This is a genomic window from Corynebacterium striatum (assembly GCF_016728105.1).
Taxonomy (GTDB): Bacteria; Actinomycetota; Actinomycetes; order Mycobacteriales; family Mycobacteriaceae; genus Corynebacterium; species Corynebacterium striatum.
The window spans coordinates 915903-971165 of record NZ_CP068158.1; the positions used below are offsets into that span (position 1 = coordinate 915903).

Genomic DNA, 55263 nt, shown 5'->3' on the forward strand with positions numbered 1-55263 from the left:
AGCTCTGGCAGAAGCTCAATCAGTTCGAATTCGAAAACACTGTAGTTGCTGAGAACCTTGAGCTCGAATCAATCACCGAACTTCTTGATCCCGAAGCCTTCTTCCTCAACCGACCAGAGCTTCCTCGCACGACCGGCGATGCCCTGATCGATACGCTACGAACCGCTAAGGCCATCTCCTACTCACACGAGCAAGGCTGGCATATTCCGGCGTGGTCTGCGCTCATGTACGCACGTTCCCTGCAGGACTTTCCAGAGCTGCGCGAGCGTGCTCCCCGCGTCACGCATTTCAAAGGCACCTCGCGCACCGAAGTAGAACGAGAATGGGAATTCACCGAAGGTTATGCGTCTTCCTTCACCCACATAGTCACGCTCTTCAACACCATTCGCCCAGGCGGCGAACATATTGATTCCAGCGGCAAGCGCGTGGTAACTCCACTGCTACCAACGGTGGCCTTCCGCGAGGTCCTAGCAAATGCGCTCATGCACCAGGATCTCGAGCAGCGCGGCCGGTTCTTGACCGTGGAGATTTTCAGCGATCGGGTCGAAGTAACCAACCCAGGGACCCCGCTTATCGACCCCCAACGGTTCATTGACTCGGCGTCCACCACACGCAATACTCATCTCGGTGAAGCTTTACGTTTGGCACATCTTGTCGAACAACGCGGAAGTGGCTGGGATAAAATCGTCTCTTCACTCGAAGCTGACCACTTCCCGCCGGCTCTCGTCCGCGCCAACGGAAGTACCACCGTCTCCCTCAGCGCCTACCGCCCCTTTGCGCTGATGACCATGGAAGAAAAGACCCAAGCCGTCTATCAACACTCTTGCCTTCGCTTCCTCGAGAACCTTCCCGTTAACAATTCGTCGATCCGTCAGCGCTTCGGGCTGAAAGACTCGCAAGCGGCTCAGGCCACTCGCCTGCTTGCTGCCACCGTCGAGGAAGGACTCATCCACCCTTACGATCCCAGCGCAGGCCCGCGGTCATTGCGTTATGTTCCATTCTGGAGCAATTAGGAACCGCTTTCTTGCTTCATAAGCCGCAAACTGGCTCAAAACGGCGCCTTTCGATACCGTTTTCACCCGTTGAGCTGCGATAACCTTTTCTTGACTGTTTCTTGCTTCTTAAGCCTGATATCGAGCAGATCCCCATCCTGCGGCACCGAAAACGTCAACTATTTAAAAAGTTTTTCAATCCGCGGGAACCGAGAAGCCATCACCTCCGACTAGTAGTGCAGTTGATATCAGCGCCTGTCCATCGCCCGTCTTGAGCGCTCGGAAGCATTCATCCTTAGGCACTCGCCACGGGCCCTACCTGTACATACTGAAAAGAGCACTACATATGAGTCGGACGGCTCTGCGATCTTTCATTCAACGCATCCATTTCTACGGCGGCATGTTCGTCGGCCCCTTCATCCTCGTCGCGGCATTGACTGGCTGCCTCTATGCCATTGCCCCCACCTTGGAAAAGGTAGCCTATCGCGATGTCATGAACGTTCCGGCGGTCGAGCACCCGCTCAGCCTCGAGGAGCAAATCCAGGCCGCGCAACACGAGCACCCAGATATGCCTGTGACCCAGGTGTGGCCCGCTACCACGCCCACGGACTCCACCCGCGTGCTGGTTAGTGACCCGGGAATTGATGAAAGCCTCCAGCGAACCGTCTTCATCAACCCCGCCAACGCTGAAGTTATCGGGGACTACCCAACCTACTCCGGACTGGGTGAGATGCCGCTGCGCCGTTGGATTTCCTCCCTACACGAAAGCTTCCACCTGGGCAAGGTCGGTGAGCTCTACTCGGAGCTGGCCGCCTCCTGGCTGTGGGTCATGGCCTGCGGCGGGCTCTACATGTGGTGGATTCGCCGCCGCCCCAAGAACAAGGCAACCGCGAAATCCACGCAACAGCAGCCGAAGCGCTCCGCACGCTCGAAGGCTACGCGCCTCCACTCCACCATCGGTGCCTGGATATTCATCGGCTTGCTTGGACTGTCTGCTACTGGCATCACCTGGTCGGGCCTGGCCGGCGACAACGTCAACTCCCTCGTGGAACGTATGCACTGGAAGGCCACCCCCATTGAAACTGCCCTCCCCGGCGCAAGTACAGAAACGCATGAGCACACCGGCCACGAAGGCCATGAGGGACATGGCGGCCACATGAGTGGGACGTCGGAAAGCGCCAGCGTGGCTGCTGAGGCTGAGCGCGTCCTCGCCACCGGCCGCGCCGAGGGACTGACCGGCCCGCTGCGCCTGTACCCGCCGGAGGACGCCCACTCCGCCTGGCAGGTCAGCGAGCGTTGGGTCGAATGGCGCACCACCTCCGATGCTATTTCCGTGGACGGCTCCACCGGTGAGGTCATCGACCGCCAGCCTTTCTCCAGCCTTCCGTTGTTTAGCAAGCTCAGCAGCTGGGGCATCTACCTGCACATGGGCATCATGTTCGGCCTACCGCTGCAGATCGCGCTGTTCGCGCTGGGCCTGGCTATCGCCGCCCTCGTGGTCTTGGGCTATTACATGTGGTTCAAACGCCGCCCCCGCTTCGTGCCGGGCTCGATGAAACAGTTCTCTTGGGCCACCACGGCGCTCGGCGCTGTCTTTGCCGCCACCGTCGGCGCCTTCCTTCCGCTGTTGGGCATCACTCTGGCCGCGTTCCTTGTTCTTGACGTCATCCTCATGAACCGCCCCACCACGCCAACGCGAGCACAGGAACCCGAGTTGCTTCCCACGAGCTAGATAGTGAAAGCCATCACATAGAGCGGGGCTAATGGGTACAGTGTTCATCTATGACTAACCCATTACTCCACCCTTCGCCACTGCCCTACCAGCTTCCTCCCTTCGCAGACATCAAGGTAGAGCACTTCCGCCCCGCCTTCGACGAGGCACTCGAGCGCCATCGCTCCGAAATCGCCGCCATTGCTGATAATTCCGCCGCCCCCACGTGGGAAAACACCGTCGAAGCATTGGAGCGCTCCGGCCAGGACTTGGACCGCGTCATGGCCGTCTTCGGCAACCTCTCCGGCACCGACGTCACCGATGAGATGGAGGAGATTGCCGCCGATATCTACCCCCGCCTCGCCGCGCACTATGACGGCATGTATCAAAACGAAAAGCTCTACGCGCGCATCAAGGAGGCAACGCCGCTTGACGACGACCCCGAAGGCCACCGTCTCCACGACCACCTCCTGCGGACCTTCAAGCGCAAGGGCGCGGATCTCGACGCCGCCGGCAAGTCCCGCCTCTCCGACATCAACCAACGCCTGTCCGCACTCTCGGAGGAATTCGGCCGCAACCTCATGGCCTCTACTCGCGCGAAAGCCGTTGAGTTCAGCGAGGAGGAACTCGAGGGGTTGCCCGCCGAACGCATCGCCTCCGCCAAAGCCGATGCTGAGGCGCTGGGCCGCGAGGGCTTCGTCATCCCGCTCGAGCTGCCGACCGTGCAGTCGGAGCTGAGCCGATTGGCGCGGGAGGATGCGAGGGGGAGGTTGTATGGGGCGTCGGCAAGCAGGGGCTCCGAGAACAACATCCCAGGTCTCATCGAGGCCGTCCAGCTGCGCGCCGAACGCGCCGAGCTGTTGGGCTTTGCCTCCCATGCCGACTACGTGATCGCCGAAGAAACCGCTGCGACTGCCGACGCCGCCCGCACCATGCTCTTCGACCTCGCCCCCGCCGCCGCGGCCAACGCCGAAGGCGAGCAGAAGCTCCTCGCAGAGGAAGCAACACTCAACGGCCAGGGCTTCACCGCCGCCGACTGGCCGTATTGGGAATCTAAGGTCCGCGCCCGCGACTTCTCCCTCGATGAGACGGAGCTGCGCAAGTACTTCCCGCTGGATCGCGTGCTTGTCGACGGCGTGTTTGCCGCCGCCGAGCGCCTCTACGGCATCACCGTCGTCCCGCGCGAGGACCTGCAGGGCTACGCCGAGGGCGTACGCGTGTGGGAAGTCTTCGACGCGGGCCAGGAGCCCGAAGCTGACCGCGACAACGGCATCGGCTTGTTCGTCACCGACTACTTCGGCCGCCCCACCAAGCGCGGCGGCGCCTGGATGAGCGAGTTCGTGGGGCAGTCCCGTCTACTGGAGCGCAAGCCGGTCATCGTCAATGTCATGGGCATCACCAAGCCTGCCGACGGCTCCCAGCCGCTGCTGAGCCTCGACGAGCTGCACACCGTCTTCCACGAGTTCGGCCACGCTTTGCACGGGCTGCTTTCCGACGTCCGCTACCCCACCTTCGCCGGCACCAACGTCCCGCGCGATTGGGTGGAGTTCCCCTCGCAGATCAACGAGAACTGGGCATTAGAGCCGGCACTGGTGAAGCGTTACGCGCGCCATGTTGATACCGGCGAGGTTATCTCCGACGAGATGCTCGCAGCAGTCACGGCTGCCGGCGAGTTCGGTCAGGGATTCGGCACGGTGGAGTACTTGGCTGCGTCGATTGTGGACTTGGCGTGGCACTCGCTCTCACACGAGGAAGCTGCCCAGCTTACGGCCGCGGACATCGAACAGTTTGAAAAGGACGCGCTGACCAAGGCCGGGCTGAACAACCCGCTCATCGCGCCGCGTTACCGCTCGACGTACTTCAATCACATCTTCGCCGGCGGTTACTCCGCGGGCTACTACTCCTACCTGTGGGCTGAGGTCCTCGACGCCGACGGCTTCTCCTGGTTCAAGGAAGTCGGCGCGGCAGACTCGGCCGACGGGGACGATGCTAAAGCCCGCGCAGCTGGCCAAAAGTTCCGCGAACTCATCCTGTCCAAGGGCGCCTCGCGCGATTTCACCGAGGTCTACCGCGAGCTGCGGGGACGCGACAAGGACGTGCAGCCCTTGCTGCGCCGCCGCGGTTTGTTGGGCTCTTAACTAGCCAGCTAGCTTGCGAATGTGGATAACTTGCGGCGAGCTCCTGAGTTATCCACAAATTTGGCCTCTCGCGGAAACTGACTATTGAAGCGGGCTTGACAGCGCTTTAGCGTTGAGGTCATGAGATTACAGTCCTTCTTCGCCGCACTCGGCCGGGCCATTGACCTGGTGGCCGAGTGCGCGGGCATGTCTGAATCCGATCTGCTGGCATTAGGAGCCGCGCCTGCCGACGCCGCCGAGCTCCTCGCCCTCCATCACTCCTACTTCGGGCCCACGCACTCCACCAAGAAGCAGCGCACGGCGGTAGCAGCGGCGCGCAGCCGCGGCCATGGGCTGGTTACGCTGCGGCAAATTGAGTCTTTCGTGGCCAAGGTTCGCGACCATAACAAGGCCTGGGACCTGCGCGTGGAACTGTGCCAGACCAGCGCCGAGCTGGTGGAAAAGGTTGCGCGCAAGCGCCTGCGCGAGTGGCGCAAGCCCCGCGAATACGCCGAGCGCGCGAAGCTGACCCAGCATGACAACGGCTTGGCCACGTTGACTGTGACGGCGGATTCTATGCAGCTAACCGACGTATTCCAGGGCATCGACCAGCAGCGTCCCGGCGAGAGCTTTCTGGAAAACCTCGACGGCAAAGGCGTGAAAACTGAGGTCATGACCATGGCGGTGCTGCAGGTCGACGACTATGCGCAGCTGCTCAAAGGAAACACGGACAAGGATGGCGAAGAGTTCATCGTGCGCATGACCAACGGTGCCACGCTGACCGGCTCGCAGCTCGTGGAGCGCGCACTGCTGGAAAAGGGCGTCATCGTGGCTGTCAGCCGCGAGCACGGACCACTGGATGTCTTTCGCACGCGCCGCTTCGCCACGGACAAGCAGCGGCTAGCACTCATGGCGGAGAGCCCATGTTGTGCGTGGAAGGACTGCCCGGTCCCATTTGAGAAATGCCAGATTCACCACATGGTGGCCTGGGCGCGAGGCGGACCGACGAATATCCTAAATCTGGTTCCATTATGTCCGTATCACAACGGAGTCAACGACGATGACCCCACTGCCCCGCCCATGCGCGGGCGGATGGTCCGCGTCGGCGGCAGGGTGGCATGGCAGCCGCCTTACGACGCCGCGCCCATCCCCACCAGCAAATTCAACTAGCCTGCGTTACGCAACGCAGTAGCTAGTCCATTCATCGTGACCTGAATGGTCTTCGAGACGAGGAACTGATCATCGCCGGCGCGGTAGCGGCGCAGCAACTCCAACTGCACCGCATTGAGCGGGAGCAGGTATGGGTAGCGGCGCTTGAGCGATCGCGCTTGGCGCTGGTTCTCCGCGGTGAGGTCTGCATTGCCCGTGATGTGCAGGTAGACCTCGCGGGTGAGGGCGAATTCGTCGGCGATGAGGGCGTAGATGCGGTCGGCAACGGCTTTGTCGTCGACGAGGTCCGCGTAGAGACGAGCGAGCGAGAGCTCCGCCTTCGCCATCACCTGCGCCATATTCGACAACACCGAGCGGAAGAAAGGCCAAGTGCGATACAGCTCGCGCAGCTCCTCCCAGCGTGCCGCCTGCTCGCTGGCCGGCGCCTGCTCCACCCACTGTGTCACTGCGCTGCCCACGCCGAACCAGCCCGGGATGTTGGTACGCGACTGCGACCAGGACAGCACCCACGGAATCGCGCGCAGGTCCGAAATCGCAGTGGTCTGATTGCGGGCCGCCGGGCGCGAGCCGAGGTTGAGGTCGCCGATTTCGTGCAGCGGCGTGGACTGGGTGAAGTACTCGATAAAGCCAGGGTCGCCGATGAGATCGTCGTAGCGTTCGCCGGACAACGCTGCGAGCTCACGCATGATTGCGTAGGCGCGCTCCGTATCGGCGATAGGCTCGGTATCCAGCAGCGATGCTTCCAACGCGCCGGACACAAACGCCTCAAGGTGGCGACGCGCCGTCTCCGGAGCACCATACTTGGCGGAGATGACTTCGCCCTGCTCGGTGATGCGCACCGAACCCGACACCGCACCCTTGGGCTGGGCCAGGATGGCGTCGTAAGTCGGACCACCACCGCGGCCAACCGCGCCGCCACGGCCGTGCGCCAGGCGCAGCTCGATCCCATGTTGGGTGCACAGCTCGACGAGGGAAAGTTCGGCGTCGTAAAGCGCCCAGTTCGCCTGCAGGTAGCCGCCGTCCTTGTTGGAATCGGAGTAGCCCAGCATGACCTCCTGAATGTCCCCACGCGCGCGCAGGTGCTCGCGGTAGAAAGGCACGGCCCACAGCCGCTCCAGGATGCGCGCGCCAGCCTTCAGATCATCGATGGTTTCAAAGAGCGGAACGACGTCGACCTCGCTCAGGCCCACTTCCTTGAGCAGGACCATCGGCTCCAGGATGTCCGATACCGAGCCCGTCATCGAAATGATGCAGTGCGAGACCGACTGCGGGCCAAACTTGCGCACTGCCTGCGACGCCGCGCGGAAAATGCCCAGCTCTTTGGCTGTGACTTCGCTGAAGTCCTGGTCTGCGCCAGGAAACAGCAGCGGGCGCGCGGTCTGCAGCTCGCGGACCAACAGCTCCATCTTCTCCGCCTCGCTCAGCGCGGCGTAATCATCGCACAGGCTTGCGGCAGCGAAGACCTCCGTGAGCACCTGCTCGAAAGACTTCGAGTTCTGACGCATATCCAGTGAATAAAGATGGAAACCAAACGTAGTCACGGCCGAGCGGATGCGGGCCAGGCGGTCATCGGCGATGATGTCGTCGTTGAACTGGCGCAGCGAGCGATCGATGACGTCGAGGTCGCGCTGCAGCTCCTCCGGCGAAGCGTACGGGGTGAAGTCGCCCTTCGGCGCCTTCTTCTCTCCCAACGCATGCAGGTTTGCACGCACGCGATTGCGGATGCCATAAATCGCACGGCGATAAGGCTCATCCACGCGCGATTCCCAGTCGTTGTTAGCAATCTCCGCCAAGGACAGCAGCTCGGTAGAACACGAGGAATAGCGATCCGACAAAGACAGCTCGCGCTCCAACTCATCGAGCTCCGACTCGTAGTAGCGCAAAATCGTCTTCGCTGCCTTACGGGTAGCGTAGGTCAGCGTGCGCTCGTTGACGTACGGATTGCCGTCGTGGTCACCGCCGATCCAGGAGCCGGGTCGCACGACGGGGGCGTCGGGAAGCTGCAGCCCAAAGGTCTCCCGCATGCTATGGCGAATCGCGCGGTTGAGCGCCGGGACCTGCTCCAGAAGCGAAAGCTTGTAGTAGCGCAGCCCGACGTCGACCTCATCCTCCAGCGTCGGCCGGGCAATGCGGATAAGCGCCGTCTGCCACAGCAACGTCATGCGCAGGTACATCTCGCGCTCGATGGCGTCCATGTCACCACCGCGGTGGGCGTCGATAAGCAGCTGCTTAATGCGGGTCTGGGTATCGAAGACCGTACGCCGGCGGGTCTCCGTGGGGTGCGCGGTGAGGACGGGCGCCACCTGCGCGTCGCGGATGACGGCGGCCGCATCCGCGGGGGCGACGCCCTCCTCCTTCAGCTTGGCGAAGGTCTTGCGCAAGCTCACCGGCGCCTCCACTGCCTCGTCCGCGAGGTCCTCGGCAAGGTTTGCCAAAAGTGCAAAATAGCTAAACGCGCGCGCCACGAGGTTGGCTTTATTGATGTCCAGGTCCCGGAAAACCGCCACGAGGTCCTCGGGCTTGGCGTTGCCGTGGGCTACATTGAAGGCCATCTTGCGGGTGGATTCGACCAGCTCAAAGACGTCCTCGCCCTCTTGCTGCGCGAGTACTCGGCCCAGCACTCGGCCTAGGAGGCGGATGTCTTCTCGGACTTGGTCGATGTGCGGATTTGTCACCGGATTCGCCTTTCGCTGTGTTTCACAGAATTAACACGCTTAAATGTATCTCAGGTCACTATCCCGTCGGCGCTTTTCCGCTCGTTTACCCCCGTGAGGTTTCAACGTATGAAGGATTTGCTTGCGCTTTACGACGCCCAACTGCGCCGGCTATCCGGTACTAGTAGCTCCTAAACAGCAGTTGAGCCACGTTTCGTGGATACGAGTCTCACCGTTTTCTTCCGGGTGGAAACTCAATGCAGTGACGTGACCTTGGCGCACGCCGACGATGACGTCACCCGCGATGGTGGCAATGACCTCAACACCCGAGCCCACGCGCGTGACGACGGGCGCTCGGATGAAGCTAGCCTCCACAGAAACGCCGTCGACGGTGACGGTGCGTTCCTCGGAGAAGCGCTGGTTGCCGAAGGCATTGCGTTTCACGGTCACATCCAGAATCCCCAGCGTCTGCTGCCCAGCCGCTGGGTTCTCCAGCTCGCGGGCGGAGTAAATCAAACCTGCACACGTGGCGAGGACGGGGAGGCCGGAGCGGACGGCGTCGCGAAGCGGCGCAGCAAGGTCGAAGGCCCTAGCAAGACGGTCGATCGTGGAGGACTCGCCGCCCGGAAATACGATTCCGTCCAGCCCGTCCAGGTCACGCGGCAGCCGCACCCGACGCACCTGTGCGCCCAGCGAGCTCAAGATCGCCGCATGCTCCTCGACGCCGCCCTGCAGCGCCAGTACTCCAATCACCATCCGCGCTCAGCCAAGCGGTGCGGTGCCGGCACGTCCTTGACGTTGATGCCCACCATGGCCTCGCCCAGACCGCGGGAGATCTTCGCCAGCTCAGCAGGCTGGTCGTAGAGGGTCGCGGCCTTCACGATAGCCTCCGCACGCGCAGCCGGGTTGCCGGACTTGAAAATGCCGGAGCCGACGAAGACACCCTCGGCGCCCATCTGGCGGACCAGGGCGGCGTCGGCAGGCGTAGCAACACCACCCGCAACGAACAGGACCACGGGCAGCTTGCCGGTCTCTGCCACCTCGGCTACCAGGTCGTACGGTGCCTGCAGCTCCTTGGCCGCAACGTAAAGCTCATCACGGTCCAGGTTCTGCAGGCGCGCAATTTCTCCCTTGATGGTGCGCAGGTGCTTGACGGCCTCGGAGACGTCGCCAGTACCGGCCTCGCCCTTGGAGCGAATCATCGCAGCACCCTCAGTAATGCGACGCAGCGCCTCGCCCAAGTTGGTCGCACCGCAGACGAAAGGCACATCGAAGTCCCACTTGTTGATGTGGTTGACGTAATCCGCCGGCGAAAGAACCTCGGACTCGTCGATGAAGTCCACGCCCAGCTCGCCGAGAATCTGCGCCTCAACGAAGTGGCCAATACGGGCCTTGGCCATGACGGGGATGGAGACGGCGTCGACAATGCCCTCGATGAGGTCTGGGTCGCTCATACGCGCCACGCCACCCTGCGCGCGAATGTCTGCCGGGACGCGCTCCAGCGCCATAACAGCTGCAGCTCCGGCGTCCTCGGCAATCTTTGCCTGCTCCGGTGTCACGACGTCCATGATGACGCCACCTTTAAGCATGTCTGCGAGTCCGCGCTTTACGCGAGTAGTTGCTCGCGTCATTTCATTTTTAGAAGAAGTATTTTCAGTCATGCGGACCATCCTCACACTAAGAAATGGTCTAAGACAAGAGCCAATTCAAGCGTGTTGAATTAGACCACTTATGCTGGGACCATGTCTATACGGCTTGCCCCCTCTGATACACGCGCACTGCCCGTCCAAATCGCGGAAGCCCTGCGCACCCAGGTGACGGCGGGCATTCTGCTGCCGGGTGAACAGGTTCCTTCCACCCGCGCGCTTGCCGCGAAACTCGGCGTTTCCCGAGGCAGCGTGGTTACCGCCTACGAACAACTCACCGCCGAGGGTTACCTCACCGCCGAGGTGGGATCCGGCACCGTCGTCAATCCACGGTTGCCACATTCACAGCTGCGGGAGGTGAAGGTGGAGCGCCCGGCGCCGGCGGCGTCGACAGTCAGGCTCACGCCCGGGCTGCCGGATACCGACGGCATCCTTACCCCCGAATGGCGGGCCGCGTGGCGTGAAGCGGCCAATCATCCGCTTTCCGACGCCACCTCACTCCCCCACGAAATCGCCCACCACGTCCGGCACATGCGCGGGCTGCGGGTGGATCCGCAGCGAATCGTTGTCACGGCCGGCGCCCGCGACGGTTTGACGCTGTTGCTGCGCGCGCTCGGCGGCCACCTACGCGTGGGTGTGGAGTCGCCGGGTTACCCGAGCTTGCGGCGTATTCCCGAGGCGTTGGGCCACGAGCTGGTGGAGGTGCCTACTGACGCCGAGGGCGTTACCGTGCCCGGCCCGCTGGATGCGCTCATCGTCACGCCGAGCCACCAATACCCTTACGGGGCGTCGCTTCCCGCTGCTCGCCGGGGCGCGCTGGTGGAGTGGGCGCGCCGCGAGAACGCGTTGCTGATCGAAGATGACTTTGATTCCGAGTTGCGCTACGTAGGCCAGCCTCTGCCCGCACTGACAGCGCTGGCGCCGGAGCATACGGTGCTTTTGGGAACGTTTTCTTCGGTGATTTCGCCGTCGATTGCGTGCGGCTACCTCGTGGTTCCGGAGCGGTTGTTGCCCGCGGTCCAGGACGTCCGTGAGGTTTTCGGCCAGTCCGTGGGCTCCATCCCGCAGGCGGCATTGGCGAACTATCTAGCTAGCGGCGCACTGCGGCGGCACACCGGGCGGATGCGCCGGGCCTACAAGCGGCGCCGCGACCTCGTCCACGCCATGCTTTCCGACGCCCCCGCCACCCTCCTTCCCATCAACGGCGGCCTCCATGCAGTGTTGCTGTGCGACGAATCCGTTGTAGACCGAGCCGCCACCCGCGGGCTGACGCTGACGCCGCTTCGCGATTACTGGGGCGGCGCCACTGCTGAGAAGGGCATCGTGCTGGGATTCGGACACCTAAGCGACGTCGAGCTCACCACCGCATTGCATATCGTGCGCGACTGCCTCAGCACACCATAAGCGATGAAACGATTCTCGAGCCAGTTTGGGTAATGCTGGTATGGCTAGCTGAGGCGGACCTCGGCGAGCATCCGGCCCGTGGGCTTGGCGCTGCCGCCCATGGGTTCCTCAGTGATCATGACCTTGGTGGCATCGCCGTCGAAGGGCATCCACACATCGTCGTGCGGGTCTTGGCCGATGACGCCCGCCGACGTCACCTCACCATTGGAGGCCACGGCCCAGACTTGGGCGCCCATGCCGTCGGCGAGTGCAGGCTGGCCGTCGACCATCGCGCCAGACTTGCCCATCTCCTTCGAGGACACAATGTCTAACGTTGCACCGGAGGCATCCGCGTTGCCGGTCAGGAGGTCATCAGCAGCCATGATGGCGTGCATCTGTTCCACGCCCGCGGCTTGAATCCGCGCGTCTTCCTGCGGACGCAGCTGGACGACGCCAATTCCACCCACCATCAACAACACTGCCGCTGCGGCAGCGGCGAAGAAGCCACGCGTACGACGACGCGGCAACTCCACCACCTCCGCTATGGGCTGCGCAGTCGGCGAGGTGTGCTCGCCGGCATCGATAGCGGCGAAGACGGAGTGCTTGAGATGCTCTGGCGGCTCGACGTCGGGAAGAGCGTCGAGGAACGCCTCGAAGGACTCGTCGTCGAATTCGCGGGTGTTACTCATCGCTCCTCCTTTCCCAGTGTGGCTTTGAGTTTCTTGATTCCGTCGCGCACGCGCGTCTTCGCGGTACCCAGCGGCACTCCTGTTGATTCTGCCAGCTCAGCATGGCTCAATCCACCGAAGAAAGCCAGCAGGACTGCGGTGCGGTGAGGCTCGCCGATGGCGTCGACAGCCGCGCGCAAGCGTTGCGATTCCACGTGCTCCAGCGCTTCGGACTCGACGTCGATAAAGCGTGTTGGCTCCTCAAGATGCGCGTCCCTATCGTCGCGCTCCACGCTCGCCACGTGCGAGCGCAACCGATCTACCGCGCGCCCATGCGCCAACCGCGCAACCCATGACCGTGCATTCCCACGCTCTGGGTCGAAGTTGGCCGCCTTATTCCACGTCTCCACGAACACATCTTGAGCGACTTCTTCCGCCAGCGCCTGATTATTGAGCACGTGGAGACAGACGCTGAAGACGGTAGGACTGAGGACGTCGTAAAGCTGCGAAAAGGCATGCCTGTCCCCTGCCGCGGTCGCAACGAGCTGGTCGTTGAGCCGGGCGATTTGTTGTGGGGACATGGTGGACACGGACGTTGAGTTTACCTCCGCCGTAGGCGCTGGCGCGGACATTTGGACTTACTTGGACATTTCTTCCGACATCATCGCACCGGAGGACGGTGCCATCATCTCGGACGTCATCATCTCGTCCTTGCTTTCCTTGTTGTCGTTGCAGGCAGCGAGACCGGTTCCGGCGATGGCCAGGGCTGCGGCGGTAGCGATGAGCTTCTTCATGAGTTTTCTCCTTTTGACTGTGGGCCAGCGTTTCTGGCCCCTTCACAAAGTCATTCGGAGCGGGGGCGGAAAGTGGATTGGAAAAATTCTCACCAATCCGTCCGCTGGTTCCGCTCCGAACAGATGGGTATACCCCAACAGAAAGGTTTCCCATGTTGTCAACCCTGTCCATCGGGCTTGTCGGTGGCCTAGTCACTGGTCTCTCACCATGCATCCTGCCCATCCTGCCGCTGGTTCTTGCGGTGAGCGGAAACGGCGGAAGGTCGCGACCATGGCTGGTCATCGGCGGGCTGGTAACGAGTTTTACAGCGGTGACGCTCTTTGCCACAACACTGCTCAACGCGCTGCACCTGCCCGGCGACTTAGTGTGGAAGGTGGGCATCGGGCTGCTGGTCCTCGTGGGCCTGGGCATGATGTTCCCCAAATTCCAGGAGATCCTCGAGTGGCCGTTCCTCAAGCTTCCCAAAGCAGGCGGTCTGCAAGCTAAAGCGCGCGACAAAGGCGGATTCGCGGTGGGCTTAGCGCTCGGCGTGGTCTTTGTGCCGTGTGCGGGTCCGGTGCTGGCGGCTATTTCCGTCGCCGGTGCGACAGGCACAATCGACGCCCACATCCTCATCCTCTGCCTCGCCTTTGCCGTCGGCGTGGCTATTCCGCTGATGGCATTCGCCCTCGGCGGCAACGAAGTGGGCAAACGCGTGGACTTCTTCCAATCACATCAGCGGGGCTTCCGTTTCGGCGCGGGCGTAGTGGTCATCGCCATGGCAGGTGCCATCGCCGTCGGTGCGCCGGCGTGGCTGCAGCAGAAACTGCCCTCCCCGGAGTTTGGGCAGGAGGTGTTGGCGAAAGAGGCGTCGTCAAGCAAGGCGGGACAGCAAGTACCCGAATTCCAGGGGCTGACCGGCTGGTTCAACACGGATGAGCCCGTGGACCCGCGCACGAACGGCAAGGTGACGCTCATCGATTTCTGGGCCTATGCCTGTATCAACTGCCAACGCAACAACGTGCATCTGACCAAAATATACGACCACTACAAGGACTCTGGGCTCGAAGTAGTGGGCATCCACGCCCCGGAATATTCCTTCGAGCGCGAGGCCGCCAACGTCCAGCGCGCGGCGCGGGAACAGGGAATCCACTACCCCGTTGCCCAAGACAACGACTTCACCACCTGGCGTGCATTCGAAAACCAGTACTGGCCAGCGCACTACCTCGTTGACGCACAGGGAATCCTGCGCGAATCTCACCACGGCGAGGGCGATTACGCCGAAACTGAAAATCACATCCGCGAGCTGCTTAAAGAGCGCGACCCGAACGTCCAACTCCCCGCGCCGCTGGAATCCGCCGACCAAGCCTCCACGGAGGGCCGCAATCCAGAGACCTACCTCGGCACAGCGCGTGCGCGTTACTTCGCCAACCGCAACTACGCCCCAGGAACACACGACTTCGAGCTCGGAACGCCGGAGCGTGGCCAGTACTCCCTCGGCGGAACGTGGACGCTCGAGGACCAGCCGATTACTGCCGGCAAGGATGCGCGCCTGCGCCTGAACTACCACGCGGCGTGGGTCCAGCTGGTGGTCTCCGGCAAAGGAACCGTGACGGTGCGCCACGCAGACGGCACCACGCGTGAGTTCCCTGTGAAGGAAGACGGAACGCTCGACCTCGTTAAAGAGAACGCCCCGCAAACCGAAGTTCTCGACATCGAAGTCAGCGAGGGCGTCAAACTCTATTCCTTCACGTTTGGTTAGGCTGGGACCATGAAAGTCACCATGCTCGGCCACTCCGCAATCGCAGTCGACGCCCCTGCGGGCCGCTTTGTCATCGACCCCGGTGGATTCACGGACTCCTCGTGCTTGGATTCGGCAGATGCCGTGTTGGTTACCCACGCGCATGCGGATCACCTCGACGTCGAGGCCGTGCGCGACTGTGGCCTGCCGGTATGGGGCACGCAAGAGACTGTCGACGCCGTGGGCCACGGCACTGCGGTCCGCGCGGGCGAGAGTTTCGAAGTGCTCGGGATAAAAGTCCAGGCAGTCGGCGGGTTGCACGAAGAGATTCACCCGGCGATTCCCCGCCCAGAAAACGTGGGTTTCTTCTTCGGTGGTGTTCTCCACCCTGGCGATCAATGGGTGCATGTCGAGGGCGTAGAGCTGCTCTTCCTCCCGATTGCCGCACCCTGGGTGCGTGGCGCGGATGCTGCGGACTACGCCATGTCCATCGGCGCGCGGACAGTGGTGCCGATTCATGATGCTGTGCTTAGCGACGTCGGCAAGCAGCTCACCGACGGCATGCTCCAGAAAGCTGGCGTTAGCGGCTACCGGCGCCTAGCCGTTGGCGAATCGGTGGAAGCATAGAAATACTCCCCACAATCTGGTTTCTGATTTCTCAGTCCGGATTATGGGGAGCAGTTCGCCCCCCCGCAAAACGGTTACTGTCACCATGAGCTCCATTGCAACAGCGCTACTTCTCTTCGGCGCCATCCTCGCTAATGGTTAGCGGTCGGTTCATGCCGACCGCTTTGTCTGTTTTTATTCACTACTTCGCCAGCGGAAACAAGGCCAAATTCCGGCAGCCCTATACGCTTTTGTACCGCTTGGTCTAGTCTTACCTCCATGACTACCAAGTACGACAACAGCAACTTCGAAAACTGGGCACTGTCCACCCGTTCCCTGCACGTGGGTCAAGACCTCGACGGCTCGACCAACTCGCGCAACGTCCCGATTTACCAGACCACCTCTTATGTCTTCGATTCCGCAGAACATGCTGCAGCACGCTTCGCGCTTAGCGACGCCGGCCCCATCTACACGCGTCTGACCAATCCCACCGTTGACGCGCTCGAGCGTCGCCTAGCAGCTCTCGAAGGCGGCGTCGCCGCCGTAGTGTTTGCCTCCGGCCAGGCTGCTGAGACCGCAGCCATCGAGGTCCTCGCTGGCGCAGGCGACCACATCGTCGCCTCCCCGCGCCTGTACGGCGGAACCTCCAGCCTGTTTACCCACACCCTCAAGCGCCTCGGCATCGAGACCACCCTGGTTGAGAACCCGGATGATCCGCAGTCCTGGCAGGCAGCTGTGCAGCCGAACACCAAGGCTTTTTACGGCGAGACCTTCGGCAACCCGATCGCCGACGTGCTCGACATCCCGGCTATCTCCGAGGTCGCACACTCCAACCAGGTGCCGCTCATCGTGGACAACACCATGGCCACCGCTGTGCTTGCTCGTCCACTGGAGCTGGGCGCTGACATCGTCGTGGCGTCGACTACCAAGTTCTACTCCGGCTCCGGCTCCGCTATCGGCGGCGTGCTTATCGACGGCGGTAAGTTCGACTGGACCGTCGAGCGCGACGGCAAGTCCGTCTTTCCGTTCTTCACCGAGCCGGACGAGAGCTACCACGGCCTGAAGTACGCAGACCTTGGAGCCCCGGCATTCGCGCTGCGTGCCCGCGCTGGCATCATCCGCGACACCGGCGCAGCCGCTTCCCCATTCAACGCCTGGCTGACCCTGACCGGCCTGGAGACTCTCGAGCTGCGCGTCCAGCGCCACAACGAGAACGCTCAGGCAGTCGCTGAGTTCTTGGAGGACCACGACAAGGTCGCCAAGGTCAACTACGCGGGTCTGGATTCCTCCCCGTACAAGTCCGTAAAGGAGAAGCTGGGCTACAGCTACACCGGCTCGGTGCTCTCCTTCGAGATCGAGACCGGTGGCAAGGACGCCAAGGAAGTGGCGTGGAAGTTCATCGACGCCCTGAAGCTGCACTCCAACCTGGCCAACATCGGCGACACTCGCTCGCTGGTGGTCCACCCGGCAACCACCACTCACTCCCAGTCTGACGAGGCGGGCCTGCGCGCCGCTGGTATTACCCAGGCAACGGTGCGCCTGTCCGTCGGCATCGAGGATGTCAAGGACATCATCGCTGACCTCGAGCAGGCTTTCGCTGCCCTGTAACTGCGCAACAACGAAGGGAGTTTCTTCGCGTGACCACGATTCCGGAGCTCGCCCCTGAGGGCGAGCTGGACCACGTCAAGATCGGTGATTTCGCTACGGAAGCCGGAGCTTCCATTGCGGACGTCACCATCGCTTATCGACGCTGGGGCGCCTTTGCCGGCGACCCACATGGCGCAAACAATATCGTGGTCATCGAACACGCCCTGACCGGTGATTCCAACGCCGCCGACTGGTGGGGCGACCTCATCGGCTCAGGCAAGGCGCTGGATACGCAGCAGTGGTGCGTGATTGTCACCAACGCGCTCGGCAGCTGCAAGGGCTCCACTGGCCCGTGTTCCCCGCACCCAGACGGCAAGGCCTGGGGCTCGCGCTTTCCGGCGTTGTCCATCCGCGATCTCGTCGAAGCCGAGCATAAGTTCTTGCAGGAGCTGGGGTTCGAGCACGTCCACGCCGTCATCGGCGGCTCGATGGGCGGCGCCCGCACTTTGGAGTGGAGCCTGCTGCATCCGGAGTTTCTCTCCGCGGCCTGTGTCATCGCGGTGTCTGCCCGCGCTTCCGCATGGCAGATCGGCATCCAGTCCGCGCAAATCTCTGCGATTGAGCGCGATCCTTTCTGGCACGGCGGCGACTACTACGAATACAACAAGGCCCCGCGCGAGGGCCTCGCGGCGGCCCGCCGCATCGCGCACCTGACCTACCGCGGTGAGCAGGAAATCGACGAGCGCTTCGGAGTCCAAGCCCAGCGCGACGAGAACCCGCTTGGCCCATACCGCGAGCCCAACCAGCGCTTCGCCGTGAATTCCTACTTGGATTACCAGGGCGACAAGCTCACCGAGCGTTTCGACGCCGGCTCCTACGTGACGCTGACTGAGGCGCTGAACCGGCACGACGTCGGGCGCGGGCGCGGCGGCCTCAACAAGGCACTGGCTTCCTCGACCGTGCCCACCATGGTCGTGGGCGTGGACACGGACATTCTTTACCCGTACCACCAGCAGGAACACATCTCCCGCAACATCGGCAATCTACTGGCCATGGCCAAGGTGGTCTCCCCCATCGGCCACGATGCCTTCCTGGCTGAGTCGCGCCAGATGGACCGCATCCTGCGAAACTTCCTGGCGCTCTCCGCGCCGGACGGCCTGGACTTGGGTCCGATGTATGTGGGCGACGAGTACTACATCTAAGAACCCAGCGAATCCACGGACACCGCCAGGAACGTCATCAACGCTCCCAGGCAGGCTGTGTAGGCGGCGTCGAAACGCCGCGAGCGCACAGCGAGAACGCCGACGATGCGTGAGTCGCATGTCAGACGCACCAGCGACAGCCACAACAGCGACGCCCCCAGAATCACGGTGGCGCGGCGCCAGTGTTCAGAAATGGCAAAGACCGCAGACAGCGCTACGCCCGCGACGAAGAGCCCCACGGCAACCCACTGCACGCCGGCCGGCAAGCGCGAAGGCCGCAACTTAACGTCGTGGGGGTTATCCAGGTTGAGATCCTTCGCCCGGTGGGCAGCCCCTTTTTCGGAGGCCATTTAAGCCAGGCCCGCCAGCTTTTCTGCGCGCTCCACGATGTTGGACACCAGGAAGGCACGGGTCAGCGGGCCGACGCCGCCTGGGTTCGGGGACACGTAACCGGCTTTATCCCACACGTCGGGCGCGACGTCGCCAGCCAGCTTGCCATCCACGCGGGAGACTCCCACGTCGAGGACCGCAGCGCCTTCCTTGACCATGTCCGCGGTGAGCATGTGAGCATTGCCCGCAGCCGCGATGATGACGTCAGCGGCCTTGGTCTCAGCAGCCAAGTCCTTGGTGCCGGTGTGGCACAAGGTCACGGTGGCATTCTCGCTGCGGCGGGTAAGCATAAGGCCAATCGGGCGACCCACGGTCACGCCACGGCCAATAACCACAACCTTGGCGCCATCGAGCTCCACTCCGAAGCGACGCAGGAGATGGATGCAGCCGTTCGGAGTACACGGCAGCGGAGCCTCCTCGTTGAGAACCAGCTTGCCCAAGTTGACTGGGTGAAGGCCGTCGGCGTCCTTCTCCGGATCAATCTTGGCCAAAATCTTGTTCTCATCCAGGTGCTTCGGCAACGGCAGCTGCACGATGTAGCCGGTGCAGGCGTCATCGTTGTTGAGTTCGTCGATGACCTTCTCCAGCTCTTCCTGGGTGATATCTCCTGGCAGGTCCTTGCGGATGGAGTTGATGCCCAGCTTCTCGCAGTCGCGGTGCTTCATCTTCACGTAAGCGTGGGAGCCTGGATCGTCACCGACCAGCACGGTGGCCAGGCCAGGCTGGATGCCCTTGGCCTGCAGGGCGGAAACGCGAGCCTTCAGGTCCTCGAAGATCTCGTCGCGGTACAAATTGCCATCTAGTTTGGTAGCGCTCATGCAGTCCATCCTAGACTGAGCACTATGAGCCAGCTGCACATCGTCTTTGATAATCCCGTGATTCCCACCAACACCGGCAACGCCATCCGCACCGCCGCCGTCACGGGTGCCTCCCTGCATCTCATCGAGCCGCTGGGTTTCAACTTCGACGATAAGCACCTCAAACGCGCTGGCCTGGATTACCACGACCTCGCAGATCTGCAGATCCACAAGGACTTTGACGCCTGCATGGCTGCCCTACCTGGTGCGCGCGTCTTCGCATTCACCACGCACACCGACAAGTGGTTCACCGACGTCGAGTTCCAAGAAGGCGACGTCCTCCTCTTCGGCACCGAGCCCACTGGCCTGCCACCGGAGCACGTCAATCACCCACGCATCACCGAGCAGGTTCGCATCCCCATGGTCCCGGCGCGCCGCTCGATGAACCTGTCCAACGCGGCCTCCACCGCCGTGTACGAGGCCTGGCGCCAACTGGGTTTCAAGGGCGCGGTCTAGTCTCACCGATCTCATCACGGCAATTGAGGCTGCCGCGCACAACGTGCTCGGTTTTGCGCAGGCAGGCATGGAGTTGGCGCAGCGCCCTGTGGTGCCTCTGCTTGTCGACGTCGTTAAGCGGAATTGCTCCCTTTAAGCAGAAGCTGCGCCAGATCGGCAGCTGGGAAAACGCACTGGGATAAAGTTCACAAAGTGTGGACAACCTAATATTCGGCAAGGGTAACTTTAAAAGTGATTCGAAAGGACTCTTTGTCATGTTGCCTTTGCGTTTGAGCTCAGGCGAGTCGACCACTCACTCATCGGCTTACTCCCTGCCTGTTGGCAGCACTGTTACCCTCCGCCCCGAATGCCTCGACTGTGTGCAGAACCCAGCGATGGCGCGCCGCTTGTGCGAGCTCGGGATCCGGCCGGGCGCGTGCCTGACTCTGGGCGCGCACGTGGCGGGCGGGACACGCATCGTAACTGTTGATACCTGCCGCTACGCCATCGACCGGCAGACGTTGCAATCCATCGGGGTCTAGTAATGAGCTCCACTTCCCCTAGCTGCCACGGAAATCCTGGCGGGGCGCTGGCTCCCGCGGGCGCAGCCATCATCGCGATGGTGGGCGCTCCCAACTCCGGCAAGTCCACGCTTTTCAACGCGCTGACCGGCGCCAAGGTGCAGACCGGCAACTGGCCGGGTACCTCGGTGGAGGTCAGCCGCGGCGCCTGGAACATTGCGCATTCGTGTTGCCCGGCCGAGGTTGCCGATCTCATTGACTTCCCCGGCACCTACTCGCTGGATCCGCTCAGCCCGGATGAGGCGCTGATCCCGCGCCATGCTTTACGACGCCGCCCCTGCCGAGCGCCCCGATCGCGTCATCGTGGTGGTCGACGCGACTGCGGTTGCGCGCGGGCTCAACTTGGCTTTCCAGCTCGCGGAGCTTCCCTGCCGGCTCAGCATCGCGCTGACCAAGCTGGACGTAGCACAAGACCAGGGCTTGCGGGTCGATGCCGATGCGCTCGCGAGGGCCACGGGAATCCCGGTCGTCTGCGTTGATGGCCGCCGGCGGGAAGGCCTGGAACGCCTGCGTGAGACGGTGCAGGTTTCCCTTACTGAGGAGCCACAGGTCCGGCGCGAGGACGCCAGCATCGACGCCCGCTTTGCGGATCTCGACGCCGCTACCAAAGCAGCGGTGCACACCGAGTCGCAGCCGGTCACGCGTTCGCAGCGCCTAGATGCGGTAGCGCTGCACCCGGTAGCCGGCCCGTTGCTTTTCCTCGCGGTGGTGTGGCTGGTCTTCCAGATAACCACCACGGTGGCCGCTCCTCTGTAGGACGGCTTGGAGGCGCTGGTCTCAGGACCCATCTCTGACGCAGCACGCCACCTTCTGAAGGCAGTCGGCCTTCACCATCCGCTGGTCGAGGGCCTTATAGTCGATGGCCTCATCGGCGGCGTCGGCATGGTGCTCACCTTCGCGCCGCTCATGGCCTTGATGTTCCTGTGCCTCGCCGTCCTTGAAGACTCTGGATACATGGCGCGTGCCGCGGTGGTCACCGACCGCCTCATGCGTGCCATTGGCCTTCCAGGCAAGGCGTTTATCCCCATCGTGGTGGGCTTTGGCTGTAACGTGCCGGCCATTGCGGCCACGCGTGTTCTGGGCTCGACCCGCCATCGCATCATGACTTCTTTACTCATCCCGTTCACGTCGTGCTCGGCGCGCCTCGTGGTCTTTGTGATGCTGGCGCAGACTTTCTTCCCAGCCCACGCCGGCAGCGTGGTCTTTGCCTTGTACGTGGTCTCCATCGCTCTGCTCGTGTTGGTGGGCTTAGCACTGCGCAAGACGCTATGGCGTGCGGTTCCCCAGGATCCCCTGGTCATCGACCTGCCCACCTACCAACTGCCCACGGTGCGCCTGGCGTTATCCGTGATGTGGACGCGCCTGAAGGGCTTCCTCCACACGGCGGGCGGCATCATCGTATCCACGGTCGTGGTCATCTGGTTGCTCATGGCCATCCCGGTGGGTGCCGCGACCACCGTCGATGGCGGCTACACCACCCCGGCCCCGCAGGAGTCTGCTTATGGCGCGGTCTCGCGCACCATCGCTCCGGTCTTCGCGCCGGCGGGCTTCGACTCTTGGTCGCTGGCCGGCCCACTGGTCACCGGTTTCGTGGCCAAGGAGGCACTCATCTCCACGTGGTCGCAGACCTACACGGTCAAAGACGTCACCGACGCCACCCCCGAGGAACAGGCCGCAAGCTCGCTCAGCAATCACGTGCGCGCCGACTTCGCGGCGGCCTCCGGCGGCCACACCAACGCGGCAGTGTGGGCCTACATGCTTTTCCTGCTGGCTTATACCCCCTGCGTGGCCACTCTGGCTGCGCAAAAGCGCGAAATCGGATGGCGTTGGACGCTCTTCGGCTTCGCAGTTCAGCTCACCACGGCGTGGGTCTTGGCTGTCGTGGTCTTCCAATTGTTGAGGTTGCTGTGAACTCCCCCATCGAAGCAGTCCGCTCAACCATCGCGGCAAGAATCACCACCCGCGCCGGAGTCGCCAAAGCCACGGGCTTAGAAATCGGCACGGTCAACCTGGTGATATCGCACCTTCTTGCCACCGGCGAGCTCAGTGCCGAAACGCTCAGCACCTGCCCCACCACGGCCTGCGGCTCCTGCGCAGCCTCCGCGCTGTGCGGCGCCCCGCGCAAGACCGGCGCCCCAGTGTTGCTTACTCTGCGTCGGCCGAGTCACCCGGCTCCGGCGAAAGCATCCTAGCCTCCTGCGCCATGCTCGGCAGCTGGCGCTTGCGCAGGCGCTCGAGGAGATCGGCGGCGTCGGCAAGCGCTAGCTGGCGTCCTGCCATCGCCACCGGCCCGCGGACCAAGTCGAAGTTGATGTTGCGCACGCCCAAAAGCTGGTTGAGCGGGCCCGCCTTGACCGTGAGCTCCTGGATGTGCGGGGTGCCCACGACCATCACCCGGCGCGCCAGGCGCCCGGCATGCACAACCGCCACCTCGGTGCCCACCAGCGTGACCGCCTGCTGACGCAAGTCCACAGGCGATGCCAACCAAGCCCTGCCAGGTGAAACGTACGTGGGGCGCGTGTGCCCCTCGGGGCGGGCAAATTCCTCAATCTGCGCGGCGTCGAGATCGGAGACCAGCTCCAAAAGCGCGAGTGCCTGGTCGCGCGTACCCACCGGCAGAATTCGCGTGGAACCCGACTGCTTGCCGCCGGCCTTCGCGCCATAGCCCGCGACGGAGACCTGAACCTCGTACCAGCCAAACATGCGCCACAGCAGCGGCTGCGTCACGCGCACCGCATGGATGCGGGAGCGGCGGATGGTCTGCCGGCGGCGATCGGCCAGGCCATATGCAATATTGAGCACCTCATCCTGCGCGTCATAGCGGGAGTTAAAGCGCCACGACGTATCAATGAGATTCCAGATGTTCGGCACAAATCCCACCACGATGGGCAGCGCCGCCGCGCGGAAGAAGGGCAAGATGACGAGGATCGTCATGACTACGAGGGCGATAAGCGTGGGCAGGCGCAGCGCCTCCGCCGCGAGGGTACGGCCCACGGGAATCTCCGGGATGAGGTCGTCACCGGCCGGGTCGGGTTCCACGGTTGCCGAGGCGTTTCCTGCTGCCGGGCGATGCACGTGCGCGAGCAGCTCTTGGCGCAGCTGCTCGGCTTCCGCCTTACGCAGGAAGGAGATCTCGATGACCGACGCAGTGCCGCCTGCGGTTTCCACGCGCACCGCCGCCAGACCAAAGATGCGCGCGATGACCGTCTCCACCACGTCCACGGCCTGAATGCGGTCATAGCGAGCAGAGCGGAAGGACGAGGAAATCACGCCATGGCGCAACGCCACCTCATCAGGGCCGAGCTTATAGCCCAGCTTGCGCCACCAGATGGCGGAGACATACCAAATGCCCAGGCAAACTACGATGAAGCCGCCGAGCCCCGCGAGCGTTCCAAGGCCGATGTCACTCCAGTGCCCGCCACGTAGGTAGGCCGCGATGTCGGAGAGCATCTCCAAGTTGAAGTTGAGCACGAAAATGGCCAGAAACGCGAAGATAACCGACCAAAAGCGCAGCAACGGGGTCAGGCGGTGGACGCGGCGAAAACCTTCTGCGTCCACGGACGCGCGGTCCTTGCGCAGACGATGCCGGCCGCTCATAGTCCGCTCATCCGTTCGCGTGCCTTGACGGCAAGCCGCTCGCGCAACGCATCCGCGTCTTCTGCAACGAGACCCGCGATTCGCGCATCTGAGCTTGCCGACGCCGTGTGAATCTTCACGCGCTTCAATCCCAACGCCCGCTCGATGGGTCCGGCGGAAACGTCCACAAACTGGATGCGACCGAAGGGGACGATGGTCAGGCGGTACCACAGTTTGCCGCGGGTAATCACCAGCTCATCGTCGGTTTCCTTCCACCCCATGTTGCGCACCTGTGCGGGGATGAGCCAGAGCAAGTAGACGAACCACACTACCCAGGCTCCGGCGAACCAGTACCAAAATGAGCTGGCGAAGTACCCCGCAACCGCGAAAGCGATAGCAAAGACTGCCGACCAGCTCAGGTGGTGAATATAGCGAGCTGTGGTCAGCTTCCGGGAGACCGGATGCATGTCTGGGGAAAGCGCGGAGTGCATGCCGCCTATGCTAACAAAGCCCTCATACTCCTTGACAAAGTGTTGGGTTTATACAACACTTTGGTTTATGTCCCCAAAGAAAAAGCCGTCTTCCCCAATTTTCAATCGAGTTCGGTTGCTCCGGGTCGAGAGGGACATGTCGCGCGCCCAGCTTGCCGACGCCGTCGGGGTCAACCCCCAAAGCATCGGTGCTCTTGAGCGTGGCGATCACTCTCCCAGCCTCGACCTCGCGTTCAGCATCTGCGAAGTATTCGACCTCCCCGTCGAAGCCGTCTTCTCGCGCACCGAATTCCAGCCGCTATCCACCGAGATCTACCGAAAGGACTAGGCCATGACGTCCACCGCCACCAAAGCTCGCGTCACAAAGCGCAACCGCCTCATACGCCTCGCCGACGTCGGGCTTGCAATCATCGTCGTATCCATCCCGCTGCAGTTCTGGGACGATTTCACGTCCTTCATGCTGGCCTGCTTGGGTAGCTGTGTAACCGGCTTCGGCGTGTCCAAGCTGCGCAAGACTATCGACTCCGCCGACTTACCCACTATCGAACTCGACGAGTACATGCTGCAACTTCATGTAGAGGCCCGCGAAGATGGACTTAAGCTCGCCTTGTTTTCTTCCATGTTCATGTTCATGGCCTGCGGCGCTATTGCTCTCGGAACCCGGTTCGTCGACTCCATGGACGGAATCTTCGTGGCCAGCTTGTTCTTCAAGCTGATCATGCTGCAAATGCTGTGGGTTCCATTCACCGTGGCCAGGTCTCTGGCAGGCAAATTCAACCGCGACGAACTCATTTCTAAGGATTAAGCATGCCTATCCGCACCAAGTACTTCTATTCCAGCTTCGTCGGACTGCTCATTGCACTCGCCGCTATAGCAGTCAACCCCTTCTACAACGTCATTGCGATGTTCTTGTGGGCCGGCGGCCTTGCCTGGCTCGTCATCTGCCTGGGGCGCCTTCAAGTTCTAATCGGAAAAGACAATATGGACCCAGCCTTTGCAGACGAATATCAGCGCAGCCGCATCGATCGCGCGCGCAGCAACGTCTTCAAGTACACGTACTTCGCCCTCGGCAGTTTAATGGTGCTGATGCTCTGCCTGCCGTTGCTCGACCTAGTTGGACAAGACGTTCCATGGCCGGAAATCGTGCGCTGCCTAGGCATGCTGGCCGGCGTATTGATGTTCGGGGCATCGCTGACTCTGCTCGGCACGATCGCCCTTGGCATGGACGCCGACGATCGTGCCGAACTCGCAGATTCCTAAACCCCTTTTTTAGGTATCCTGCTCCCAGCCGTCGACAACTTCCTGCTTGGAGATGTACTCGCTGGCTTCGTAGTCATAAGGGATAGGCTCGCCCTCTTCGTCGGTACGCACGTACCACTCGGTGGCTTCCTCCGAGGTGGAGTCGAACTCCGCGCCGGTGGAGTACTCGGAGTTGCGCTCGGTTTGTTCGACCGATAGAGCAAAGTCGTCACCGTGCTCGCGAACGCCCTGCACCACGGCGTTGGCAAGCGCTTGCTCCTCAAAGTGGTAGCGAATAACCGCCGGGTCAAAAGACAAATCCCACCTCAACGCCACGGCCGATCTGCAAAGCACCAATGCCAAGCGACGCCGCGGTGCCGAACAGCGTCGCGATAATCGCCAAGCCATCGATAATGAGCGCAGGCACGGAATCCGCCCGTACTTAGAAAAGGCCAGGTAGAGCAGGAAGAAAAGCAGGCCCACTGCCAGCGTGGTAAAAATCCAGCGCGGGGTGAATGTTGTGCGGGTAGACAGTACCTTTCAGGATGCGCCGCGCTGTGCGGTTTCTTCGCTCTTCCATTCCCGTCCACGATAAACACACAACGAGTGTTTATGCGGCCTAACGGAAATCACGCGAGCCGCGGGAGAGCCACTCACCCATGGCAAGCGGCTCCAGCTTGTCTGCCACCACGTTGACCGCACCCGTGGCATTTTGCACGATGCCACGAATAACCAGCGCTTTAGACGTCCTGGCCACGGTCTTGTTGAGCTGCCACAGCCCCGGCGAGACCATCACGTTCATCAAGCCGGTCTCATCCTCCAAGCCCAAAAAGATGACGCCAGCGGCAGTCTGCGGACGCTGCCTATGCGTCACAATCCCGGCGATACGCACGCGCGTTCCATCCGGAACGTGGCGCAGGTCGGAGGCGGTGCACACGTGGGCGTCGTTAAGCGCGGCGCGCACGAGCTCCATCGGCTGTTTGTCGTGGGTAACGCCAGTACTGGCGACGTCGGAAGCCATCAGCTCAAACGCGCTCATCCCGGGCAGGCTCGGCGCAGAAATAGCCGAAAGCCCCGGCAACATGCCGGCACGCTCCGTCGCCGCAACGCCCGCCTGCCACAACGCCTGACGGCGCGAAAGCCCGAAACAATCCAACGCCCCCGCACAGGCCAATGCCTCCACGTGCTCCACGCTGAGATCCGCACGCCGCGCCAGGTCCGCAATATCCGCAAAAGGCGCCTGCGCGCATGCATCCTCGATACGCTGCGCAGCCTTCTCCCCCAACCCCTTGATGAGGTTAAGGCCCAGCCGGATCGCCACCTCGCCGCCGTCTTGGACCACCGCACGCGCCTGACATCCCGAAGCGTTCACGTCCAGCGGAAGAACTTCCACTCCGTGCCGCCGCGCATCCTGAATGAGCGATTGCGGCGAATAAAAGCCCATCGGCTGCGCCCGCAGCAGGCCCACGCAAAACTGCGCCGGATAGTGATACTTCATCCACGCCGAGAAGTAGACCAACGAGGCAAAAGACTGCGAGTGCGACTCCGGGAAACCGTACGCGGCAAAGGCCACAATCTTGTTCCACAGCTTGTCCGCGGTCTCGCCCACAATCCCATTGGTCTGCGCCAGCCCGTCGTAGAAGCGCTGCCGAATCGCCGCCATCCGCGCAGGCGAGCGCTTCGAGCCCATCGCACGCCGCAGATCGTCGGCCTCCGCGCCGGAAAAGCCCGCGGCGTCGACGGCAATCTGCATCAGCTGTTCCTGAAACAGCGGAATGCCCAGCGTCTTGCCCAGGGACTTCTCCAGCACTGGGTGGTCATAGGTCACCGCCTCCTTACCGTCGCGCCGGCGCAGATAAGGATGCACCGAACCACCCTGAATCGGGCCGGGACGGATGAGCGCAACCTCCACCACCAGGTCGAAGAACTTCCGCGGCTTCAAACGCGGCAGCGTGGACAACTGCGCGCGCGACTCCACCTGGAACACCCCCACCGCATCGGCGCGGCACAGCATGTCGTAGACCTCTTTTTCCGCCAGGTCCAGCTCCCACAGATTCACCTTGTGCCCAGTGGTCTCCTCCACCAAGTCCTGCATGTGGTGCAGCGCCTCGAGCATGCCCAGCCCCAGTAGATCGAACTTCACCAGCCCGGCCGCCGCGCAATCATCCTTGTCCCACTGCAACACCGAACGCTTTTCCATCCGTGCCCACTCCATCGGCACCACATCCGCGATGGGGCGGTCGCACAACACCATGCCGCCCGAGTGAATGCCCAGATGGCGCGGTTGCCCGAGGAATTGTTCCGCCAGCTTGACGACGTCCCCCGGCGGCTCCGAAAGCCCCTTCGACCAGGAATCCGCGGAGCCCTGTGGGTAGCCGAGGGCACGAGCGGCGTCGCGAGTCGCGCCCTTGCGGCGATACGTGATGACGTTGGCCACCTGCGCAGCCCGCTCACGCCCATGCTTTTCGTAGACGTACTGGATAACCTCCTCGCGGCGACCGGACTCGATGTCGATATCGATGTCCGGCGGACCGTCGCGGTCAGGAGAAAGAAAACGCTCAAAAAGAAGGCCCGCGGAAATCGGTTCCGCGTTGGTAATACCCAAAGCAAAACACACCGCAGAGTTCGCCGCCGAGCCGCGGCCCTGGCACAGGATGTTGGAGCGCTTACAGAAATCCACTAGGTCGCACACGATGAGGAAGTAGCCGGGGAATGTCAGCTGTTCGATAACCCCTAGCTCATAGGCGATCTGCTTCCATGCCCGCTGCTGCACGTCAGCGGGCCGGGAGGCATAACGCTCCTCGGCGCGCACCCAGGTCAGGTGTTCCAGCCAGGTCATCTCCGTGTACCCGTCGGGCACCTCGAAGTCCGGCAGGTTGGGCGCCAACGCGTCCCAGGTAAAACTGCATTCGTTTAAAACAGCGACCGTCTCCGCGATAAGCTCCGGCCGGTCCGGGAAAAGCTGCGCCATCTGCTCACCCGAGCGCAGCCAGCCGGCGCCCATGGGGTGGGCGTCGGGAGCCGCCTGCTCGAGGGACTGCCGCCTGGCCAACGCCTGCTTGGCACCAGCCAGCCTGGCCTGCTGCCGGGTGGCCGCTGCGGGACGAGCGGTTGCGATGGCCCGGAGGCCGTTGTATCGATCGAGCGCAGCATAGTGATCCGCGTCCTCAGGAGTCATAGTGCACGCATATTCGAGGACTATGCTGTCTATTTTTATTCTTTCGAGCAAGTGGTCGATTTTATCCAGCCACTCCCACCCCACCAGAAAAAGGCAATGATCCTGGAGCCGCTCAGCAATCTCCCCCAAGGGCGGGTACGCCACTTCATCCTTTACCCCCGCATCCATACGGGCCTGTGCGATCAAACGTGAAAGCCGGCGGTACCCCTCGGGTGTGCGAGCAAGGACGGTCAGGGGGGCGTCGGGAAGCGAAAGCTCCGCACCGAACACCGCAGGTAGCCCCACTTTGGCTGCGGCCTCAGCGAATTTCATGAGGCCGTAGAATCCGTCCTTGTCCACCAGCGCAAGGCCACACAGGCCCAGCTCCACCGCCCGCGCCACCAGCTCCTCTGGTTCCGAAGCGCCGTCCAAAAAGCTATAGGACGACACGGCATGCAGCTCCGCAAACGCCACTGACGACGCCCCGTGCTCCGGCGAATCCACAGGGGAACCCACATGATCCACGGGCACGGGAGTGGGCGTAGGACGTCCAGAAAGAATCCTTTCCACCCGTGACCAGGGTAGCGCCGCCCCACCGTTGAACCTCATGGAAAAACAATATGATCGAAATTATGTTCTAGTCAATTTACGTGCACGCTACATCCAATATAGACAAAGCGGTTCAATCCCTGTTAGGTTTCTTTCATTCAAATCTATTTCAATCGAAGGGATTCCTCCTATCATGCGTATCCGTCGCGTTCTTGCAGCTTCCTCCGCAGCAGTTATCGCAGCCACCAGCCTCGTGGCTTGCTCCTCCGATTCCTCCGACTCCGCTTCCGGCGAGTCTGACGGCCCAATCGTCATCGGCACTACCGACGCCGCCAAGAAGGCATGGTCTGCTTTCGAGGACGAGGCTGAGAAGCAGGGTCTCGAGATCGAGGTCAAGAACTTCTCCGACTACAACACCCCGAACCAGGCCCTGAACCAGGGCGAGCTGGACACCAACAACTTCCAGCACCTGAAGTTCCTTGCTGAGTTCAACAAGGGCAACGGCACCGACCTCGTTCCGATCGTCGCAACCGAGATCGTTCCGCTGGCTCTGTTCTGGAAGGACCACAAATCCCTCGACGGCATCGAGGGCCAGGAAGTCGCCATCCCGAACGACTCCACCAACCAGGGCCGCGCCATCAACGTGCTGGTCCAGGCCAAGCTCGTCACACTGAAGAAGGAAGGCCTCATCACCCCGGGTCTGCCGGACATCGACGAGGCTAAGTCCAAGGTCAAGGTTGTGCCTGTCGACGCCGCCCAGACCCCAACCGCTTACGGCGAGGGCAAGCCGGCCATCATCAACAACTCCTTCCTCGACCGCGCAGGTATCGACCCGACCACCTCCGTGTTCCAGGATGACCCGAACTCCCCAGAAGCTGAGCCTTACATCAACGCATTCGTCGTTCGCACTGAGGATGCTAACAACGAGCAGATCAAGAAGGTCGCTGAAATCTGGCACACCAAGGCTGTCCAGGACGCAGTTGCTGAGGACTCCAAGGGCACCTCCGTTCCCGTTGAGAAGTCCGCAGAAGAGCTGAAAGAAATCCTCGACCGCCTGGAAAAGACCACTTCCAAGTAGCCATCTCAGCCTTCCCCGGAACACCACAGCGTGTCCGGGGTTTCGGCCGTCAACCGTCACATCGATTTGAAGGAAACACCTCACGTGACACAGCAATCAGGGGCCAAGCAAGGTACCCGCATTGAGTTTCGAAACATCACCAAAGTTTTCAAGAACAAGAAGACCGAAACAAAGGCGCTTGACAGCGTTTCCCTGACCGTCGAGCCCGGCGAGATCGTCGGCATCATCGGTTTCTCCGGCGCCGGTAAGTCCACGTTGGTCCGCATGATCAACGGCCTGGACAAGCCGACCTCCGGCCAGCTGCTGCTAGACGGCACCGACATCGTGGGCATGCCAGAGCCCACGCTGCGCGGCATTCGCCGCAACATCGGCATGATCTTCCAGCAGTTCAACCTGATGTCTTCGCGTACCGCTGCGGGCAACATTGAGTACCCACTGCGTCTGGCAGGTGTTCCAAAGGAGGAGCGCAAGCGCCGCGTCGAGGAGCTCCTGCAGTTCGTCGGCCTGGGCGACAAGGGCTCGAACTACCCGGAGCAGCTCTCCGGCGGTCAGAAGCAGCGCGTGGGCATCGCTCGTGCGCTGGCTACCAACCCGTCCCTGCTGCTTGCCGACGAAGCCACCTCCGCGCTCGACCCCACCACCACCCACGAGGTGCTGGAACTGCTGCGTAAGGTCAACCGCGACCTTGGCATCACCATCGTCGTGATTACCCACGAGATGGAGGTCGTCCGCTCCATCGCCGACAAGGTCGCCGTGATGGAAAACGGCCGCATCATCGAGGCCGGTAGCGTATACGAGGTCTTCTCCAACCCGCGCACCGAGGTCGCGTCCAAGTTCGTGGCAACCTCCCTGCGCAATACCCCGGACCTCGTCGAGGCAGATGACCTGCTCGCGCATGAGGGCCGCTTGTTCACCATCAATCTGACCGAGAACTCCGGCTTCTTCGCCGCTTCTGCTCGCCTGGCCGAACAAGGCGTATCTATTGCGGTCGTTCACGGCGGCATTACGACGCTGCAGAAGCACTCCTTCGGCAAGCTGACGGTCCGCCTCAACGGCAACCCGGCCGCCATCGAGGAGTTCTACAACACCTTGCAACAGACCACCGAGATTGAGGAGATTTCCCGATGAACGTGACCTACCAAGCTGCCGCTGACTGGGATCGCTTGGGCGATACCCTCGTCGAGGCCGTCCAAGACACCCTCATCATGGTCTCAACGACCCTGGTGGTCGCAGGCCTCCTCGGCCTCGTGCTGGGTGTGCTGCTCTTTACCACCCGCCCGGGTGGCATCCTGCAGAACAAGGTTGTCTACTTCATCATCAACATCCTGGTGAACTTCGTCCGCCCGATTCCGTTCATCATCCTGCTGGCCTTCGCGCAGCCGCTAACCGTGGCGGTCCTTGGCGGTTCCATCGGCCGCGAGCCGGCGACCTTCGTCATGGTCATCGCAGCCACCTTCGCCGTGGCCCGCATCGTGGAGCAGAACCTGGTCGCCATCGACCCCGGCGTTATTGAAGCAGCCCGCGCGATGGGCGCTTCCCCGTGGAAGATCATCACCTCGGTCATCATCCCGGAGGCCCTCGGCCCGCTGGTTCTGGGCTACACCTTCCTGTTCATCGGCATTGTCGACATGTCCGCGATGGCCGGCTACGTCGGAGGCGGCGGCTTGGGTGACTTTGCCATCGTCTACGGCTACCGCGCCTTCGAGTGGGAAGTCACCGTGGTGGCAACGCTCATCATCATCGTGCTGGTCCAGGCCGCACAGTTCTTCGGCAACTGGCTCTCGGCCAAGATTATGCGCCGCTAACGTTCCCCGCGTGCACACCCACTGCGTGCCACGCCTTCGAGGTCTTCGGTTCGTCCCCACACGAGGAGACGACGCCGGAGACCTCTTTTTCTTGCAATTCCACCCGCCACTCACGGCCGTCGGCGTGGCGCACGTGGGCGTCGTCAGCGCGCAGCTGTCCAAAACGCACGCGCTCCCCTGCCTCGATCAACCCACGCGCCACGGCCAGCTCTGCCACCTGCCCGCGCGGTCCGTACAAACCGCAGCCGCGGTTGCCCGGGTAGAAGTACTCGCCGCGCTGCGCAGCGCGCACCAGTTCACGGGCTGCCTCAATGTTGAGACGCCCAAAGGAATAGCCCCACGGCATCAGCAGAATCGACGGCGCAAACCGGTGCCCCTTCGTGTGCGAAGTCTCCCACACGACGTCTGGGAATTCGGCGGCCAGTTCCGCCGCCAGCGGGCGCCCTTTCACGGCACAGCACACGTCACGGCGTCCATGGGTGCAGATGAGCACGAGCGGATGCTTTGCGACGTCGCCAAGCGGCGCCCCCAAATCCAACCCCAGGATGTCCGCGGGTCCATCGAGGAGATACTCCTTGCATACGCCCTGTTCCGCCCACACCACGTAGCAGCGGTGCTGGCCGTTGATGACGCGGCCTTCCTTTCCGGGCTTGCGGATGAGCTGCAGCCCGGCGACGCCTTTGAGCTTGGCTTTGAGCTGCGCGGTGAGCTCGGGGCCGAAGGTTCCACCGTCAAGGATGTCGCGGGACCATCCGTTGGGCCATTCGAAGAGCACAAAGACGCTTTCCTTCTTCGCCGTGCCGGGGAGGGGCTCAACTTGTACGTCAGAGCAAAAAGTCATGAAGAACAGCTTACCTGTCCCATGCACCACACCAATCACAACAATGCGGTTACGATGTTCATTCTGTTCCCTCAATGGCTATGCATTTGAACGGGTTAGGCAATACTCTGTTTTTATGCCGAAAACATCCTCACTCGCGCCTGTGCTCGCCGCGCTCACCCTCGGCGCGGTTGCCTTGGCCGCGTGCTCTAGCGTTTCCGAGAATGCGGCCGCACCCACCTCTACCTTTGCCGCCACCTTGTCCGGCGATGTCAACCAAACCTCCGCGCCCGCCGGCATCACCCCGCTCGGAGAGACCAACATGGAGCGCAAAACCGAACGCCCCCAAGCTCCGTCCAAGCTCGTTGTCACGGACGTCCGCGTGGGCAAGCACGACGGCTTCGAGCGCGTTGTCTTTGAATTCACTGGCGACGGCTCCCCCGGCTGGTTCATCGACTACGACGACAAACCAACCCAGCAGGGCTCCGGTAACCCCATCACGTACAAGGGCTCTACCGCGCTGAACGTCAACATCGACGGCACGGTCTACCCCTTCGAGATGGACATGCCGGATCCGCACATCGGAACTACGGAGGGTACGAGCGAATCCGGCGGTTTCATCACGCAGGTGGTCAGCTCAGGCACGTTTGAGGGCCGCTCCCAGTTTGTCGTTGGTATGAACACGCGCCACCCGTACTCCGTGCAGGTGCTGCGCGGCCCGACCCGCTTGGTCATCGATGTCCTCGCAGCGACCTAATCTCGCTCAGCAGTAGGTGGCTTCTACGCTCCACCTGCCGGCCGCCCACACCAGCAGCCACGCGCGCTGCCCTTTATCGCCCTGCCCCACCACTTGGAGCCGGGCGATTCTTTGTTCTTTCTCTCCCCACCACAACGTATCTACCGGCCAGGGCCCTGCCCAGCCAATCACCCGATAGCGATTTTGCCCCCAGCCCAGCGCCACGGGAGCGGAGCTCAGCAGCGCTTCGGCGGTGACGTAGACGTCGTGGGAGGAGGCGTCGATAAGCCGAATGCGTGCAGCCGGATGCGCCAGGCTCGCTGGCAGCGGCGAGGGAATCCGCCCCGGCCAACTGCCCTCCGGCGCGGGATCGCGCTGCTCACCGTAGGGAACATACGCGATGCGCTCGGCCACTCCGCGCCCGCCTGCCTCCCGCGGCTGCAACACGCGATCCACACCCAACTGCGACTGCACGCGTGCAATAACACGCTTAGCCTGTTCATCGCTTTTTGCGTGCCCCCATAGCCCAGCGCTTGCAGGGGCCGCGACCTCCACCGGCTCCAGCGCCAGCTTGGACACCCCGCCGCCGTTAGATGCGCGGGCCGAGCTCAGCCAACCGTCGAGCTGCCAGCGCACACGATCTGCCGTGGCATTTTCACTCAACGCCTCCTGCGTGCGCCAGATTCGCTCCAGCCGCTCGCCGCCCACGAACTCCGCCACGACCCGCAACCGCAGACACACCTGCCCCGCTTCCTTCAGCACGCCATGCAACCGCGCCGCCAACTGCCTCGCCGCGAAGGCTGCCGCGTCCACGCGCTCCAACGGCTCCTCGAAGACCATCTCCACAGCAAGATCCGGCCGCGCCAGCTCCGGCGCCACTCGCCTATCCGGGGCCGCACTGGCCACCGCATGACAACGCCTGCCAGCCTCGCCAAAGCGCGTAGTGACCTGCCGCAACGGCAGCTGCGCGAGCTCACCTAGGCTGCGCACGCCCAACTTCGCCAGCTGACTCACCAACTCCTCAGGGCAGGCCAACGACGTCTCCGCTGCGAGCACGGCCACCGGCTGCTGCGCCAAAAACTCCCGCGAGCCACCCACCGGGACCACGGTGCCCAGCCCCTGATGCCGTGCTGCGATGAGCGCCGTAGCAATCTCATCAGCCACCCCGATGGTGGCGTCGAGGCCGGCGCGGGAGGCGGCGTCGACAAGCATGTGCATCGCCACGCCCTCGCCACCATGGAAACGCCCGGCAGCGGCCGCATCCACGATGACTAGCCCCGGGCGCAGGACCTCAATGGATGACGCCACAGCGTCGAGACCTGCAGCGATCTCCGCGAACACCGCGCCGTCCCGGTCCGCGTTAAACTCTTCCACCCGCAACTCCGGCAACACCGCCTGGGCCTGCCGCAGACGCATCCCCCGCCGCACCCCAGCCCGGCGTGCGGGCGCATCGCAGACCACGACCTTATGCTGCGCCACGATAGTCGTGCCCTGCTGCGATCTTGACTGCCCTCCTGCACCGTCGAGAACACGCAGCGCCTGGACCGGCCAATCCGGAAACCACAACGCCGCGACCCTCATACCGCCTCCAAACGACGCCTCTGGCCGCACGTCATCGTGCCTTGCTTGGCACGCACACCTTTAGCCTCCACGCGCACGGCTATATCGACGCCGTTGATTCGCCCACTTCCGCGCCCCAGCCCGCGGAAGGTGGTGACTTCCGCATCGATTTCCGTGGCAGTTCCCGGCAGGCGCACGCCCACCGTCAGCACTGCCGCCTGCCCGCCACGGATCTTCGCCAGAACGGGCCGCGCTTTCGACGGCGTGACTTCCCCAACCCCGCGGTGAATAACGACATCGAGCCCTTCCGCCAACACTCCAGTCACGGCCCAGGGATCAGCCCCTGGATCGGGTACCACAATCACCCGCGAAAGATCCCCATTATCGGCCACTTGTGCGAGAGACAGTTCCGGCCATCCAACGATGCCGACGTGTCCGCCCTGCGCGCTAACATGGGAGACAATCTCCACGATGAGCGAGGGACAATCAGCACAGCTCACAACCTGCCGGCGAGCTAACCCTCCGCCCGGAAGCAGCTTGGCCAGTGCAGAAGGTGCCTCAACCAGCTCTACTTCCGGCTGCACTTGAGGTGCGATAGCAGGGCTTTCCAGCTTCCGCATCTCGGCGCGCAAAGCGGCAATACGGTCCGCGCGGCTCAACGCCAAGCTACCGTTAACCATATCTGCTATGCGAACGCCTGTTTGATTCATTTCCCTATTATGAACCCTGCCCCGGACACACGCAATTACGTTTTCGAATGGTAGCGTTGACCGGCATGAACGCCCATCTCAGCGATATTCGCAAACTCAGCACTCCCATCCCCACCCCACACTGGGTTCGCCTGGGCGCATCTTTTCTCATCGGTGCAGCCGTGGCCGTCATGGTCAGCGATATCCACTTCGGCATCGCAATCGGCGCAGGCCTTATCTGTTTGATTGCCGCGTTCGCGCTTGTTTTTCTCCATCCTTATAGGGCTGAGCTGCGCGCTTACGCGGACAAGAAAAATGTGACCATGCTGCCCAACATCGGGCAGCTCGTCCCCCTGATGTTCCTATGGCTCATCGTTATGCTGGCCCCGCTGTTTTCGCTTCCAGTCTGGGGCGTGGCCGTGACGTGGCTGGTCATCGCGGGCGCTGCCTTCTTCGTATTCCCCCACGTAGACGGCACCCGCAAACTCGCCTACGCCTAGGACTCAGTCCAAATCGTGGCTCGCCGCCCAGCGCGTGAGCTGGTGGCGATTGGATTGCTGCGTCTTGCGCAAGATATTCGACGCATGCGTCTCCACCGTCTTCACCGAGATAAAGAGACGCTCGCCGATTTCGCGATACGTGTAACCGCGCGCAAGCAGCCGCAGCACCTCGAGTTCGCGCCTGGTCAGCGCGTCGACTGCCGGGTCCACGGATTCGTCCGGCGCTCCGGGCTTCGACTCGGCCAGCGCGCCGGACGCGAACGCGTCAAGCACGAATCCCGCCAGCCGCGGCGAGAAATACGCGTCGCCCTCATGCACGCGGCGCACGGCCGCTGCGAGTTCCGGACCCGAGATATTCTTCGTCACGTAGCCTCGCGCACCGGCGCGAATGAGCGCGATGACATCTTCTGCTGCATCTGAGACACTCAGCGCCAAGTACACCGGCCCTGGCGCCCCGCGCAGCACCGCCAGCCCGCCACCGTCCGGCATGTGCACGTCAAGCAGCACCACGTCCGGCTGCGACGCAGCAATCCCCGCCACCGCCTCGGCGACGGTACCCGCGTCACCTGCAACTTCGATATCGGCAGCCTGAGCGAGCTCCGCGCGCACGCCGGCACGGAAGACGGAGTGATCATCGACGAGGAAAACGGAAACCATGGCTACAAAGCTACCGTGAGCTCCACCTCGGTGCCCTGCCCCGGCGTCGATGTCACCTGCGCGGTGCCGCCGGCGTGTTCCATGCGCCCGCGGATAGAGTCGCGAATTCCGTGCCGGTCCCCGGCCACCGTGCTCGGGTCAAAGCCCGCGCCACGGTCGCGCACAAAAATGGACAGCTCGCCGGCTAAGTTTTCCGCATACACGTCCATCGTATCGACGCCCGCGTGCTTACCGGCGTTGACCATCGCCTCCCGCGCGGCCTGCACCGCGAGCTTCGTGGGCTCGGTAAGCTCGATATCTTCGCCCACCGTTACCGGCGCAATCCGCACTGGGAACAGGTCTTCGACCTCGCCACACGCCGCGGCCAGCGCGCCAAAGACCGTCGCCGGCGCTGCCGAGGGGGCGTCGAATAGCCAGGCGCGCAGCTCGCGTTCCTGCGATCGCGCGAGCCGCGCGACCTCCGCCGGATCCTCCGCGCGTTTTTGAATGAGCGCCAGGGTCTGCAGCACCGAATCATGCAGGCGCGCCGCCATGATCGCCTGGGCTTCCGATGCCGCTTTCTCCGCACCCTCATCCGCCACCTGGCGCCACAGCTTGAGCACGAGCGGCACCACGAGGGCGCCGAGACCGACAACGGTCAGCGCGACCGCCGCCAACGCCGGAATGAAGTCCGCGCCGCCGTCCCACCGCGCGATGGTAATGACCACGCCGGACAAGACGAGCACACTGCCCGCAGCAATGCTCAGCTTGCTCGTTATGTTCTCGAGCCCGCGGTCATAGGCCTGCCATGTCACGAGCGCGCCCGCGCCGACGATGACCAACGGCAGCAGCATGTTGGCTCCGCTGGCCAGCGCGCCGACGACCGCCGCCACGGCAATGAAGACAAGCAACCAGTTAGCCCGGAAGTCGAAGCGGGAGGCGGGCGCGGGGGTATCAGCAGGCTTGGTCGCAACCCATACCCCGGCGTAGAGGAACGCGCCGAGGCCGCCCAAGGCGCACAACACGGTCAAGGCCAGGCGTACGAACAACACGTCAACGCCCAGGTGCGCCGCCACCCCCGCGCCCACGCCCGCCACGACGCGGCCGTCCTGGGGACGTGCCAAGGTCGGGAACGCGGGCTGAGTCGCGCGCGACGCGTAGGGAGAACTCATGCCCTTAATCTTCGCACGGCTGCGCCCCGTGCGGATCGGGGTAAACCCTGAAGTTCAAAAATCAGGGAGTTCCCCGATGGTGGCTTACCTCGCAGTGCGTCACGATATAGGTATGAACACCGCGACTCTCAACCAGATGTGGGACACGCGCCCGCCCCGCATCCCGAGTAACCAGGGCGGCAATGCCATGATCGCCGGTGTCTGCGAAGGCATCGGCGTGCGCTACCAAATCGACCCAGTCCTCGTCCGCGTGGCTTTCGTTGTTACCGCGCTCGTCCTCGGCGGCGGCATCGCGCTCTACGCCCTGGCGTGGATGTGCATGCCGCTCTACGGCAAGGCCACCGCACCCGTCCAGGACCTCTTTGGCAAGGCCGACGGCCCGAAGTCCGAATCCAGCCTCGCCGTCGGGCTTATCATTCTCTTCGCCGCCACGGCCGGCTTCGGCCCACTATTCGGCGAGAAGCAAACCCTCTCCACCGTCGTCATCTTCATCCTCGCCGCCGTAGCCTGGTACGGACTGCACCAACGCCAACCCATCCCGCCCGCCGGCCTCCTCGCGGCGCCGGTCCCCGACGCCGCCCCGGGGCCCGATATGTCCGCCTTCACCCCCGTCGAGGGCTACCCGTTTCCGCCGGGGCGCACGACCCCACCGTCCTGGGATCCCCTGGGCACGGTGCCCGAGGCCTGGGACCTGCCAGACCCCGCGCCCGCCCCCGCACCCAAGAAGAAATCCCACGAGGGTCTCATCGCGACGGTCGCCGTGAGCGCCGCTGTCATCGTGGGCATCTCATTTATATGGGCAATGGCCGCGTCCGAAGACAACACGAAGAACCACGCGGGCTCGGTCACCTATACCGTGCGCGACGCCGCGGACCTGCCGGACACCTTCTCCAACGGCGTGGGATCCATGACCATCGACCTGCGCGAGCTCACGCTCGATAAGCCCCGCACGCTCACCATCGATAACGGCGTGGGCAGCATCGATGTCTACCTGCCGGACAATCTGCCCATCGCGCTCGAATGCGACACCGGCATTGGTGAGAGCAACTGCGTTCCGCGCACCGATCCCGGCGCTAAGCTAACGTTAATTATCGATAACGGAATTGGCACTACTACTATTCACGAGTAATGAAAAAGAAGACTATCGCCCTCACCACCGCCGCCCTCGCCATCCTCGCTGCGGGCGGTGGCGGTGCCTACTACCTCACCTTCGGCCCCGACGGCGTGGTGCTCACCGCCGCCGATGTCACGACCGTCGCGGCGAAGGACATCACGCAGTCCGTGCCCGCAACGGGCACCATCGCCGCGGCGCGCGAGGTCTCGCTCGCCACGACGCAAACGGGTCCCATTGTCACGCTCGACGCGAAAGTCGGCCAACGGGTCAAAGCTAACCAGGAGCTCGCCTCGTTCGACACCTCCGCCGCCGAGCGCGAGTTGCACAGCCAACGCGCGTCCCAGGCTGCAGAGGAAATCACGGCCTTCAACCAGATCGAGGCCGCGCAGCTGGAACTGGCGCACTCCCAAGACGCGCTGGATCAGGGGCTCAACGGCGAGGTAAACGCCGCGCGTGCCTCCGTCGATACCGCGCAGCGCGCCTACGACGACGCCGCGCGGGCCGTCGCCGACTCCCGCGCTGCCTCCGATCCGTCGGTCGCCGAGGCCGCTGCCGCGGTCGACACGGCCCGCGCCGGGCTGCGCACCGCGAATAACGCATCGCTACAGGCCGCGCTCGCCACGCTCGGTGCTGCTGGCGAGGGCACCGCGGATGGCGCCACCATTGCCACGTCGCTGCTCGCCTCGGTCGAGGCGGATGACGCGGTCAGCGACGCCCAGAACCGGGTTGACCACGCCGAGGAGTCCTACGCCCACGCGCTCGAGGCCGTCGACCGCGAGGTGGGATCCAAGCAGCGCGCCGCCAACGCCGCCTACGCCCAGCTTTCCGACGCCCAGCTCGCCCAGCGCGCCGCAGAGCTCGGCGCCCAACAGCAAATCGCCACGCAATCCCAGGCCGTCGACCACGCCCTCAAGTCCGCCGCGGGCGCCCGCGTCGCCGCCGAGGAAGCCAATGCGAAACTCGAGTTCGACATCTCCGGTTCTCACCTATTTTCTCCGCTTAATGGAGTGATCACGTCCGTCACCGCGCAGCAAGGCCGCCCCGCCGAGGGGCCGCTGCTCGCGATCGCGGATGACTCGTCCCTCCTCGTCAAGGCAACGGTCAAGGAAGCCGACATCGCGGATATCAAGGTCGGCGACCGCGTCACGTTCACCTCCCCCAGCCAGCCGCATAAGGAATACACGGGCACCGTGTCCTTCATCTCGCCCGTCTCCGCCGCGCCCGCCGAGGCCGCCGACTCCGGGGCCTCCACGCCGGCGGGGAACGGTACCGGCGCGGGTTCGGGGAAGGCCGAGTTCCCCATCGAAGTCCGCGTGGACGGCAACCGCGAGGGCCTGCGTCTAGGTTCCACGGCAAAGGTCAAGGTCGTCACGCACGAGGACAAAGACGCGCTGACGGTTCCGCTCAGCGCGCTCATCGACGGCGACAAAGCCGTGCTCGTCGTTTCCGGCTCCGGCACCATCGAGCGCCGCGACGTGAAATTGGGCACCCGCACCGATTTCGAAGCCGCCGTCACCTCTGGCCTCCGCCGCGGCGACCGCGTGCTCACCCAGGGCGCGGCCCACGAAGGCGACGTCGGCCAGCAGGCATACCTGCCCGACGCAGCGAGCGGAGAGAAATGAGCCTCATCGACATGCGGGGCATCGTCAAGCGCTTTAACGAGGGCACCGACGCCGAAATCACCGTCCTGCCTGGCTGCGACTTCTCGATGGAACCTGGCGAATTCGTCGCCGTCATCGGCCAGTCCGGCTCCGGCAAATCTACGCTCATGAACATCATAGGGCTGCTCGATCGCCCCACCGCGGGCACGTATTTCCTCGGCGGCGAAGACGTCTCCACCTACAACGATGACGCACTCGCCCGCCTGCGCGCCGACAAGCTCGGCTTCGTCTTCCAGAACTTCAACCTCATCGGCCGCATCACCGCGCTAGCCAACGTGGAGATGCCCATGGTCTATGCCGGCGTGCCCCGCCGCGAGCGCTCCCGCCGCGCCGCCGAGCTCCTCGACCTCGTCGGCATGTCCGAGCGCGCCAGCCACCTGCCCAACGAACTCTCCGGCGGCCAGAAGCAACGCGTCGCCATCGCCCGCGCGCTCGCCAACAACCCGGAGGTCATCCTCGCCGACGAGCCCACCGGTGCCCTTGACTCCCAGACCGGCCGCCTCGTCATGGACCTCTTCCACGAGCTCAACCGCGAGCACGGCACCTCCATCGTGTTTATCACCCACAACCCGGAGCTTGCCGCTGAGTGCTCGCGCACCGTGACCATGACGGACGGGGTGCTGAAATGAATCTCACCGAATCTTTGCGCATGGCGCTCACCTCGCTGCGCACCAACAAGATGCGCTCGCTACTCACGCTGCTGGGCGTCATCATCGGCATTGCCGCCGTCATCGCGATCCTCACCCTCGGCTCCGCGCTCAAGGGCCAGTTCACCTCTGACCTCGACAAGGTCGGCGCCAATAACTTCCAGGTCCAGGTCAAGGAGCGCACCGACGAAGGCGAGACCGACTACAACGTCGAGTCCTCCGTCGACGACCCCGACTCCCTCCTCACCCCCGAACAGCTGGAGCAGGTTCGCACGGCACTGGCGCCCGACGTCGAGGGCGTCATCATCGGCGAATACGACACGTATCCAGGCGACCTGACGCCTGAAGGGGCATCGAAAAGCTCAGCGGTGATGGTGCAACCCACCAACCCGGACTACGTGACGGCCTCGCAGTTCACTGTCCGCACCGGCCGCGCACTCACGGACGACGACATCGCGGCCGACCGTGCCGTGACCATGCTCTCTGCCGCGACCGCCACCGAGCTCTTCGGCGACGCCGACCCGGTGGGCCAGACACTGAATTTTGCTCCGCTCGACGGCACGGATCTGGAGCTCACCGTCATCGGCGTCTACGACAGCCACGCCACCGGCGCGCTCATCGGTGGCGGCGGGCCCGAACACGCGCTCGTGCCCTACCCCCTCGCTGCCCAGCTTTCCGATGCCCCTTTAGCCGGCGAGGCCTTTTCCTCCGTGTCCATCCGGGCGGCGGCCGGCACAGACAAGGCCGCGCTCGGCGCGCGGCTCCAAGCGGCCTTCGACTCGATGTACGCCGACAACGAGGACTACCGCGTCGAGGTCACCGACTTCAGCAAGGACCTCGCGAGCCTCAACCAGCTGCTCACGGCGTTGTCCGCGGCGATTGCGGCAATCGGCGGGATCTCGCTGCTCGTCGGCGGCATCGGCGTTATGAACATCATGCTGATTACCGTCACGGAGCGCACCCGCGAGATTGGCGTGCGCAAGGCGCTCGGCGCGCGGCGGCGTGACATCCGCCTGCAGTTCGTGACGGAGGCCATCATCGTGTGTCTCATCGGTGGGCTCATCGGCGTGGTGCTCGGCTCTGTGGCGGGCATGATCGGCTCGTCGCTCATGGGCTACTTCGTGTTCCCACCGCTCGGCGCGATTGTGGTCTCGCTGCTCTTCGCCCTCGCCATCGGGCTTTTCTTCGGCTACTACCCCGCCGGCAAGGCGGCAAAACTCGACCCGATTGAGGCGCTGCGCTACGAGTAGCTTGGCTGCATGATTCATTTCGGCAACGACTACAACCAGACCGCCCATCCCGCCGTCCTCGACGCACGCCGTCGAGCCCGCGATGGTCTATATCTCGCAACCCGCCGAATTCGGCACGGTGTAGTCGTCCAGTAACTTACATCAACCACGAGAGTAAACTTAAGTACCAGTATTGGACGGTATGGCGGGACACACCATTATAGTCTGGTGTTCCTACGCGCTCTTACAACCAAGGGTAATCCAAACTCGAACAGAAAAATGTTGAGTTTCATTACCATGGCTTAATGGATACAAGCCTTATTGGCACGACAACAGGAACTATCGAAGACGACGATAAAACTTACACTGCGACTGTTTGGAGAAGCATGCAAGGTTTAATAGGTAGAACTTCAAATAGCAGCAACCAGGCTAAAGTTCTTGTGCTCTTTGCGCGTACGGAAGCTACGTATGCCGAAGAATTTGTCGGAATCGCTTTAACCAAAGAGCAGGAAAGTGCCATGGCCGAGCATGTTGATTCTCCAAGTATAACCTGTTGGACTGAAGAAGTTCCCCTTCAAGGCTGGGAAGGAAAACTAAACAAGTCTCGTTTCCCGAAACTTGTCTATCTCGTTTTTAGAGAAGGGTATGCGCAACATTCCTCCGTGCGCTACCAGGAAATGAGCCCAGAAATATTGGCTGCATTTACCACGCGTGAAGCAGCTCAGACTGATGTCGTTTCTCGGCAGAAAAAGGAACCTTCATTCTTACCGAGTAAATTTCATATATGGGAAGTCGAATTCGGGTTTTTGACCGAAAAATTCCGTGGCCAAGGTCCAGAAATCCCCATGTACTGAGCAGTACTTCTCGTCGGTTTTAAATTCTGTTGCAAGGAGAACGTAGGCATCTATTTCGCTGCAAAATGGCGGAATAGGCTCAATGAATTCCCATATCGAAATTGGGTTATCCGCAGTTTTAGGGATATGTCTCGTCGCCCCTTAGCTCAAGCAGAAGACCACTGCCGAGGAGCGTGTCAAGTTGTTTGTGTGTAGGGCTCTGATCGCAGCGTGATGCGGGCATCGATGCCGTTTTCTGGAGTTCCAAAAGCGAGGCCCTCTTCACCGACAGCCTCTACGAGTCGAGCATGGCTCACACCAACGAGCAGGCCGCCCGCATCGCCTCCGCCGGCATTCAGATACTCTTCGACTCGCCTACCAACCAGCAATTCGCACTCCTCACGCCTGATCAGGAGGCCGCGCTGTCCGAGAACTACGTCTGCCAGTTCTTCGAGGAACACGAAGGCCTGCACGCGGTGCGTTTCTGCACGTCCTGGTCCACGCGCGACGAGGACGTCGACGCGCTCTGTGCCTCCATCGCCCAACTCTAGGTCTACCCCTGTTCGAATACCCCTGTTCGACTAATACATTGGACAATCGGTTGCAGGCTTTCCGATGCCTCTTTATCCTCCGTGGCATGACCGTCTCCATCTTCGATGCTCTTGCTCTCGGCGTCGATTCTCTCAAGGAAGCCGCTGGCCTCACCGTGGCTGAACTCCGCGACCGCGGCCTAACACTCGCCGACGCCAAGTTCATCCACCCCTTGGCCGCCGTCTACTGGCGCACTAAGCCCAAAGGCATCGCCGAGGCCCGCAAGGCCGCCCGCGCTGCCGGCCATTCCCTGCGCGTGCTCGCCCGCATCGAGGTGCTCGCCGCGCGCTGCGACGACCCCAACGCCGCCCGCGTGACCTTGTGTGGCACGGCGGAGACCAAGCTCGATGAGGTCGGCGCGAGTCTTGCCAAGCCGAAGACCCGCGTGGAGTCTGCCCGCCATACCTATGGCAAAGACGGCTGGCACCGTTTGGTGATTAACACCCAAGACCCGTGGCTGATGGACATGCTCGGCGCGCTGCCTGGCGACGACCTGCTCGACGGGTTCAAACAGTTCGTCGCTGGCGGGGAGCAAATTCAGGCCCCAGCCCGTGCTGCGCACGTAGTTATTCGTCTCGACGAGCACGAGGAATACCTCAAAGAAGACAAGCTCATTCGCGCCACGGACGGGACGGTGCGCCCGGCGCGCCTATTGGCTCAGGAAAAGCTGGCCGAGGTCGGCTACGTCACCCTGGTGACCAATTGGGGCGAGCCGGTGGATTGCTTTAAGTCGACGCCGATCTTCAACGAGAAGCAAACACTCATGGCGTTTGCGCTGCATCCGCAGTGTATTCACCCAGGATGTGTGACCCCGGCTCTGTTGTGCGAGCGTGACCACTTCATCCCGCGGAACAAGGGCGGCGACACGAACGTCGCGAACCTCGTACCGTTATGCCGGTTCCATAACGGACGCAAGGCCGACGGGGACTCGTATACCCGTGATGCCGAGGGCAACTATTGGTACGTCACGCCCTACGGCAAGCGCTACCTCTGCACCGTGGACTAACCCCCACAAACGAAACCCCGGCCGCGGCCGGGGCGATTCGGCATGCCGCTTTCTAAAAAGACAGTCGCATCTGGTGCCAGACCACGCCGCCGTGAGTCGAGGCGCTCGTGCCTTCGTCGACGAATCCGAGCCGCGCGTAGAACCCGACGAGCTCGTCCTTGCACGTGGGCACCAGGCCGGCGCGGCCGCGTGCGCGGGAATCCGCGATGGCGCGATCGAGGACGCGGGTGGCCAGACCCTCGCCGCGGCGGACTGGGTCCGTGATGACCGAAAAGATCATCTGCCACGCGCCGTCGGGCTCGTGCGCGGCGGCGTCGGCGTACATATCGTCGGTGAGGTCGCGGCGGTTCGTTGCGAAGCCGCTCACGGCGGCAACGATGCCGGAGTCCTCGCGCAGGACCCAAAAGCATTCCGGGAATGCGGCCAAACGCGCGGCGACCTGCACGGGCGCGGCGACCTGCACGGGCGGGAAGCACACGTCCTCGAGCCGGGCGAGCGCCGGGGCGTCCGCGGGATGAGCACGGGTGATGGGCTGGCCGAGCACTGCGACGAGGGCGATGCGCTGGGCGACGACGAGGGAGGCATCGGAAAGCGGGTGCTCGCCCCAGAAGTCCGCATGGGCGGCGCGCCAGGCGGCGACATCGGTAAAGCCCTCGCCCTCGGCGCGGGCGAAGTCAGCGTCGATGTCGCCAAACGCGCGCAGCTCGACGTCGGTGGTGCGCAGGACCGCGACGGGCGCACCCGCGGAGTCGAGGAGGATCTCGCCCTCGCCCACGCGCGGCAGAGGCTCGTCGCCGTACGCGGCGTAGAGAGAGGACGTTGCGGTCTTTGCGCCAGCAAGGATGGCAGCGACGAGCTCGTCGCGCAGCGGGCCGGGCAGGCCATACTCGCCCTGGGCGAAGCCGTTGAATTCGGCCATGGCAGCAGTCTAAAACGCGCGCAGCGCCCCGCCGGAGTTCGGCGAGGCGCTGCGGGGTAGGCGGGATTATTCCCACTCGATGGTTCCTGGCGGCTTGGAGGTGCAATCCAAGACCACTCGGTTAACGTCCTTGACCTCGTTGGTGATACGGGTGGAGATCTTCTCCAACACATCGTACGGCAGGCGGGTCCAGTCTGCGGTCATGGCATCCTCAGAAGATACCGGGCGCAGCACGATTGGGTGGCCGTAGGTGCGGCCGTCGCCCTGAACGCCGACGGAGCGGACGTCGGCAAGCAGTACCACCGGGCACTGCCAGATCTCGCCGTCCAGGCCAGCGGCAGTCAGCTCGGTACGCGCGATGAGGTCTGCCGCGCGCAAGGTCTCCAAACGCTCTTCAGTAACCTCGCCGATAATGCGGATGCCCAGGCCCGGGCCCGGGAACGGCTGGCGCGCCACGATTTCCTCGGGCAAGCCCAGCTCGCGGCCCACGGCGCGCACCTCGTCCTTGAACAGCAGGCGCAGCGGCTCGACGAGCTCAAACTCGACGTCGTCAGGCAGGCCGCCCACGTTGTGGTGGGACTTGATGTTCGCCGTACCGTCACCGCCGCCGGACTCCACGACGTCCGGGTACAGCGTGCCCTGGACCAGGAAGTCAACGGAGGAACCTGCGGGGGCGTCGTTAAGCACGCCTGCAACAGCACGCTCGAAGGAGCGGATGAACTCCGCACCGATTGCCTTGCGCTTGGCCTCCGGCTCGGTAACGCCGGCGAGCTTGGCAAGGAACGCCTCGCGTTCGTCTGCGGTGACGAGCTTTGCGCCTGTCGACGCCACGAAGTCCTTCTCCACCTGCTCACGCTCACCCGCGCGCAGCAGACCGTGGTCCACAAAGACACAGGTCAGACGGTCGCCGATGGCACGCTGCACGAGCGCGGCAGCCACAGCAGAATCCACACCGCCGGACAGACCGCAAATAGCGCGACCTTCAGGACCAACCTGCTTCTGGATATCAGCGATGAGCTGCTCCGCAATGTTGTCTGCGGTCCAGTTCTGCTCGAGGCCTGCAACCTCGGTGAGGAAGCGGGTGAGCACTTCCTGGCCGTGCGGAGAGTGCAGAACCTCAGGGTGGTACTGCACGCCCGCCATGCGCTTGGCGACGCACTCGAAAGCCGCCACCGGCGCACCCGCCGAGGAGGCAGTGACCTCGAAGCCTTCCGGAGCCTTGGAGACAGAGTCGCCGTGGGACATCCACACCTTGTGTGTAGCCTCGAGGCCCTGATGCAGGACGCCGCCGGAAACGTTGACGTCGGTGCGGCCGTATTCACGGGAGCCAGTCGACGCCACGGTACCGCCAAGCGCCTGGGTCATAGCCTGGAAGCCGTAGCAGATGCCAAAGACCGGGATGCCCAGCTCAAGCAGCTCGGGTTTCAGAGAAGGAGCGCCATCCTCATAGACAGAAGACGGACCGCCGGAAAGAATCAGAGCGACCGGATTCTTGGCCTTGATTTCTTCCACGGTGGCAGAGTTAGGAACAACCTCGGAGTAGATGTTGGCCTCACGGACGCGACGTGCGATGAGCTGCGCGTACTGAGCACCAAAGTCCACAACGAGGACTGGACGCGGAGTAGTGGTTGGGTTAGTCACGCGCTACAGTTTAGCCCATTGAACCGCCTTTAAATACGGGGTACCCCAGTTCGTTGTGGGAAGCGGTGGCCGCTACACTTCGGGCTCTGGCGCGCGGACGAGCGCGTGCTGCGTTACCGTGGCTAAAGCGGCGCGGAATGCTGCCAGACCGGGGTGGGATTCGCGGCCGGAGCGGACTGCTGTGTATAGCGTGCGGGTGCTATTTCCAGGTAGGTCCAGCACGCGGACGCTGCCGAGATTTGGCAGGAACAGCCGCGGCACGATCGCCACTGCGCGAGTTGCTGCGAGATAGCGGAGTGGGTGTACTGCAAAGCTTCCGCCACTGCGGTTACGGTTCCGAGGCGTTGCAGCTCAAAAAGCACGCGGAGGCGATGCAAATCCAACATTGCAGTTTTCCTTACAGGTACATGTCAAAAAGTGTAGATAGACTAACAGTTTGCCTCTGCCGCACAATATGGGCATGACAAATCCTCTCGCTATCTTGTGCGTCATCGGATCCTGCATCTCCCTGCAGCTCGGTGCGGCGCTCGCAGTGCAGCTTTTCGACGACGGCGGCACCTGGGGCACCGCTGCCCTGCGCCTGCTGATGGCGGCGGCCGTCCTGCTACTCATCAGCCGGCCAAAGGTGCGCACCTGGGGCCGCGAGCAGTGGCTCACCGCAGCTGCGCTCGGTCTCTCGCTGGGCATGATGAACGGCTTCTTCTACGCGGCCATCGCGCGCATCCCTATCGGCCCAGCGGTGACCATCGAGTTCATCGGCCCGCTGCTGCTGGCGGCGTTTTTATCGCGTTCGCTTCGCGACGCCGTCTGCGTCGCCCTCGCCGTCTTCGGCCTCGGCCTGCTGGGCTGGGATTCGCTGACCGGCGAGCCGCTTGACCCCGTCGGCGTCGGGCTCGTGCTGGTCGCCGGTGCTTGTTGGGCTGCCTATATCTTGGCCTCGAAGAAAGCAGGAAGCCTGTTTTCCGGCCAAGACGGCCTAGCGGTCGCGCTAACAATCGGCGGCATCGCCCTGCTGCCGATGGGCGGCCAAGGCGCCGTGGTGCTCGTCTCCGATTCCCATCTGCTGCTGCTTGCTTTCGGCACGGGTCTGCTCGCCTCGCTCATCCCCTACTCCCTGGAAATCACAGCTCTGCGAAGCCTCAACCCCAACGTCTTTTCCATCCTCGTGGCACTCGAGCCGGTGTTTGCCGCTTTCTTCGGCTGGCTGCTGCTGTCGCAGAACCTCAGTCCGTTGAAGCTGCTGGCCATCGCGCTGGTTATCATGGCCTCGGTACTACAGACGATGGTGCCTGCCCGCGGCACAAAACCGAAACTGCGACGGGTGCCGTGGAAGGCACGCCGCCGCAGTCGGGCAAAGGTCGGTTAGCGTACTGCCAGGCCAACCTTCTGGAATGACTTCAAGTCCGTGTAGCCGCACTTGGCCATCGCACGCTGGAGTCCACCGACCAGGTTCAGCTGGCCGTGCGGCTCATTAGACGGGCCGTGCAAGATGACCTCGAGCGAAACCTGCTCCGGCTCCGACAACGGCGCGTATCCTGCCGCGATGAGGTCCATGTCCGCAGCCTCGATAACGCCGCGCGGGAAGCGTGGGTGCCCTGCGGTCGAAGGCCAGTAGTAGCCCTTTCCGCCTGCCTCTGCAGCGCGGGCCAAAACCGGACCCAAGACCACAGAATCAGCACCGCACGCGATCGCCTTGGCGATGTCTGCGGAGGTGAAGATGTCGCCGTCGGCAAGCACGTGCACGTAGCGGCCGCCGGTCTCGTCGAGGTAGTCGCGGCGAGCGGCAGCGACGTCAGCGATGGTGGTGGCCATGGGTACATCAATACCCACGGTCTCCGCGTTGGTGTTAACGCCCGAGCCCACGATGATGCCGGCAGCGCCAGCACGCATCAGGTGCAACGCAGTGGTGTAATCCGCCACGCCGCCAGCGATAACCGGCGTATCGATGGAACCGATGAACTCCTTCAAGTTCAGCGGCTCACCGCCCTGCTGCACGTGCTCCGCAGAAATCAACGTGCCCTGAATAAACAGAATCTCCGCGCCGGCCTTGATGACCACCGGCGCCAATTCCCGCGCGCGCTGCGGCGACACACGCACCGCCACGGTCACGCCGGAGTCACGCACCTGTGCGATGCGCTCTGCCAACAGCTCCTCATTCAGCGGCGCTGCATGCAGCTCCTGCAGCGTGGAAAGGTCAAAAGGATTCTCGGTGACCTTCGCCAAGGCTTCCTCTAGGTCCGCGTGACGGCCCCACAGACCCTCCGCGTTGATGACGCCCAAGCCTCCCTGCTTGCCCATCTCGATGACGAACTCCAGCGTGGACAAAGCGTCAGTGGGGTGCGATACCAACGGGATGTCGAAGGTATAAGCGTCGATGTTCCAGGTGGTGTCGACGTCCTTCGACGAGCGGGTACGGCGGGTAGGGACCAAAGAGATCTGATCAAGATCGTAAGTACGGCGTGCCTCACGGCCGATACCGATTTCAACGTAATCGCGCATGTTCTCTTTCCTCGAAAGATTCGTTTAGCGGTAGTTCGGAGCTTCGATGATCTGCTGCAGGTGGTGCGGGTGAGATTCCTTCAGGCCCGCCGCGGTGATCTGGACGAAGCTCTTGGTCTTCAGCTCCTCGAGGGTGGCCGAACCGGTGTAGCCCATGGAAGCGCGCAGGCCACCGATGAGCTGGTGCACGATGGCATCGATGTCACCGCGGAAAGGAACGCGACCCTCGACGCCCTCTGGAACCAGCTTGTCCTCGCTCTTAACGTCGGCCTGGAAGTAGCGGTCCTTGGAGTAGGAGCGCTTCTCGCCGCTCAGACCACGGCCTTGCATAGCGCCCATGGAGCCCATGCCGCGGTAGCGCTTGTACTGCTTGCCCTGGACCACGACGATATCGCCAGGTGCCTCGGTGGTGCCTGCGAACATGGAGCCCAGCATGACGGTGTCGGCACCAGCGGCCAATGCCTTGGCGACGTCGCCGGAGTACTGCATGCCGCCATCTCCAATGACCGGCACGCCAGCTGGACCAGCCACTGCCGCAGCTTCCATGATGGCGGTGATCTGCGGAGCACCGACGCCCGCGACGACGCGGGTGGTGCAGATGGAGCCTGGGCCGATGCCAACCTTGATAGCGTCCGCGCCGGCCTCAATCATGGCCTTCGCCGCCTCGCGGGTAGCGAGGTTGCCGCCCACGACATCGACCTTGGAGCCGAAGTCCTTCTGTACACGGGAAACCATCTCCAGCACGCGGTTGTTGTGCGCGTGAGCGGAGTCGACGACGAGGACGTCAACGCCGGCGTCGACAAGCGCGCCTGCACGAGCATAGGATTCCTCACCCGTGCCGATACCCGCTGCCACCAGCAGGCGTCCGGAGGAATCCTTGGAGGAGTTAGGGAACTGCTCGGTCTTTACGAAGTCCTTGACGGTGATGAGGCCGACGAGCTTGTTGTCATCATCGACGATAGGCAGCTTCTCCACCTTGTTGGAGGACAGCAGCGCGAGCGCCTCTTCCTTGGCCACGCCTTCCTTAGCCACGACCAGCGGCATCGGGGTCATAATCTCGGAAACCTTGCGGCCGAAGTCCGGCTCGAAGCGCATGTCGCGGTTGGTGCAAATACCCACCAGGGTGCCGTTAGCGTCTACAACCGGCAGGCCAGAAATGCGGAAACGAGCGCACAGCTCGTCTACTTCCTGGATGGTCATGTCCGGGGTTGCGGTAACTGGGTCAGTAACCATGCCGGACTCGGAGCGCTTAACGATCTCGACCTGGGTGGCCTGGTCCTCAGTGGACAGGTTGCGGTGCAGGACGCCAATACCACCCTGACGTGCCATGGCGATAGCCATACGGGCCTCGGTAACGGTATCCATAGCAGCGGAAACCAGTGGCACACCAAGACGGATGTTTCGGGTGAACTGCGCCGAGGTGTCCACCTCGGACGGAACGATGTTGGATTCTGCCGGCAAAAGCAAAACGTCGTCGAAGGTCAAGCCGTAGAGGGCTACCTTGTTTGGGTCGTCGCCACCAGTACGAACGTGGTAATCGCTCATGAGTTAAGGGCACTCCTTAAAGGCCAAGAGGGGTTTCGCGGTAACCACAACCTTAGTGCTTTAAGCGCGCGAAATGGTAGCCGGGCGTCCGAGTACCTGCACCTAATGAATTCTGGCGAATAAATTGCCTAAAGGGGGTGCGACTTAATAGGCTCGCAAAGGTGAACTTCTTCGCCAATATGCCACGCGACCCATTCGCTGACGATCCCAACGACCCGGCTTCCTTCCTGGAGGAGGACGAGCAGGTCATGCCGCTTTCCGAGGACGAGCGTCTGGCTATCATCCACGACCTCGCCTTGGTCCAAGAATTTGCCCGGGTGCTGGGCCCGCGGGGAATCGATGGCATCTTCTTCCTCTGCGAAGACTGCGAGGAGAACCACTTCTACGAGTGGGACATCATGGCTGCAAACATGCGCGCCACCCTGGCCGGCGAGCTCGCCCCGGTCCACGAGCCGGGCGCTGAGCCCGACCCCACCCGCTACGTCCCATGGGACTACGCCCTGGGTTACATGGACGGCCTCGACGGCCGCTAATGCGCTTGGCTACGCCACCAAAAAATCCCTAGCTCCTTTTCGGAAGCTAGGGATTTTTCTTACCGCTGGGTTTGCACCGGCGCTAGGTTATTGCCGTTGCCTTTATCTGTACCTTCGCCGTTATCTTCACTCGGTTCCGTCTGGCCCTCGGTGGGCTGCAGGGGGTTCTGCGGCGCGGAGCTCGTCACAACGACTGTCGAGGTCAAGGTCTGATATTCGGTCACCGTTACCGGGGCTGGCCCTGGGTTGGTTGCCGGAGCATCCTTCTCAACGGTCTCAGTCGAGGTCACGGTAGTACGCGGGGCGGGGGCAGGAGCTGGTTTGTCGTCTGCGCTTTCCTTGGAGGAGCGAGCGTTATCCATAATGCGGCGTGCTGCTTCCAGCAGTTCGCGGGTACCGTTCAAATCTCCCTCAGCGGAGCGACGTTCCATTTCCTCGAGGGTAGTTGCAAGCTCGACCACGGAGGCGTCGTCAGTGCCGAACAGCGACTGATTGACTCCGTATAGGGGCGAAGCCGGGCCTGCGTTATACACGGCCGTACCAGCACCAGCAATGACCAACGTGGCCGCCGCAGCACCAATAAGACCATTGACGAGAGGACGCGAACGACGACGCTTGCGGGCCGCAGCCAAGGAGATTACCTCCGGCTCCAGCTCGGCGCCCTCGATGATAGGGGCAGGCGGCATTTGCCGCTCGACGTCCTCACGCAGCTCGAGGAAGAGAGCAGCCAGCTCATCTTCACCAGCGGAAGGGTCCTGTCCTTGAGAAAGGCTGGTCAGGAATGCGTCATCATCGACCAAGGGCTGTAGCTGCTCAGCAACGCTGTGAGTAGGCTCTTTCTTCTTTGCCATGATGCCCCCTTCCTTGAATGAGATATATGTAATAGAGACACGCTTGTACTATGCGGCGGGACCGCCGATAGCCTTACGCAATTGCGACAATGCCCGATGTTGTGCGACGCGAACAGCGCCGGGAGTAGAACCCACGATCTCTGCGGTTTCTTCTGCCGACAGGCCCACGAACACACGCAAAATAATAATGCTTCGAGCTTTGTCACTTAATGTATCGAGCAACTCACGCACTCTGTTACTACCGTCTGCTACCAGCGCTGTTTCCTCTGGATTTGCCTCTTTGGTAGCGCCTTCCGGCACCTCTTCGGTGGGGTTAGACTGATCGCGTCCCATTGCCCGGTGTGCATCCGTGACTTTGTTGAATGCGATGCCGTAGACATAAGCCATAAACGGCCGTCCTTTGTCCTCGTACGAGCCGATGGACGTGGCTACGGCGAGGCAAATTTCTTGGGTAACGTCCTCGGGCGTGGGTTGGCGGCCACCTCCGATGCGAGCACGGCAGTAACGCAGCACCTGAGGGTGAATGATCCGCATGATGCTTTGGAGTGCGCGAAGATTTCCGTCAATTGCAAGCGGAACGAGGTCCGCTAGCTCTTTATCGGTATCGCTCACTGTTCATCCTTGGTGGTAGTTTCCGCGTTCTGACACGCGGCCAATGGCTGCAATTTTGGCATATGCACGCCAATTTGCCCGAACCGCGAGGGTAAAGCTCCCCACTAACCTAAACCAAATTAGCCCTTTTGGGTGGATATTTTCGCTTCATTCCCCGGCGCGCCGAAAGTTCATAAACCGTTAATCTTGCCGGTTCACACAGGTCAAAGGGATAAAATCTCGGATCGTTTTCGCAAGTCCATATGCTGGAAAGGAACCGGTAACCAACCGTTTACCACTACGGTCAAGACTTCTTAATCGTCTTATCCATGCAAGTGCGCACCATATTCAAGCGCTTTGGATACCACCCCACAAAGGAGTTTTGAACGTGTCTCAGCCTCATTCGCTTCCCGGCCCCAATGCGGATTTTTGGGATTGGCAGCTACAGGGCGCCTGCCGCGGAGAGAATTCGGACGTGTTTTATCACCCAGACGGGGAACGCGGAAGGGCTCGCGCCCAGCGTGAAAACCGCGCGAAAGCCATCTGCAACTCGTGCCCAGTTCTCGAGCTGTGCCGCGAGCACGCCCTTCGTTCCGCTGAGCCTTATGGCGTGTGGGGCGGCATGAGCGAGTCTGAGCGCGTTGTCGCGCTGCGCACTCGCCAATCGCGCGCCACCGTCACCGCCTAAGCCACGCATTCAGCCAAGTATCTGCTGGTCAGGGGCTCTTTTTGCGCAACGAGTTCGCGCGGCGAGCTAGAGGCGCTGACGCTCTCCGCCGGAAAGCGTATTAAGCTGCGGCCCTCGCACACCTCGCAGGGCACGTCGACGCAGCCCATGAAGCCGAACTCCACGTAGATCACGCCGGTGCCATTGCAGTTCGGGCACGCACCCTCCGAGTTGGCGGAAAACAGCGCGGGCTTCACCGTATTATCCGGGGTGGAATTGGCTTTGGCGAAGGCCTTACGGATGGAGTCCAGCGCTCCCGTATACGTCGCCGGGTTAGAGCGGCGCGAGCCCTTGATGGGGGGTTTGGTCCACGAAGAGCGTGCGCTTTACGACGTCCTCCGGCAGACACGCCAG

54 protein-coding genes and 4 pseudogenes (2 of these 58 running past the window's edge) are annotated in these 55263 nt (G+C 62.7%); 32 read left to right on the top strand and 26 right to left on the bottom strand.

Annotation, left to right across the window (positions count from 1 at the left end):
• The 4 genes from I6I72_RS04225 to I6I72_RS04240 all read left to right on the top strand — a co-directional run.
• Positions 1-1013 carry the 3' portion of an RNA-binding domain-containing protein gene (locus I6I72_RS04225; protein ID WP_080972422.1) on the top strand. 466 nt of this gene lie to the left of the window's left edge, so 1013 of the gene's 1479 nt are visible here — the last part of the coding sequence; its start codon lies beyond the left edge, outside the window; its stop codon occupies positions 1011-1013.
• Between the two features lie 325 nt (positions 1014-1338).
• On the top strand, positions 1339-2724 hold the full coding sequence (locus tag I6I72_RS04230) for a PepSY-associated TM helix domain-containing protein (RefSeq protein ID WP_049064057.1): 1386 nt from the start codon (positions 1339-1341) through the stop codon (positions 2722-2724).
• Positions 2725-2774: 50 nt separating this feature from the next.
• The gene (locus I6I72_RS04235) at positions 2775-4841 is read left to right on the top strand and encodes a M3 family metallopeptidase (protein ID WP_049147457.1); all 2067 of its coding nucleotides are present in this window, start codon (positions 2775-2777) and stop codon (positions 4839-4841) included.
• 120 nt (positions 4842-4961) lie between these two features.
• Positions 4962-5990, top strand: coding sequence for an HNH endonuclease signature motif containing protein (locus I6I72_RS04240; protein WP_201807524.1), 1029 nt, complete (start codon positions 4962-4964; stop codon positions 5988-5990).
• Here the strand turns inward: I6I72_RS04240 and ppc are convergent.
• From ppc to pdxS, 3 genes are all read right to left on the bottom strand, one after another.
• Positions 5987-8665 (bottom strand): phosphoenolpyruvate carboxylase, encoded by a 2679-nt coding sequence (gene ppc, locus I6I72_RS04245; RefSeq protein ID WP_049147459.1) that lies wholly within the window; start codon positions 8663-8665, stop codon positions 5987-5989. The genes I6I72_RS04240 and ppc overlap by 4 nt on opposite strands.
• Before the next feature lie 150 nt (positions 8666-8815).
• Positions 8816-9400: a pyridoxal 5'-phosphate synthase glutaminase subunit PdxT gene (pdxT, locus tag I6I72_RS04250; RefSeq protein ID WP_049147461.1), complete on the bottom strand. Its 585-nt coding sequence runs from the start codon at positions 9398-9400 to the stop codon at positions 8816-8818.
• The gene (pdxS, locus tag I6I72_RS04255; protein WP_370875945.1) at positions 9394-10314 is read right to left on the bottom strand and encodes a pyridoxal 5'-phosphate synthase lyase subunit PdxS; all 921 of its coding nucleotides are present in this window, start codon (positions 10312-10314) and stop codon (positions 9394-9396) included. Before pdxS ends, pdxT begins: the two co-directional genes overlap by 7 nt.
• Positions 10315-10386: 72 nt before the next feature.
• On the opposite strand from pdxS, the gene pdxR reads away from it, so the two are divergent.
• A complete protein-coding gene (gene pdxR, locus I6I72_RS04260) occupies positions 10387-11694 on the top strand; it encodes a MocR-like pyridoxine biosynthesis transcription factor PdxR (RefSeq protein ID WP_005527947.1) in 1308 nt (435 codons plus the stop codon).
• Positions 11695-11738: 44 nt separating this feature from the next.
• On the opposite strand, the gene I6I72_RS04265 is transcribed toward pdxR, so the two are convergent.
• Genes I6I72_RS04265 through I6I72_RS04275 form a run of 3 tightly spaced genes read right to left on the bottom strand, consistent with a single transcriptional unit; the run spans position 11739 to position 13135 of the window.
• Entirely contained in the window at positions 11739-12362 is a 624-nt protein-coding gene (locus I6I72_RS04265; protein ID WP_005527946.1) for an anti-sigma factor, read from the bottom strand.
• Complete coding sequence (locus I6I72_RS04270; RefSeq protein ID WP_034656629.1) at positions 12359-12922, bottom strand: sigma-70 family RNA polymerase sigma factor; 564 nt, start codon at positions 12920-12922, stop codon at positions 12359-12361. The genes I6I72_RS04265 and I6I72_RS04270 overlap by 4 nt, the downstream gene beginning before the upstream one ends.
• A 57-nt stretch (positions 12923-12979) precedes the next feature.
• Positions 12980-13135 (bottom strand): hypothetical protein, encoded by a 156-nt coding sequence (locus I6I72_RS04275; RefSeq protein ID WP_005527944.1) that lies wholly within the window; start codon positions 13133-13135, stop codon positions 12980-12982.
• A 152-nt stretch (positions 13136-13287) separates the two neighbouring features.
• Between I6I72_RS04275 and I6I72_RS04280 the strand changes: the two genes are divergently transcribed.
• The 4 genes from I6I72_RS04280 to metX all read left to right on the top strand — a co-directional run bounded on the left by I6I72_RS04280 (position 13288) and on the right by metX (position 18251).
• A complete protein-coding gene (locus tag I6I72_RS04280; RefSeq protein ID WP_049159044.1) occupies positions 13288-14877 on the top strand; it encodes a redoxin domain-containing protein in 1590 nt (529 codons plus the stop codon).
• Positions 14878-14886: 9 nt separating this feature from the next.
• Complete coding sequence (locus tag I6I72_RS04285; protein ID WP_201807527.1) at positions 14887-15483, top strand: MBL fold metallo-hydrolase; 597 nt, start codon at positions 14887-14889, stop codon at positions 15481-15483.
• A gap of 258 nt (positions 15484-15741) precedes the next feature.
• A complete protein-coding gene (locus I6I72_RS04290) occupies positions 15742-17070 on the top strand; it encodes an O-acetylhomoserine/O-acetylserine sulfhydrylase (protein WP_005527941.1) in 1329 nt (442 codons plus the stop codon).
• 29 nt (positions 17071-17099) lie between these two features.
• The gene (gene metX / locus I6I72_RS04295; protein ID WP_005527940.1) at positions 17100-18251 is read left to right on the top strand and encodes a homoserine O-acetyltransferase MetX; all 1152 of its coding nucleotides are present in this window, start codon (positions 17100-17102) and stop codon (positions 18249-18251) included.
• On the opposite strand, the gene I6I72_RS04300 is transcribed toward metX, so the two are convergent.
• Both I6I72_RS04300 and I6I72_RS04305 read right to left on the bottom strand, forming a co-directional pair.
• Positions 18248-18601 (bottom strand): DUF3017 domain-containing protein, encoded by a 354-nt coding sequence (locus tag I6I72_RS04300; protein ID WP_049147467.1) that lies wholly within the window; start codon positions 18599-18601, stop codon positions 18248-18250. The two genes, metX and I6I72_RS04300, sit on opposite strands and share 4 nt — an antisense overlap.
• Positions 18602-19459, bottom strand: coding sequence for a bifunctional methylenetetrahydrofolate dehydrogenase/methenyltetrahydrofolate cyclohydrolase (locus I6I72_RS04305; protein ID WP_049147469.1), 858 nt, complete (start codon positions 19457-19459; stop codon positions 18602-18604). It abuts the gene before it with no gap.
• A 24-nt stretch (positions 19460-19483) separates the two neighbouring features.
• Between I6I72_RS04305 and I6I72_RS04310 the strand changes: the two genes are divergently transcribed.
• From I6I72_RS04310 to I6I72_RS04325, 4 genes and pseudogenes are all read left to right on the top strand, one after another.
• Positions 19484-19954, top strand: a complete 471-nt coding sequence (locus I6I72_RS04310; protein WP_005527936.1) for a tRNA (cytidine(34)-2'-O)-methyltransferase — start codon at positions 19484-19486, stop codon at positions 19952-19954.
• A gap of 374 nt (positions 19955-20328) precedes the next feature.
• Positions 20329-20475, top strand: a complete 147-nt coding sequence (locus I6I72_RS13620; RefSeq protein ID WP_236592690.1) for a FeoA family protein — start codon at positions 20329-20331, stop codon at positions 20473-20475.
• Positions 20476-20477: 2 nt separating this feature from the next.
• Positions 20478-22425, top strand: a pseudogene (feoB, locus tag I6I72_RS13805) (ferrous iron transport protein B).
• Positions 22422-22706 (top strand): hypothetical protein, encoded by a 285-nt coding sequence (locus I6I72_RS04325; RefSeq protein WP_083287737.1) that lies wholly within the window; start codon positions 22422-22424, stop codon positions 22704-22706. The pseudogene feoB and the gene I6I72_RS04325 overlap by 4 nt, the downstream one beginning before the upstream one ends.
• Here I6I72_RS04325 and I6I72_RS04330 read toward each other — a convergent pair.
• Entirely contained in the window at positions 22660-24111 is a 1452-nt protein-coding gene (locus I6I72_RS04330) for a PH domain-containing protein (protein WP_049147472.1), read from the bottom strand. The genes I6I72_RS04325 and I6I72_RS04330 overlap by 47 nt on opposite strands.
• Positions 24108-24557 (bottom strand): PH domain-containing protein, encoded by a 450-nt coding sequence (locus I6I72_RS04335; RefSeq protein ID WP_046646608.1) that lies wholly within the window; start codon positions 24555-24557, stop codon positions 24108-24110. Before I6I72_RS04335 ends, I6I72_RS04330 begins: the two co-directional genes overlap by 4 nt.
• A gap of 91 nt (positions 24558-24648) precedes the next feature.
• Between I6I72_RS04335 and I6I72_RS04340 the strand changes: the two genes are divergently transcribed.
• The 3 genes from I6I72_RS04340 to I6I72_RS04350 are packed head-to-tail and all read left to right on the top strand — an operon-like array spanning position 24649 to position 25841.
• Positions 24649-24909 (top strand): helix-turn-helix transcriptional regulator, encoded by a 261-nt coding sequence (locus I6I72_RS04340; RefSeq protein ID WP_005527929.1) that lies wholly within the window; start codon positions 24649-24651, stop codon positions 24907-24909.
• A 3-nt stretch (positions 24910-24912) separates the two neighbouring features.
• On the top strand, positions 24913-25386 hold the full coding sequence (locus I6I72_RS04345; RefSeq protein WP_046646584.1) for a hypothetical protein: 474 nt from the start codon (positions 24913-24915) through the stop codon (positions 25384-25386).
• Positions 25387-25388: 2 nt separating this feature from the next.
• On the top strand, positions 25389-25841 hold the full coding sequence (locus tag I6I72_RS04350; protein ID WP_005527927.1) for a hypothetical protein: 453 nt from the start codon (positions 25389-25391) through the stop codon (positions 25839-25841).
• A gap of 9 nt (positions 25842-25850) precedes the next feature.
• On the opposite strand, the gene I6I72_RS04355 is transcribed toward I6I72_RS04350, so the two are convergent.
• The 3 genes and pseudogenes from I6I72_RS04355 to I6I72_RS04365 all read right to left on the bottom strand — a co-directional run bounded on the left by I6I72_RS04355 (position 25851) and on the right by I6I72_RS04365 (position 29586).
• Positions 25851-26138 (bottom strand): hypothetical protein, encoded by a 288-nt coding sequence (locus I6I72_RS04355; protein ID WP_034656543.1) that lies wholly within the window; start codon positions 26136-26138, stop codon positions 25851-25853.
• A gap of 10 nt (positions 26139-26148) precedes the next feature.
• A pseudogene (locus I6I72_RS04360) lies at positions 26149-26235 on the bottom strand (hypothetical protein); the annotation flags it as partial.
• 204 nt (positions 26236-26439) lie between these two features.
• On the bottom strand, positions 26440-29586 hold the full coding sequence (locus I6I72_RS04365) for an error-prone DNA polymerase (protein WP_201807529.1): 3147 nt from the start codon (positions 29584-29586) through the stop codon (positions 26440-26442).
• Positions 29587-29719: 133 nt separating this feature from the next.
• Here I6I72_RS04365 and I6I72_RS04370 point away from each other — a divergent pair, with 133 nt between their 5' ends.
• From I6I72_RS04370 to I6I72_RS04380, 3 genes are all read left to right on the top strand, one after another.
• Positions 29720-30604 (top strand): MetQ/NlpA family ABC transporter substrate-binding protein, encoded by an 885-nt coding sequence (locus I6I72_RS04370; RefSeq protein ID WP_049062855.1) that lies wholly within the window; start codon positions 29720-29722, stop codon positions 30602-30604.
• An 84-nt stretch (positions 30605-30688) separates the two neighbouring features.
• Positions 30689-31732: a methionine ABC transporter ATP-binding protein gene (locus I6I72_RS04375; RefSeq protein WP_046646587.1), complete on the top strand. Its 1044-nt coding sequence runs from the start codon at positions 30689-30691 to the stop codon at positions 31730-31732.
• Positions 31729-32409, top strand: a complete 681-nt coding sequence (locus tag I6I72_RS04380; RefSeq protein WP_049062853.1) for a methionine ABC transporter permease — start codon at positions 31729-31731, stop codon at positions 32407-32409. The genes I6I72_RS04375 and I6I72_RS04380 overlap by 4 nt, the downstream gene beginning before the upstream one ends.
• Here I6I72_RS04380 and I6I72_RS04385 read toward each other — a convergent pair.
• Positions 32396-33250: a sucrase ferredoxin gene (locus I6I72_RS04385; protein ID WP_049147476.1), complete on the bottom strand. Its 855-nt coding sequence runs from the start codon at positions 33248-33250 to the stop codon at positions 32396-32398. The genes I6I72_RS04380 and I6I72_RS04385 overlap by 14 nt on opposite strands.
• Positions 33251-33365: 115 nt before the next feature.
• Between I6I72_RS04385 and I6I72_RS04390 the strand changes: the two genes are divergently transcribed.
• Positions 33366-33986 carry an AMIN-like domain-containing (lipo)protein gene (locus tag I6I72_RS04390; protein WP_049147479.1) on the top strand — a complete coding sequence of 207 codons (621 nt, stop codon included), beginning with the start codon at positions 33366-33368 and terminating at the stop codon, positions 33984-33986.
• 6 nt (positions 33987-33992) lie between these two features.
• Here the strand turns inward: I6I72_RS04390 and I6I72_RS04395 are convergent, their stop codons facing one another.
• Positions 33993-35546 carry a DNA polymerase Y family protein gene (locus I6I72_RS04395; protein ID WP_049147481.1) on the bottom strand — a complete coding sequence of 518 codons (1554 nt, stop codon included), beginning with the start codon at positions 35544-35546 and terminating at the stop codon, positions 33993-33995.
• On the bottom strand, positions 35543-36235 hold the full coding sequence (locus I6I72_RS04400) for a hypothetical protein (protein ID WP_236592669.1): 693 nt from the start codon (positions 36233-36235) through the stop codon (positions 35543-35545). Before I6I72_RS04400 ends, I6I72_RS04395 begins: the two co-directional genes overlap by 4 nt.
• Positions 36236-36300: 65 nt before the next feature.
• On the opposite strand from I6I72_RS04400, the gene I6I72_RS04405 reads away from it, so the two are divergent.
• On the top strand, positions 36301-36714 hold the full coding sequence (locus I6I72_RS04405) for a hypothetical protein (RefSeq protein ID WP_049063260.1): 414 nt from the start codon (positions 36301-36303) through the stop codon (positions 36712-36714).
• Positions 36715-36717: 3 nt separating this feature from the next.
• On the opposite strand, the gene I6I72_RS04410 is transcribed toward I6I72_RS04405, so the two are convergent.
• Together I6I72_RS04410 and I6I72_RS04415 are read right to left on the bottom strand one after the other, a co-directional pair.
• Positions 36718-37371 carry a response regulator transcription factor gene (locus I6I72_RS04410; protein ID WP_005527912.1) on the bottom strand — a complete coding sequence of 218 codons (654 nt, stop codon included), beginning with the start codon at positions 37369-37371 and terminating at the stop codon, positions 36718-36720.
• Positions 37372-37373: 2 nt separating this feature from the next.
• Complete coding sequence (locus tag I6I72_RS04415) at positions 37374-38522, bottom strand: ATP-binding protein (protein WP_070508959.1); 1149 nt, start codon at positions 38520-38522, stop codon at positions 37374-37376.
• Between the two features lie 76 nt (positions 38523-38598).
• On the opposite strand from I6I72_RS04415, the gene I6I72_RS04420 reads away from it, so the two are divergent.
• The 8 genes from I6I72_RS04420 to I6I72_RS04450 all read left to right on the top strand — a co-directional run bounded on the left by I6I72_RS04420 (position 38599) and on the right by I6I72_RS04450 (position 45603).
• Entirely contained in the window at positions 38599-39651 is a 1053-nt protein-coding gene (locus I6I72_RS04420) for a PspC domain-containing protein (RefSeq protein WP_049063263.1), read from the top strand.
• Entirely contained in the window at positions 39651-41258 is a 1608-nt protein-coding gene (locus tag I6I72_RS13810; protein WP_201807531.1) for an HlyD family efflux transporter periplasmic adaptor subunit, read from the top strand. Before I6I72_RS04420 ends, I6I72_RS13810 begins: the two co-directional genes overlap by 1 nt.
• Positions 41255-41926, top strand: a complete 672-nt coding sequence (locus tag I6I72_RS04430) for an ABC transporter ATP-binding protein (protein ID WP_049063266.1) — start codon at positions 41255-41257, stop codon at positions 41924-41926. Before I6I72_RS13810 ends, I6I72_RS04430 begins: the two co-directional genes overlap by 4 nt.
• On the top strand, positions 41923-43194 hold the full coding sequence (locus I6I72_RS04435) for an ABC transporter permease (protein WP_005527902.1): 1272 nt from the start codon (positions 41923-41925) through the stop codon (positions 43192-43194). The genes I6I72_RS04430 and I6I72_RS04435 overlap by 4 nt, the downstream gene beginning before the upstream one ends.
• Before the next feature lie 9 nt (positions 43195-43203).
• Entirely contained in the window at positions 43204-43329 is a 126-nt protein-coding gene (locus tag I6I72_RS13815) for a hypothetical protein (protein ID WP_255313631.1), read from the top strand.
• A gap of 149 nt (positions 43330-43478) precedes the next feature.
• Positions 43479-44027, top strand: a complete 549-nt coding sequence (locus I6I72_RS04440; RefSeq protein WP_005527900.1) for a hypothetical protein — start codon at positions 43479-43481, stop codon at positions 44025-44027.
• Positions 44028-44314: 287 nt separating this feature from the next.
• Entirely contained in the window at positions 44315-44557 is a 243-nt protein-coding gene (locus tag I6I72_RS04445; protein WP_005532241.1) for a hypothetical protein, read from the top strand.
• Positions 44558-44643: 86 nt separating this feature from the next.
• Complete coding sequence (locus I6I72_RS04450; RefSeq protein ID WP_049151989.1) at positions 44644-45603, top strand: HNH endonuclease signature motif containing protein; 960 nt, start codon at positions 44644-44646, stop codon at positions 45601-45603.
• A gap of 52 nt (positions 45604-45655) precedes the next feature.
• On the opposite strand, the gene I6I72_RS13645 is transcribed toward I6I72_RS04450, so the two are convergent.
• The 3 genes and pseudogenes from I6I72_RS13645 to I6I72_RS13980 all read right to left on the bottom strand — a co-directional run.
• The gene (locus tag I6I72_RS13645; protein WP_080970016.1) at positions 45656-46522 is read right to left on the bottom strand and encodes a GNAT family N-acetyltransferase; all 867 of its coding nucleotides are present in this window, start codon (positions 46520-46522) and stop codon (positions 45656-45658) included.
• A gap of 66 nt (positions 46523-46588) precedes the next feature.
• Positions 46589-48163 (bottom strand): glutamine-hydrolyzing GMP synthase, encoded by a 1575-nt coding sequence (gene guaA, locus I6I72_RS04465; RefSeq protein WP_046646758.1) that lies wholly within the window; start codon positions 48161-48163, stop codon positions 46589-46591.
• A gap of 269 nt (positions 48164-48432) precedes the next feature.
• A pseudogene (locus I6I72_RS13980) lies at positions 48433-48549 on the bottom strand (LysR family transcriptional regulator); the annotation flags it as partial.
• A 74-nt stretch (positions 48550-48623) separates the two neighbouring features.
• On the opposite strand from I6I72_RS13980, the gene I6I72_RS04475 reads away from it, so the two are divergent.
• On the top strand, positions 48624-49529 hold the full coding sequence (locus I6I72_RS04475) for an EamA family transporter (protein WP_049166704.1): 906 nt from the start codon (positions 48624-48626) through the stop codon (positions 49527-49529).
• Here the strand turns inward: I6I72_RS04475 and I6I72_RS04480 are convergent.
• Entirely contained in the window at positions 49526-50662 is a 1137-nt protein-coding gene (locus tag I6I72_RS04480) for a GuaB3 family IMP dehydrogenase-related protein (RefSeq protein WP_049152208.1), read from the bottom strand. The genes I6I72_RS04475 and I6I72_RS04480 overlap by 4 nt on opposite strands.
• A gap of 24 nt (positions 50663-50686) precedes the next feature.
• Positions 50687-52207 (bottom strand): IMP dehydrogenase, encoded by a 1521-nt coding sequence (gene guaB, locus I6I72_RS04485; protein WP_005527889.1) that lies wholly within the window; start codon positions 52205-52207, stop codon positions 50687-50689.
• Between the two features lie 161 nt (positions 52208-52368).
• On the opposite strand from guaB, the gene I6I72_RS04490 reads away from it, so the two are divergent.
• Complete coding sequence (locus I6I72_RS04490; RefSeq protein WP_034656536.1) at positions 52369-52740, top strand: DUF5319 domain-containing protein; 372 nt, start codon at positions 52369-52371, stop codon at positions 52738-52740.
• Positions 52741-52799: 59 nt separating this feature from the next.
• Here the strand turns inward: I6I72_RS04490 and I6I72_RS04495 are convergent, their stop codons facing one another.
• Together I6I72_RS04495 and I6I72_RS04500 are read right to left on the bottom strand one after the other, a co-directional pair.
• The gene (locus I6I72_RS04495; protein WP_049064325.1) at positions 52800-53591 is read right to left on the bottom strand and encodes a hypothetical protein; all 792 of its coding nucleotides are present in this window, start codon (positions 53589-53591) and stop codon (positions 52800-52802) included.
• Positions 53592-53639: 48 nt separating this feature from the next.
• The gene (locus I6I72_RS04500; protein ID WP_201807533.1) at positions 53640-54203 is read right to left on the bottom strand and encodes a sigma-70 family RNA polymerase sigma factor; all 564 of its coding nucleotides are present in this window, start codon (positions 54201-54203) and stop codon (positions 53640-53642) included.
• Positions 54204-54570: 367 nt separating this feature from the next.
• Here I6I72_RS04500 and I6I72_RS04505 point away from each other — a divergent pair, with 367 nt between their 5' ends.
• Entirely contained in the window at positions 54571-54870 is a 300-nt protein-coding gene (locus I6I72_RS04505; protein WP_034656535.1) for a WhiB family transcriptional regulator, read from the top strand.
• A 107-nt stretch (positions 54871-54977) separates the two neighbouring features.
• Here I6I72_RS04505 and I6I72_RS04510 read toward each other — a convergent pair.
• Positions 54978-55263 (bottom strand): annotated as a pseudogene (locus tag I6I72_RS04510) (hypothetical protein) (its annotated part continues 545 nt past the right edge of the window); the annotation flags it as partial.

Bases quoted from the DNA above. Each gene is read 5' to 3' on its own strand.
- I6I72_RS04230 (WP_049064057.1), top strand. From the start codon at position 1,339: ATGAGTCGGACGGCTCTGCGATCTTTCATTCAACGCATCCATTTCTAC.
- I6I72_RS04235 (WP_049147457.1), top strand. From the start codon at position 2,775: ATGACTAACCCATTACTCCACCCTTCGCCACTGCCCTACCAGCTTCCT.
- I6I72_RS04240 (WP_201807524.1), top strand. From the start codon at position 4,962: ATGAGATTACAGTCCTTCTTCGCCGCACTCGGCCGGGCCATTGACCTG.
- pdxT (WP_049147461.1), bottom strand. From the start codon at position 9,400: ATGGTGATTGGAGTACTGGCGCTGCAGGGCGGCGTCGAGGAGCATGCG.
- pdxS (WP_370875945.1), bottom strand. From the start codon at position 10,314: ATGGTCCGCATGACTGAAAATACTTCTTCTAAAAATGAAATGACGCGA.
- pdxR (WP_005527947.1), top strand. From the start codon at position 10,387: ATGTCTATACGGCTTGCCCCCTCTGATACACGCGCACTGCCCGTCCAA.
- I6I72_RS04265 (WP_005527946.1), bottom strand. From the start codon at position 12,362: ATGAGTAACACCCGCGAATTCGACGACGAGTCCTTCGAGGCGTTCCTC.
- I6I72_RS04270 (WP_034656629.1), bottom strand. From the start codon at position 12,922: ATGTCCCCACAACAAATCGCCCGGCTCAACGACCAGCTCGTTGCGACC.
- I6I72_RS04275 (WP_005527944.1), bottom strand. From the start codon at position 13,135: ATGAAGAAGCTCATCGCTACCGCCGCAGCCCTGGCCATCGCCGGAACC.
- I6I72_RS04280 (WP_049159044.1), top strand. From the start codon at position 13,288: ATGTTGTCAACCCTGTCCATCGGGCTTGTCGGTGGCCTAGTCACTGGT.
- I6I72_RS04285 (WP_201807527.1), top strand. From the start codon at position 14,887: ATGAAAGTCACCATGCTCGGCCACTCCGCAATCGCAGTCGACGCCCCT.
- I6I72_RS04290 (WP_005527941.1), top strand. From the start codon at position 15,742: ATGACTACCAAGTACGACAACAGCAACTTCGAAAACTGGGCACTGTCC.
- I6I72_RS04300 (WP_049147467.1), bottom strand. From the start codon at position 18,601: ATGGCCTCCGAAAAAGGGGCTGCCCACCGGGCGAAGGATCTCAACCTG.
- I6I72_RS04305 (WP_049147469.1), bottom strand. From the start codon at position 19,459: ATGAGCGCTACCAAACTAGATGGCAATTTGTACCGCGACGAGATCTTC.
- I6I72_RS04310 (WP_005527936.1), top strand. From the start codon at position 19,484: ATGAGCCAGCTGCACATCGTCTTTGATAATCCCGTGATTCCCACCAAC.
- I6I72_RS13620 (WP_236592690.1), top strand. From the start codon at position 20,329: ATGGCGCGCCGCTTGTGCGAGCTCGGGATCCGGCCGGGCGCGTGCCTG.
- I6I72_RS04330 (WP_049147472.1), bottom strand. From the start codon at position 24,111: ATGAGCGGCCGGCATCGTCTGCGCAAGGACCGCGCGTCCGTGGACGCA.
- I6I72_RS04335 (WP_046646608.1), bottom strand. From the start codon at position 24,557: ATGCATCCGGTCTCCCGGAAGCTGACCACAGCTCGCTATATTCACCAC.
- I6I72_RS04340 (WP_005527929.1), top strand. From the start codon at position 24,649: ATGTCCCCAAAGAAAAAGCCGTCTTCCCCAATTTTCAATCGAGTTCGG.
- I6I72_RS04345 (WP_046646584.1), top strand. From the start codon at position 24,913: ATGACGTCCACCGCCACCAAAGCTCGCGTCACAAAGCGCAACCGCCTC.
- I6I72_RS04350 (WP_005527927.1), top strand. From the start codon at position 25,389: ATGCCTATCCGCACCAAGTACTTCTATTCCAGCTTCGTCGGACTGCTC.
- I6I72_RS04365 (WP_201807529.1), bottom strand. From the start codon at position 29,586: ATGAGGTTCAACGGTGGGGCGGCGCTACCCTGGTCACGGGTGGAAAGG.
- I6I72_RS04370 (WP_049062855.1), top strand. From the start codon at position 29,720: ATGCGTATCCGTCGCGTTCTTGCAGCTTCCTCCGCAGCAGTTATCGCA.
- I6I72_RS04380 (WP_049062853.1), top strand. From the start codon at position 31,729: ATGAACGTGACCTACCAAGCTGCCGCTGACTGGGATCGCTTGGGCGAT.
- I6I72_RS04385 (WP_049147476.1), bottom strand. From the start codon at position 33,250: ATGACTTTTTGCTCTGACGTACAAGTTGAGCCCCTCCCCGGCACGGCG.
- I6I72_RS04390 (WP_049147479.1), top strand. From the start codon at position 33,366: ATGCCGAAAACATCCTCACTCGCGCCTGTGCTCGCCGCGCTCACCCTC.
- I6I72_RS04395 (WP_049147481.1), bottom strand. From the start codon at position 35,546: ATGAGGGTCGCGGCGTTGTGGTTTCCGGATTGGCCGGTCCAGGCGCTG.
- I6I72_RS04400 (WP_236592669.1), bottom strand. From the start codon at position 36,235: ATGAATCAAACAGGCGTTCGCATAGCAGATATGGTTAACGGTAGCTTG.
- I6I72_RS04405 (WP_049063260.1), top strand. From the start codon at position 36,301: ATGAACGCCCATCTCAGCGATATTCGCAAACTCAGCACTCCCATCCCC.
- I6I72_RS04410 (WP_005527912.1), bottom strand. From the start codon at position 37,371: ATGGTTTCCGTTTTCCTCGTCGATGATCACTCCGTCTTCCGTGCCGGC.
- I6I72_RS04415 (WP_070508959.1), bottom strand. From the start codon at position 38,522: ATGAGTTCTCCCTACGCGTCGCGCGCGACTCAGCCCGCGTTCCCGACC.
- I6I72_RS04420 (WP_049063263.1), top strand. From the start codon at position 38,599: ATGGTGGCTTACCTCGCAGTGCGTCACGATATAGGTATGAACACCGCG.
- I6I72_RS13810 (WP_201807531.1), top strand. From the start codon at position 39,651: ATGAAAAAGAAGACTATCGCCCTCACCACCGCCGCCCTCGCCATCCTC.
- I6I72_RS04430 (WP_049063266.1), top strand. From the start codon at position 41,255: ATGAGCCTCATCGACATGCGGGGCATCGTCAAGCGCTTTAACGAGGGC.
- I6I72_RS04435 (WP_005527902.1), top strand. From the start codon at position 41,923: ATGAATCTCACCGAATCTTTGCGCATGGCGCTCACCTCGCTGCGCACC.
- I6I72_RS13815 (WP_255313631.1), top strand. From the start codon at position 43,204: ATGATTCATTTCGGCAACGACTACAACCAGACCGCCCATCCCGCCGTC.
- I6I72_RS04440 (WP_005527900.1), top strand. From the start codon at position 43,479: ATGGATACAAGCCTTATTGGCACGACAACAGGAACTATCGAAGACGAC.
- I6I72_RS04445 (WP_005532241.1), top strand. From the start codon at position 44,315: ATGGCTCACACCAACGAGCAGGCCGCCCGCATCGCCTCCGCCGGCATT.
- I6I72_RS04450 (WP_049151989.1), top strand. From the start codon at position 44,644: ATGACCGTCTCCATCTTCGATGCTCTTGCTCTCGGCGTCGATTCTCTC.
- I6I72_RS13645 (WP_080970016.1), bottom strand. From the start codon at position 46,522: ATGGCCGAATTCAACGGCTTCGCCCAGGGCGAGTATGGCCTGCCCGGC.
- I6I72_RS04475 (WP_049166704.1), top strand. From the start codon at position 48,624: ATGACAAATCCTCTCGCTATCTTGTGCGTCATCGGATCCTGCATCTCC.
- I6I72_RS04480 (WP_049152208.1), bottom strand. From the start codon at position 50,662: ATGCGCGATTACGTTGAAATCGGTATCGGCCGTGAGGCACGCCGTACT.
- guaB (WP_005527889.1), bottom strand. From the start codon at position 52,207: ATGAGCGATTACCACGTTCGTACTGGTGGCGACGACCCAAACAAGGTA.
- I6I72_RS04495 (WP_049064325.1), bottom strand. From the start codon at position 53,591: ATGGCAAAGAAGAAAGAGCCTACTCACAGCGTTGCTGAGCAGCTACAG.